Origin of the sequence: Sphingobium yanoikuyae (assembly GCF_034424525.1) — a bacterium.
GTDB classification, from domain to species: domain Bacteria; phylum Pseudomonadota; class Alphaproteobacteria; order Sphingomonadales; family Sphingomonadaceae; genus Sphingobium; species Sphingobium yanoikuyae.
The window spans coordinates 3242314-3299984 of sequence record NZ_CP139979.1; the positions used below are offsets into that span (position 1 = coordinate 3242314).

The following is a 57671-nucleotide window of genomic DNA, read 5'->3' on the forward strand; positions in this document are numbered from 1 at the left end:
TTCGCTATCGCTCCGCAATCGAAGGCGAGTTGGTAAGGGTTTTGGTGCACAGACAACTTCGCGGGGCAAGCCCATCGCCTGCGAGGTGAGACGCTAACGGCTATTAGTGTTCGCTTTGCGCCGGGCAGCTTTTCCCAGACATCAATCCCGCAGCCGCCGGACCAACCGTCGCCACTGATCTTCGCTATTCATCCAATCCGGCCTGTCCGCCTGTCGAGACGTTGGATCAAATCGCACAGGATGTCGCCTACAGGCCGAGCAGCGCAGGTGCGCTCCGACAGCCTCCATGGCGACACGCCAGCAGCGACAGGTGAAATAGCGCGCGAGTTTCTGTGCATCGATTACTCCTCCGTGGCCACAGCGGCATGTGATGAGCAGATTGACCTGTCGACGAACATAGTCATCGAGAGTGCGGAAGCGGTTATCCTCAACCACCTCACAGTGACATCGGCAGGATCAGTTGATTTCGATCCACCACCACCGCTGGCTCGATCTCCCGAACGATGAGCCCGGCAAGTTCTGCGGCCGCAGCTTCGCGCATCTGGTCATCACGCATCGTCAACCCGATAAGCGCCCACGCTGGCGCTCTGAGCAGGGTATCCGTGATCTGGGCAGCATTGATTCGTTCCATATGCAAAAGAGAACATATAAGGAACAAAACTTCAACTGGTCATGCGACGACCCGCAACGATGCTGCCGATGACATGGTAGATGGCGGTATTGTATGGCGGTGCCAGAACAAAACTACATGGCCATCCTGAACGCATATCTGGCGGCGTTCGACCATCAATTTCAACGTGATAGCGAGATCATCGGAATTGATATCGTCGAGGTCCGCTATTGAAATAGGACCGGCCCCAAGCCGCTGGAATATGTGGTGCTCTATCGTCATCGGCGGGGGAATGCCGTGGCGTTGTCGAGCGTTCCATGGCGCAACATGTTAACCCTGCTTCTTGCAATGAGCGGAAATGAAACGGCCCCGCCAGACTGGCGGGGCCGAGGGCAGACGAGTGCGGGGGGCAGATTGCTCGTCCGAGGGCACAACCTAACGAAGTGACGATGGGTTCCAAGCCGGATTGATGGTTGCCCGGCGTTAACGGCAATGATGGCAGCGATTGTCATGAAGTGCACCCCACCGAAGCCGTCGGTGGAGAGCATCCGGCTTGCCATCATATCTAGTTCATTTAGTGGGCGCTGGATGTCGAGTTCATTTAGTGCGGCGCGCACCTATCGCCCCGGAATCGTAGCCAGCAGAAACCAGCGTATCGCCAATGCCCACAGGCGCGCGAAACCTCTGCTGGAGGTGATCAAGGGCATGACAGGTGCGACGGTCCGCGAAATGGCCAACGCTCTCAATGAAGCTGGATATCGAGCCTCTCGTGGCGGTCCGGTCACCTATAATACTGTCACGCGAGCACTTGCGCGCGCCGGTCTGGAAGCGCCGATCATGCCTCGTCCGAAGAAACCCACGAAGCCGAAATCCCGGAAGAGCATCCGCGCCCGCGCCAGACGCTATGAAGTGTTCCGGACGCCTGAATATGCCTACACTTCATTGTTCGATTACTGCCCGGATTGGTTCGTCGGGCACGGTTTCGATCCTGCTGCCGGAGACGGCAGGATGATCCGGGAAATCATCCAGCGTGGAAATCCCGGCCCTCACTTCGTCAATGACATCCGCGATGAGGAATTAGCGACCCTGTCGGACTGGGGGCAGGCCACGATCAGCGATTACCTCACGATGGGCGATCCGCCCGTATGTAACTTCATGGTGACGAACCCGCCGTTTACGAAGGCCGTGGAGTTCGTCCAGAAGGCGCGGGCACACGTGTCTGGGCCGATCTGCATCCTTCAATCGACTCGGTGGCAGTCCACGCAGAAGCGGAGTGAGTGGCTGCGGACCGCCGGGCTGGCGTTGGTGCTCAATTTGCCCCGGCGGCCGCAATGGGAAGTGGATTCCGGCGACGTAGTGAAGAACAACGTCATGGATTTCGCATGGTATATCTTCCTGCCCGGCTACGATGGACGGCCGGAGATGGACTGGCTGGTCGACAATGCGGCAAACCCGGATCGGGCTGGCTGTCATTTCGGCGATGGGTAATGGCGGGTTGTAACCCCATCGCAATCCCATATTAATGCCGATTCGGTAGGGGGATATTGTGAACCATCAAGCGCTTGCATCTTTTATCTGGTCGGTCGCCGACCTTCTTCGCGGCGATTATAAGCAGTCGGAATATGGGCGCGTCATTCTCCCATTCACGGTGCTGCGCCGCCTCGATTGCGTGCTGCAACCAACAAAAGCTGCGGTTCTGGCGGAGCTTGAAGCCAAGACGGCAATGGGCCTGAACCCTGAGCCCTTCCTCCTGCGTGCCGCCAAGCAGGGCTTTTACAACACCGATCCGCTCGATCTCAGCAAGCTGATGGGCGATCAGGACAACATCCGCGCCAACCTCATCCGCTATGTCGAGGGCTTCTCCCCTGCGGTGCGCGACATCTTCGAGCAGTTCGAGTTCCATGCCCAGATCGACCGGCTCGCCAAGACTGGGCTACTCTATCAGGTCACTGAACGCTTCGCTCGCATCGACCTTCACCCGGACAGGGTGGACAATGCCGCGATGGGCCTCGCCTTCGAGGAACTCATCCGCAAGTTCGCTGAAATCTCGAACGAGACGGCGGGTGAGCACTTCACACCGCGTGAGGTGATCCGCCTCATGGTCAACCTGCTGTTCGTTGAGGACGACGACGCGCTGACCAAGCCGGGGATCGTCCGCACCATCTATGATCCGACTGCGGGCACGGGCGGCATGCTGTCGATCGCGGGCGAGTATCTCACTGAGCACAACCCGCAGGGGCATTTGACCATGTTTGGTCAGGAACTGAACCCTGAGTCCTATGCCATCTGCAAAGCCGACATGCTCATCAAGGGACAGGCGATCGAGAACATCGCCCCCGGCAACACCCTGTCAGATGACGGGCATCCCGGTCGCACCTTCGATTATATGCTGTCGAATCCGCCTTTCGGCGTCGAGTGGAAGAAGGTCGAGAAGCAGGTCCGCGCCGAGCACGAGCAAAAGGGCTACGATGGTCGTTTCGGCCCCGGCCTGCCGCGCGTATCGGACGGCTCGCTGCTGTTCCTCATGCACCTGCTGTCGAAGATGCGCCCACTCAATGAGGGGGGCTGTCGGTTCGGGATTGTCCTCAACGGCTCGCCCCTGTTCACGGGCGGCGCGGGTAGCGGCGAAAGCGAAATCCGCCGTTATGTGCTGGAGAACGACCTCGTTGAGGCGATTATCGCGCTGCCGACCGACATGTTTTATAATACGGGCATCTCGACTTATGTCTGGATCATCAGCAACCGGAAGCCGGAGGCACGCCGGGGCAAGGTCCAGTTGATCGATGCCTCCTCCATGTGGCGCAAGATGCGCAAATCCTTGGGCTCGAAGCGCAAGGAAATGTCGGACGCCCAGATCGCCACGGTGACCAAGCTGTTCGGCGGGTTCAATGAGGCGCAGCTTGCCATCAGCTTCGACGCGGACGGCCGGGAGATTGCGCGCGACGTGGTGATCGAAGGCGAGCCGGTGCCCCCAGCACCGGAGGGCGGCAAGGTTAAGCTCGCGCCGCTGTCGCGCATCTTCCCGAACAGCGCCTTCGGCTATCGAACCATCACCGTCGAGCGGCCGCTGCGCGACGATGCGGGCGAGATCGTGCTGGGCCAGCGTGGCAAGGCGAAGGGCAAGCCGCAGGCGGACAGCGCCCTTCGCGACACCGAGAATGTGCCGCTCAGTGAGGATGTCGAGACCTATTTCGCGCGTGAGGTGCTGCCGCACGCGGACGATGCGTGGATCGACCACGACAAGACCAAGGTCGGCTACGAAATCCCGTTCACCCGCCACTTCTACGTCTTTGAGCCGCCGCGTCCGCTCGCCGAGATTGACGCCGATCTTGAGGCCGTCACTGACCGGATCAAGGGCATGCTGGAAGGGCTCGCGGCGTGAGCTTTCCGTCATATTCATCATATCAAGACAGCGGGGTGGAATGGCTTGGTGAGGTGCCGAGCCATTGGACAGTCACCGGACTAAAGCGCGCATTTTCCATCGCGGGTGGTTCCACGCCTAAGTCAGATATCGAGGATTATTGGGGTGGTGATATCCCATGGATCACCCCCGGTGATCTCAGCAAGCTGAGCACTAAGTTCATTTCCGATACGGCGAGGAAGATCACAGCCAGTGGGCTGGCGTCATGCGCGGCATCGCTAAGCCCAGCGGGTAGCATTGTTATTTCGACACGCGCTCCCATAGGATCGCTTGCCGTCACTGAGATCGGCGCAAGCACAAATCAGGGCTGTAAAACGCTCGTCGTTAAGGACGGCGTAAGCGCTACCTTTGGATATTATGCTCTGTCGATCGCAACCGAGCAGTTGAATGTTCGCGGGAAGGGATCGACGTTTCTTGAGATTTCAGCGGATGATCTCGGCGCATTCGCGCTGCCGTTCCCGCCTCAATCTGAACAGATCGCCATCGCCGCCTTCCTCGACCGCGAAACCGCCAAAATCGACGCGCTCATTGAGGAGCAGCGGCGTTTGATCGCGCTGCTGAAGGAGAAGCGACAAGCCGTCATCTCCCACGCCGTCACCAAGGGCCTCGATCCGCACGCCCCTTTGAAGGACAGCGGTATCGAATGGCTCGGCAAGGTGCCCGCGCATTGGACTGTCACCAAGTTCTCACGCGCTATCGCCTTCCAAGAAGGCCCGGGCATTATGGCCGCTGATTTCCGCGAAGAAGGCATTCCACTGATGCGCGTCGCTGGGGCGTCAGGTCGATGGGCATCGCTGGATGGCTGCAACTACCTCGATCCTGAAAAAGTGGCGACCAGATGGAAGCACTTTCGGCTCGAACTTGGCGACCTGATCATCAGCGGCAGCGCAAGTATGGGCACCGTGTGTGAGGTAGGCGCTGAGGCCGTTGGTGCTGTGCCATATACCGGGCTGATCCGCCTCACTCCGGTTGATGGAGCAACTACCCGCGACTTCGTGCGCGCAGTGGTGGGTTCATCAATGTTTTTTACGCAGATCGATCTCCTGAAGGCTGGCGCTACGATCCAGCACTTCGGCCCCACTCATCTCCGTCAGATGATCATCGCGTTGCCGCCTCTCGCCGAACAGGCCGCAATCTCAAGCCACGTTGATAAGCTGAACAGCCGCTGTTCCGATTTGATGCAGGAAGCCGAACAGACGATCGCGCTGCTCAATGAGCGCCGCGCCGCTCTCATTTCCGCAGCCGTCACCGGAAAGATCGATGTTCGCGCCTCCGCCAAGGTGCTGCCGTTCCCGATTGAGCGCGCACGGGCACGCGGGCTTGTAGGCACCGAGATCATTGAGCGATCTGCGGGTCAGCCGACCTTCGGTCGCGTGAAGTTCCAAAAGGTGGTGTTTCTCGCAGAGGGGCATGTCGGCATCAGCGAGCTTGAAGGCTCTTACCTGCGTGAAGCCGCTGGTCCGCTCGATCGCGCTCTCATTGACGACATGGAGAGCGGCGCTCACCGGCTCGCTGGGATCGAGCGCGATCAACCGGGCGGCTCCGGCACCACCAACACCTACCGCCTTGGCCCAGAGCGCCGCGCGCACCGCCAAGAGCTTGCCGACTGGCTTGGCCCCGACCGCACAGCCAAGCTCGACAAGCTGATCACGGACTTCGCTGACTTGAGCACAAGGGGCGCTGAAGCTGTCGCTACTCTCTATGGCGTGTGGAACGACGCGCTCGCTGAGGGTGCCTCGCCGTCCGATGACGAGATCATCAACGGCTTTCTGAACGATTGGCACAATGAGAAGCGCAAGAAGTTTCGTGCCAGTGATTTACCTGAGTGGCTGGGGTGGATGCGCCGCCACGGCATCGTGCCCAACGGCTCCGGTCCCAAGAGCGCGCGACAGATTGGAGCGCTGCTGTGAGCCCAGTGGTCGGCCGCTCGTTGGAGCTTTACTACATCGACGGCCGCCCGGACGGCATGGTCACCGCCGAACTGTTCAACTGGACCGGCCACGTCCTGCTGTTCCCGCGCACCCAGTTGAGCGCGGCGCTTGCCCGCAGTGAGGCCAGCTATGCAGGCGTCTACCTGCTGCTGGGCGACCAGAACGGCGAGCCCTTCGCCTATATCGGTGAGGGCGAGGACATCGGCGCGCGCATCCGCCAGCATGACGTGCGCAAGGAATGGTGGACCAGCGCCGTGCTCGTCACCGCCTCCGCCAACAAGCTCAACAAGGCGCATGTCCGCTACCTCGAAGCGCGGCTGATCGCGCACGCCAAGGCGATTGGGCACACGCCGCTCGACAATCTGACCGCGCCGGTGCTGCCGATCCTCAGCGAAGCCGATATCGCCAAGATGGAGGCGTTTCTCGAAAACCTGTTGATTGTTCTTCCGGCCGTGCGGGTGGACATGTTCATACAGCGCGCTCGTTCCCATCGGCCCACCGCTCCGGCGACGCCGGGTCGGACGATCGCCGATCCGCAGACAATCAGCGCAGGCGGCACGCGCTTCGTGCTGGAAGCGCGGAAACATGGTCTGCGCGCATCGGCGGTTCTCACTGATGGTGAGTTCGTCGTTGAGGCTGGATCAATGGGCAGACGCGAATGGACTGGTCTCGACCACCATACCTACGCCTCGCTCTATGCGGAGCTTCGCCGGTCGGGCGTGCTCACTGAACAGGGTGCGCATTGCGTGTTCACGCAGGATTACGCTTTCCGCAGCCCGAGCGCCGCAGCAGCGGTTGTCAATGGCAGGGCATCGAACGGCCAGATCGACTGGCGCACCGCTGACGGTGGCCTGACCTACAAGGACTGGGAAGCGCGTCAGGTCGCCGCGCCCGAGGGGACAGCCTGATGCCGGTCTACGAGGTCAATGACGGAACGCTCATCGCGGCGAACCCGACCCGCTTCTATGTCGAGGGCCTGCGCGAGCGTCAGGATATCCAGCGGATGCTGCGGGATCAGATCGCGGTGTTGGGTGAAGACCTGCTGGTGCTGTCAGACGAATATGGCGGGTGGATCGACAGCAACAGGCGTATCGACCTGCTCTGCCTCGACCCTGAGGCCAACCTCGTCGTCGTCGAACTCAAGCGCGATGATGCGGGCCACATGGAGCTTCAGGCGATCCGCTACGCAGCGATGATCGCGCGCATGACTTTCGCTGAGGCGGTCGATGCCCACACGCAATATCTGCGGCGCTGCGGCCAGAGCGGCGAGGATGCCGAGGCCAAACTGCTCGCCTACCTCAACTGGCAAGAGGCCGAGCAGGAGGAGTTCGGCAGCAGCGTTCGTATCATCCTTGCCTCAGCGGCATTTAGCAAGGAACTGACGACCACGGTGCTGTGGCTCCGTGAGCAAGGGCTCGACATCAGTTGCATCCGGCTGAGCCCATACAAACTCGGCGACGGGCGATTGCTGCTGGATGTGCAGCCGATCATCCCGCTGCCCGAAGCAACCCAGTTCCAGACGCAGATCGGGCTCAAGCGGCAGGCCGAGCAGAAGGCGAAGGTGGAGCGGCACGAGGTTCGATATGAGTTCTGGCAGGGCCTGCTCGCTCTCGCGGCTGAGAAGACGCCGCTGCATGCGGGGCGCAGCCCGTCGAAGGACAACTGGATTTCAGCCTCAGCGGGGCTGGCAGGTTTCACCTTCGTCTACACGATCCGCCAGCGCGATTCTCAGGTCCACCTGTGGATCGACGACAATCAGGCGTTCTTCCTCAAGCTCGAAGCCGATCGTGCTCTCATTGAAGGCGAGTTTGGCGGCGATCTCATCTGGAAACGCGAAGAAGGCCAGCGCGGCACATTGATCGGCGCGTTGGTTGAGGGCGGATATCGTTCCGACCGGGAGGATTGGCCCAAAGTGCAGCAGGCCCTCGTCGATGCGATGTTGCGACTTGAGCGGTTGCTGAAGCCCCGCCTCAATCAGTTGAAGCAGGGGTGAGGCGTTGAGCATCCATAAGGAAATCCGTTTCGAGGACGAAATCTGCGCTCACCTCGCGGAGCATGGCTGGCTCTACGAACCCGGCAGCGCCGCGTTTTACGACCGCAAGCGGGCACTGTTCGCGCCCGATCTCGTCGCGTGGGTGCAGGAAACGCAGCCGAAGGTCTGGGAGTCACTGAACCGCAGTCATGGCGCAGGCGCTGAGTCCGCGCTGCTCGATCGGGTGCGCAAGCAGATCGACGATCGCGGCACGCTGGATGTCATCCGCCACGGCGTGGAGATGGTCGGCGTGCGGGGCATGATCTCGCTGGCCCAGTTCAAGCCCGCAATGGGCATGAATCCCGACATCATCGCCGCCTATCAGGCGAACCGCCTGCGCGTTGTGCGGCAGCTTCGCTACTCAGTGGCGAATGAGAACTGCTTCGATCTGGCGCTGTTCCTCAATGGCGTTCCCGTCGCGACCGCCGAGTTGAAGACGGACTTTACCCAGTCGATCACGGACGCCATCGATCAGTATCGGTTCGATCGCCTACCCCGACCAAAAGGCGGCAACGCTGAGCCGTTGTTGACCTTCCCCAGCGGGGCGCTTGTCCACTTCGCAGTGAGCAACAGCGAGGTGCATATGACCACCAAGCTGGCAGGGCCGACCACGCGCTTCCTTCCATTCAATAAGGGCGATGCAGGCGGCGCGGGCAATCCGCTCAATGAGCACGGGCACCGCACCGCCTATCTGTGGGAAGAAATCTGGGAGCGGGAAAGCTGGCTCGAAATCATTGGCCGCTATCTGGTCGCTCAGCGCGATGCGAAGCGGGCGATCAGCGGCATCATCTTCCCCCGTTATCACCAGCTTGACGCCACCCGGAAACTGCGGGCTGCCGTACGCACCGAGGGCGCAGGCGGCAAATATCTGATCCAGCACTCAGCGGGTAGCGGTAAGACGAACTCGATTGCATGGGCAGCGCACTTTCTCGCCGATCTCCATACCGATTCCGATGAGAAGCTGTTCTCCACCGTCATCGTCGTGTCGGATCGCAATGTCATTGATGCCCAGCTTCAGGACGCCCTGTTCGGGTTTGAGCGGACCACCGGCGTGGTGGCAACGATCCGCAGTGAAGGCGGTGCCAAGAGCGGCCAGCTTGCCGAGGCACTGGCTCAGGGCAAGAAGATCATCGTCTGCACGATCCAGACCTTCCCCTTCGCACTTGAGGCCGTCCGCGACCTCGCTGCCACGCAGGGCAAGCGGTTCGCGGTCATCGCCGATGAGGCGCATAGCTCCCAGACCGGCGAGGCGGCGAAGAAGCTCAAGCAGCTTCTGTCCCCGGAGGAAATCGCTGAGCTACAGGATGGTGGTGAGGCCAGCGCCGAGGATATCCTGACCGCACAGATGGCGGCGCGCGCGGGTGACAGCGGCGTCACCTATGTGGCGTTCACCGCCACACCCAAGGGCAAGACTCTCGAACTGTTCGGGCGCAAGCCGGAACCCGATCAGCCATCCGGCCCCGGCAATCTGCCGTCCGCCTTCCATGTCTACTCAATGAGACAGGCGATCGAGGAAGGCTTCATCCTCGATGTGCTCAAAAACTACACCCCCTATCGCCTCGCCTTTCGCCTCGCCAATGACGGGCAGGAATGGGATGACAGGGAGGTCGAGCGCAGCACGGCGCTGAAAGGCATCATGCGCTGGGTGCGCCTGCACCCCTATAATATCGCGCAGAAGGTTCAGATCGTCGTCGAGCACTTCCGTGAGAATGTGCAGCCGCTGCTCGATGGCAAAGCCAAGGCGATGGTGGTGCTCGGCAGCCGTGTCGAAGCCGTGCGCTGGAAGATGGCGATCGATGGCTACATCAAGTCGCAGGGCTATGGACTTGGCACATTGGTGGCGTTCTCCGGTGAAGTGAACGACCCCGATTCCAGCCAAGAGCCGCTCACTGAGGGCAGCGCCACGCTTAATCCGGGGCTGAAGGGGCGGGACATCCGTGATGCGTTTGCGGGCTCGGATTTTCACCTCCTGCTTGTCGCCAACAAGTTTCAGACGGGGTTCGATCAGCCGCTGCTGTGCGGCATGTATGTCGATCGAAGGCTCGCAGGCATTCAGGCGGTGCAGACGCTCTCGCGCCTCAACCGCGCGCATCCGGGCAAGGACACCACCTATGTCCTCGATTTCGTAAACTCTTCAGAGGAAATCCTCACCGCCTTCAGGCAGTATTTCACCACCGCCGAGCTTGAGGGCGTCACCGACCCGAGCCTTGTCCTCGACCTGAAGGGCAAACTGGACGCCAGCGGCCATTATGATGAATTCGAGGTCGAGCGCGTCGCTGCGGTCGAGATGAACCCACGCGCCAAACAGGGCGAGCTCATCGCCGCCATTGAGCCGGTCGCTGACCGACTGCTCAAGCGCTACAAGGCCGCGCAGGACCGTTTGCGGAACGCGCGCGAACGTGATGACCATGATGGTGCATCTGACGCTCAGGATGAGATCAATGCGCTGGTCCTGTTCAAAAACGACATGGCCGCATATCAGCGCGCCTATAGCTTCCTGTCCCAGATATTCGATTATGCGAGTAGCGCGGTTGAGAAGCGCTTCCTGTTCTACAAACGCCTGACACCGCTGCTGGAGTTCGGTCGTGAACGCGAGGGCGTAGACCTATCCAAGGTCGTGCTGACGCACCACAATCTCAAGAATGAAGGGCAGCGCCGCCTTGATGTATCTGGGCGCGACGAAAGCAAGCTACAGCCGATGACCGCATCTGGGTCCGGGGCCGTACAGGACAAGGAGAAGGCGCTCCTTGCTGAGATCATTGCGAAAGTGAACGACCTGTTCGGTGCTGACACGACCGATGGCGACCAACTGAGTTATGTCACCACATTACGCGACAAGATGTTGGAATCCGATGCGCTGGTGACGCAGGCGGCGAACAATACTGAGGCGCAGTTCGCCAATTCGCCCACGCTGAAGGACGAGTTGATGAACGCCATCATCGAAGCGTTCGAGGCGCATTCCTCTTTGAGCAAGCAGGCCCTTGATTCGCAGAAGGTTCGTGACGGCCTGAAGGAAGTGCTGCTCGGTCCCGCTCAGCTTTACGATGCACTGCGTGCGCGAGCGCCGGAAATTCGGCCTAGGACATGATGATTTGGTCGAGAGGTTATGTTCGCGCCGCCGCTATTCGCCGCAACTGAACGATCGGATCGTCCCAGCATACTCCCGCGATAAATCGTTCTGCCTCGTCATCGGTCCGGCCACGATCGGCAAAGCGCTGCTTGATGATCGGCTCCATACGCGCGCGGTGCGCGCTCGCCCATGTTTCGAAGTTTTTGGATGAATTTTCGTTCTGCATGAAGTATTTATCCAGTTCGACCTGACCGGAAGGGAAATGCAAAATGACAATATGACCCATATTTGAGGGAGATATTGTCATGGATTCCATCGCGCCGATTTCGGGATGGATGCTGGATCGCATCGTTGCGCTCGACGAAGTGGTGCCGGGGTTCGCGGGATATGTTTTTCGTGCGAGCGTGGAACGGCGGCAGGTCATTGCTGCATTCTTGTCGGTGGCCAAGCTGGACGGAGATGGCGCGGGCGACACGGCCGAGTTTTTGATGCGCGCCGATCATCGGTCCATCCTCCATCGGGCATTTGGCTGGGTGCCTCCCGGTCTCCGGGCGACGTTGGGACGCAGCGGCTCGCAGCCGCACGAGCCAGCCTATTACCGTCAGTTGTTTGATCTGATGTCCCACGGCGATCGCTACCTCATCAAGGCGATCTGGCAGTCTGCGAAGCTCAATCCCGAGCGCCTCACCATTATCACGGGTGTCCCGGCTGATCTTTGTGATTCCCGAATCCTAACCAAGATCAAGGATTGCAAGCACGCAACCGATGTCGCCTTGTCGGTCGATCTGCTGTCCCGGCGCGGTGTCGATCGTGCGGCACTGATCGATGCATTGCATCAGTCCGACGGCATCAATGATGCGATCAAGCACTGGTCGATGAGGATGTCATTTCCGCCGGGGCCGATTCCCGCTGCTGAAGGATATCGACCGATCGGGACCGGCATCGAATTGGCGGCAATCGCGCGGAAATATCGTAATTGCTCGCGCGGCTATTTCTCGTCGGTCATGGTTGGCACGCACGCCTTCGGGGAATTTCGCTGCGAAGGACGAGAGGTCTTGATCAGTTTCGACAAGACCGATGGCATGTGGATCGTCGATGGCGTTTACACTTTCCGAAATTTCGATGTGGATGCTGGCATTTCCCGTGCGGCCTATGCCTTTGCCGCCCGCCAAGGAGTCCCGGATCGGAGGCCCGATCGAAGCGATAAAGCCGTTGAGGCGCTCCGCCGTCTGGGGCGATTCCACGGCGATTGGGGGTTCTGATGGCGCAGGCTCAGCAGCAGCGGCCGTTCACCGAGGCATTCGCTTCATGGTTCGCCGCCGCTGGTCTTCACGACATCATGGCGGTCGAGCCCTGCATCGACCGGGATGCCGTGGAGATCACTTTCCTGATCGGCGGCGGCGCGCTTCGTGGATATGCCCACTCCGTTGGCATCAGTATTGCGGCAATCAAGGACCATGAGTGCTGGGACTTCCTGTTTGACGAGGATTTGGTGGTCGAGCGGGACGCGGGCGGCTGGTTCTGTTCACTATGCCACGTTGATGAACAGTCCCGTTTTCTGATTATTGATGCTTTATGGAAAGCCCACCTGTTCGATCGATTTCAGACATGGGTAGAAGAGAAACTGCGACCGGCAATGGTGTTGGAATTCCATCGGATAGACGGAGCTACGTGGGCGCATCTGGCAAATGAACCTTCGGATACATCCACGGCAACGGTGAGCTTGGACAAATGACGTATGTCATGTCCCAACGCTACTGACCTCGACCTTCCCGCCGCAATATTCTCGTGCGAACGTCATCTCCCACACCCCCGATCCGCAGATTTCCGACATTTTTGTCGATCGATCACGATTTCCGACCCGCAACTTTAACGACAATGCTCGTGCGGGATGATGATCGGCGTCGACGATGATCCTGCCATGATGAGGTCGAACATGTTGATTGCTGGGAGCCTTGGATTTTCGTGCGTTGCGCCTGTGACGATCGATCACCATGCCATGGTTGTCACGGCATCAACGTCCCCAACCATGGGGATCGCAACATCAATATCAGATGCATTTGTGTATCAGATATTTTTCACCGCGCTGTCGTGGCTGTCGATCGTTATCACGGACATCTCGACGCGGTAGCGCCGTCCGGAGTGCCACCGTCTCGCTGATCGCGATACGGGCAAAATAGTGCCCTTTGCTTATAATATATAGAGGCAGGGGCACTAATGGCCCCGGAGAGCGAAGCGTCCGGGCGGGGGGCGCGCGCGGTGGTCATATGACACTCCGGCCATCGCAGTCAGGCCCGTCATCAGCACGACCATACTGGATCATTGCTTCGACCATGGTTCCAGAAGGCCAGAAGATGTCATGGTGATGGTCGATCACTTTCCCGCTTCGATCGACCGTTCCAAAAACCCGGCTGGCTTTGGCCACCTGAAAGCGAGCCATTCCGCCATTTCGATGATGTGCGATATTCCCATTCCGGAATAGGTTGGTTGCCGAACTAAGCACCGGCCGTCCTACTCGAATGAGCGGCGGTCGGGATCGACTTTGGCCAAGAGTCTGGCCGCGTCCTCAAGCTCCTTCACCGCGTCCATCGACTGATCGACGAGAAGCTGACCTTGAAAGGAATAGATCGACCCGCTTCCATAACGGGACGGCACAGTGATTTTCACCCCACGCCGGACGAACACACCACCGAGGTGGCCAATGATCTGGCCCACCACGCGCCCAGTGTATTTCTTCATCTCGTCGGTGAACGCCCGATCCCCCGCGAGCATGGCGAGAAACGGCTCTGCCGCGACGATGGGGGGACGCGATGGTGCCGCCAGCACCGCCCCAATGAGAAGTGCCACTCCCAAGCGCGATGTCAGGAAGTCATGGATGATCTGACCAGCGGGGGAATCGTGAGCCTTGGCGCTGGACATCGGGTAGAAGAAGAAATTGACCATGTTGAGGTCGAGCGCTTGGGATCGTTCGTCCAGCACAAAGCGCTTTTGGGGCACCGACATTCTTCCTCAACACGATCGGTGACCGAACTACGGCACATGCTCTGGTCGGGCAAGGCGTCATATATGCCGTCTATGAAGCCATTGGTCTCGGGAAGACATTCTGTGTAGCTGATACGGCCTCACGCCAGCACGGAGGCAAAAATGGCTCATAACAAGCAGTTCGCCCTGATCGACAAAGAAGGCAAGGAGCGGTTCGCCGCCATCATCAACGGCACCTACCAGATCGGCAAGGACCGGAAGCGAACCCCTTCGAACATCGACGACTTCGCGCGCGCAATCCTGATCGAAGGCGAGGACGGACGCTTTGTCCGCGCTGACGGCACGAAGCCCGGAATCCTCAAATTTCTCGGCAAGCACGACTATGAAGCCATCGCCTACCGCCTCCACCCAGACCTTGCTGACAGGCTAGGCATCCCCTCCGAGGGCACTCGATAACGCAACCGCACTGTCGCCGAGTGTCACCTTTCCACTCGTCGATGGGGATGGGGCCGCCCACCGGTGCGGCCTTCATCTTTTTGCGCATCACCATTTCCAACGGATCATCGCAGGCCGAGGCGGTCCAACTGGTCGACCTCGGCCCGGATCAACCGGCAGCGCCGGTCTTCCAACCATGGTCCGTAGGGATATTGCGTGCCATGGTGGAGGTCCCACCATTCGCGCCAATCCTGCGTCGGGTGGAAATATCGGACCCGAGCCCTGACCGAGAGCACCTCACCGATATGCTGCTTCATTCCGCGCTCGGTATTGGTCTCACGGATTACAAGATCGCCGACGCGGAGATGGTATAAACTCATAGCCCATCATACCATCAGGTCTTGGAAATATCGAAGTAAATGAAGTGCTTGAACCGATTCCACGGAAGTGAGAATCTGTCCCTGATGGGTAAAATCTGATGGGATATCTCAACCCCCGACGATCTCCCTATCAATAGACCCGGTTTGGTTTTTGAGAACGTCCTCAGACCCCAACTCTAGATTCGAACGAGACAGGAGGCCCCATGATCATCGGATATGCCCGCGTGAGTTCCACCTCCCAGAGCCTCGACATCCAGCACGAGGCGCTGGCCGCTGCCGGGGCGGAAAAGGTCTTCTCGGAAAAGGTGTCGGGCCGCTCGACCACCGATCGCGAGCAACTGGCGCTGGCCATGTCGTTCGCCCGTGAAGGCGACACCCTGATCGTCACCCGCCTTGATCGTCTGGCCCGCAGCGTCGGTGACCTTCACCGGATCATTGAAGTGCTGACGCAGAAAGGCGTGGGCTTCAAATGTCTGAACCAGCCCGGCGTCGACACCGACACCAGCACTGGACGCCTGATGCTCGCCATGCTCGCCGCCGTGGCCAGCTTCGAGGCGGACATCCGGCATGAGCGCCAGATGGAGGGCGTGCGCAAAGCGCAGGCCGCCGGGAAATATCGTGGTCGCCCTGCCAGCATCGACCCGTCGAAGATCAAGGAACTCAAGGCCGGTGGCATGGGTGCCGCCGCGATCGCGAAGGCCATGGGGATCGGTCGGGCATCGGTCTATCGGGCGCTTGCCGCCTGACATATCATACCGCTGACTTCATCGCAGGAATCCACCATGGCCGACACCGATCCCACCATCATCGAATCACCGCTGTCCCGCACCGTCAGCCGAGATGGTATTACCGTCCGAGTCCTGATCTACCGGCTCGAACACGATCCAAAATGGGCGCTGGAAGTGGTCAACAATATCGGGACATCAACGGTCTGGGACGATCTGTTCGACACAGATGAAGCCGCCTTCGAAGCCTTCACCCAGACGGTCGCCATCGAAGGCATGACCGCCTTCCTCGACGACGATGATGATGTTCCAGAAGGCGTCACTCGCCACTGATATCGGCGTCCAATCGGGACCCCACCTTCACCGTCGGCGGTCATTACCAGCATGGGGTCGAGATCATCTCACCCGATCGTCGACCCGACATCGTCCGTCCACATCGTCATCGCCGACCATTACCGCCCATGCTCTGGGCGACCGTCAGCGACATCATGGAGATCAGCATATGGCATCACGTTCGAAGCAGCCGGAGGCAACGTCGGCCACCCATGCCCCTGCCCATGATCAGGGGGAGAGCGTGGGCGGTATCATCGAACATATCGACGGCGAAGCTGGGGACGATGGCGGGGAAATGATGGTGCTGGACGCTGGTTCACCAAAGCCCGCAAAAGCCACCCGACAGACCCCCGCTACCCGCTCCAGTCCTCATCAAACCCCTGAAAATCAACGAAAACCTGCTCAAAAGCGGGTCACTTCGCGTGTCTGGGACACAGAGGTGGGTCACAATGACCCGTCTAAAATCGGCCTAATACCATCAAAACAAACGAAATATTCCTCGTCAGGGTGGGTCACAACAGTGGGTCACAAACGATGGCCGCGCGGACTTTCGTTACGAGGATCGACTTTCCAGTTTCGGGTGCGGGTTCCAAACTCAATCGAGGGTGGGGGCAAACGCTCTGAACGCAACAGGGCGTCCATCTTCCAACTTGATGTTCAGGGCCAGCGGTGTAGCTTCAGTCGCGGCCTTCTGGGACGCACTGCTGAGCCCATCGAGAATATTGTCTTGCCCCTGCATCGCCCGGTTCAACAGCATATTCTCTTGACTGAGAAGCTGGCCTCTCAATTCGAGGGACGACACCACCTGAATTTTCTCACGAAAATCTCGATCCAACGCGGCGGTGGCGTCACCAGAAGGTGAGAATGCGTCCAGAACATCCTTGATATCATTCAATCGCGACCGCTTACCTGCTTCACGACCGGGAAATGCGCACAACAGCATATATGCGCAGGCACGGGCCCGGATGCACAGGAACAGTTCATCGTAAGCCTTGTCGAGCGAAACGAGTCGATCTTGGATAGCCTTGGCGTATTTGCCGCTACCCCATCCTTCCTTTTTGATCGCACGAAGAGCAACGATTTGGTCGCGAACCTCTTCACTGAGATGATCCTGCACACGCATCAAATCGATTTCGTGTCGTTCAAGCGAATGCAAAACTTCCTCAGCCAACTCACCTGTCAGCACAGATTCAGCGATCTGCTGAAAATATCGAATCGAGCCAGTCAGAATCGAGCGCCGTTCGCCTTTTTGGAATTTCGATATGTCGCTGAGAGAGGTTTTAATTTCCGCCAGACTCTTTTCGATCTGTTCAAGCTTTTGCTGCTCTATCATGGCACTAGCCAAAACCAGAACGGCGGTCGGCCCAACTAGACTTGCGACAGACACGTGGCCCAAGCTTTTAACAATGCCCTGTTGCCCCGCCTGCACAATTGATGCGGTGGCATTTTTGGCTCCTTCTTTCCACAAGGTGTCATTACGCAACATCTGCACACCTGCCATCACGGGCTGGATGGCTTCCAGCATCGGATACAAGAGACCTGACACCTTTGTGTTTTGGTTCACCTCTAGCCATCCCGCACCATCCGCCGGAAGATTGGCCATCGACAGAAAGGGTTCGCCTTCCCCCATGTGAATGACCAATGCGTCGGAACCATCGCCAGCGGATACCAGATTACAATCCAGTCGATCTGGCTCGTGTCTCGACATCCGCCCTTCATCCACGAGCTTGCGGCGGAGATATCCCAATTGCAGCAGTGCCGATGCGAACGGCTGCCATGCGTCGGAACTGAGTATGCCGCTGGCGGCACGAGATGCTGCGGCTGCTGCTTCTTCAACGATCCGCTGACGGTCAATGATTGGAACAGTCAGAATATGCTGGCTGGCAAAGCAGTTGAGGAGATTCGCCTCATTTTTAGAGTTATCCCCGACGTCAATCGAGAGCCCTATCTGCTTGCTAACCCCCTCCAGCATTGCGGAGTATGTAGGCCGTTGCCCATCGCTGCGAGCAAGTGCCGTCAACGCAAGCCGATACACTTCGTCACCAATTTGATCGGCATATTTCCCGTGGTCCGGAGCATAGCGTTCGAATGCACGCGTCAGCTTGAAGGCGCTCGCTGGCGAGGCAACCAGCATATTTACAATCGGCGCGATTTCGTCGTTGGTGCAGCGTTCGAGTATATCATAGATATCACTACATAATTCAGCGCTACCCGATTCGCTCATCTGCACTTGCCCCCGTAATGAGATTCCTCAACGTGTTAGCTACGTTGTTGATTCCGGGATAGAGGCACAACAGGTCAGTTCGCATCGGCACCCCGTCATTTCTGCATCAGATGGGACAAATCCAGACCGGGATATTCGATTTTCGCAATGGCATCGTAAAGAACTCTCGGATGGTAGCCCGCGCCATAAGCATCTGCTGCCTCGCTCTCCCCTGCACCAGTAGTCCACCCCCCGAGTCTCAGCACGATGTCTCGCTCAATGCGGGCATTTCTCGCCGCGTCGCGGAAACCATGCCGGAACGAATGAAAGCATGTCAGCGGTGCATTCGCTGACGCGCTGACAAGAAATCGCGAAAACCATCGAGAATATGCGACTGAGCGAAATCCTTTTGCACCGAGAGGTAGATCATCAAAAAGTTTCCGCGCGCCGCTTATTCGCTTCTGCTCAACAAAATCCATGAAATTGAGCCGAAGCAAAATTGGATGGATTGGCACGATCCGGGCACTTGCCTTGTTTTTGAGTGATTTGTCTCTCTCACCAGTCAAGCTATCTTCAGTGATCACGAAACACGCGATACCATCAATGATCCTGATATCAGCCACATCCAACTGACAGACCTCATTTAGTCTCGCGCCAGATAGCATTCCGATGAGCGCCACGAAGTATCTGGCACCCGTCGCAATAACAGGCCCCGGCATAGCATACCCGCCCTCCTGATCCTTGCATCCCGTATAGACCGGGGCTGCGAAAATCCGTTGGAGTTGTTGGAGAGAAAATGGCCGTCGCCGATCTTGAGGGTGAACCGTTTCGGCAAGCTGCAAGCCTTTTGACGGATTGCGGCCAATATATTCTTCCGCCACTGCCCAGTTCAGCAGGCTGCTAAAACGCGCCATATAGGCATTTAGATTTGTCGGGTTGATTGTCCTGACCTGCCGGTCAGATTTTCCCAGTGCTGCGGCATCGCGTGCGGATAGATCACTGTATATCTTGCTGAAGTTGACCGGCAACCAACGAAGGGTTTCGAACAAATCGCGACACGTTTCGCGCGTTATATCGGTGACCGGGGTTGAGGCACCGATGACATCCTCGACAACCCTGCGTGTTGTTTGATGGGCCAGCATCGTTCGCGCGCACCTTCGGCGCGTGGGATCATCGAGATATCGCTGGTAGATAGCAGAAAGTGTAGGCCCGGCAGGACGCTCTTCTTCTCTCGGTGATGGCATAGCAGGCTCACTGCTGACGGATGCAATGGATGACTGCCCCGTCCGCGCTACGAAGCCGGTATTATCATTCGAAGCGAGTAGGCCCTCCTCATATTTCAGCCCAGCGTCGCGGCGCTTCCCCTCGAACATAGCATCGATCTCCACCGCCAATCTCTGCCCAAGCCTCACTGCCAGTGACGGACTGTCCGTCCGCAGCGATCGCTTCACATGACTGCATCCCATCGCTTGCCGCAAATCAGCCGGAACCCGCACCCGAAACTGGAAAGTCGATCCTCGTAACGAAAGTCCGCGCGGCCATCGTTTGTGACCCACTGTTGTGACCCACCCTGACGAGGAATATTTCGTTTGTTTTGATAGTATTAGGCCGATTTTAGACGGGTCATTGTGACCCACCTCTGTGTCCCAGACACGCGAAGTGACCCGCTTTTGAGCAGGTTTTCGTTGATTTTCAGGGGTTTGATGAGGACTGGAGCGGGTAGCGGGGATCGAACCCGCATCACAAGCTTGGAAGGCTAGTGCTCTACCATTGAGCTATACCCGCCCGTCAGGTGACGCGCCCTGCCATCATTCACCGGGGCTCGTCAACAGCCCATTGATGGTAAATGCGTGAGAACACCTCTTAACCCGGCCTCCTCTTTGTTCTATCGCTCGGCCATGACCAACCCGTCCCTGCGCCAACTCGACATTTTCGCGCAGATGGTGGCCGCGGGCAGCCTGTCGCGCTGCGCCCAGACGCTGGGCGTTTCATCCGCCGTGATCGAGCGCGACATGGCGTCGCTGGAAATGCGGCTGGGCTATCGCCTGTTCGACGATATTCGCGGCGCGGCGCGGCTGACCCCGGCGGGCCGGCGCACGGCGCAGGCCATGACCCTGCTGGCACAGGACGATGCCGAAGATTGGGCAGAGGAAGCCACGCCCGCCCCTACCCCGCAACCTGATCCATCGCCGCCCCCGCCGCCTGCACTGCCCCCTGCACTGCCGGAATTGCTGCTGGATACGGATGCGCAATTGCCGTCGCTACCGGCCACGCCGCCGCCCGCCAATCGCGCCATCATCCTGGCGACGCCGGCGCCGGTGTTCGGCCATTTCCAGGATGCACTGACCGCGTTCGAGGCGGCCAATGACGATATCGCCATCACCCTGGACCTGAGCGTCCAGTCGGCGGTCGAGGCGGCGCGGGCGATCGAATCGCTGCGCGCCGACATCGCCTATTTCTATGCACTGGAGGAGCCGGCCGGCTTGTCGTCGCGCTATGGCTGGTCGGAACAGGTCAATCTCTATGCCGGGGCCGACCATCCGCTGGCGCGCGCGGGCAGCGTGTCGCGCGGCGACCTGACCATTACCCCGCAACTGGCGGTCGATCCGCGCAACGGGCTGCGCCCGATCATCGACGCGGCGCTGGCGCGCGGCGGCGCCCGGCTGGGCCCGGTGATGCTGGAAACCGACAATATGTTCGACATCATCACCGCCCTGCGCGAAGGCGCGGGCTGTTTTGCGGCGTTCGGCCCGATGGCGCGCGACCTGGGGCGGATGAGCGGCATTCGCCGGCTGGCGCTGGACGTGCCATTGCCCGCGATCGAGGTGCGCCAGACCGTCAACGAACGATCGCTGTCACGCCCCGGCGTGCAGGCGCTGGCGGATTTCCTCTTCCTCTGACCGGCAAATGATGGCGGAATTGCGCGGCTGATCCGTCTTGGCGGCGGGTAATATGCTGCGCGCCATGCCGTGCAAAAATGCAACAGTTGGTGGTGAATGCGGCAGAAACGGCCATCATTTCGCCGATCGTATATTGATATGATGTATCATGACCGATACGCGGAAGCCGACCCACATATTCTGCAAGGATAAAAAGCCTGATGCTTCGTTCCCCGTCGCTGCGCGCCGGCTGTGCCCTCACGGCCCTTTGCCTGGCATGGCCCGCCGCCGCCCAGACCGCAGCCCCCGCCGACACCCAGGCCGATGGCAGCTATCATGACCCGCGCAGCGACATCGTCGTCACCGCCCTGATCCTCCGCAGCCAGGGCGACATATTGTCCGGCACCTCGATCGTCACCGGCGAGGAATTGACCCGCAGCCTGCGCCCGACCATCGGCGAGACGCTGGCGCGCCAGCCCGGCGTGTCGGCAACATCCTTTGGCCCCAACGCATCGCGCCCGATCCTGCGCGGCTTCCAGGGCGAGCGCGTGCGCATCCTGACCGACGGCATTGGCAGCTTCGACGTGTCCAATACCTCGGTCGACCATGCGGTCGCGATCAACCCGCTGACCGCCGACCGGATCGAGGTGCTGCGCGGCCCGTCCGCCCTGCTCTATGGATCGTCAGCGATCGGCGGCGTGGTCAATGTGATCGACAGCCGAATCCCGCGCCGCGTGCCGGACGAGGCGATCCATATCGACGCGATCGGTACCTATGGCAGCGCCGCCAACGAACGCAGCGGTTCGGGCGAGATCGAGGTGCCGCTGACCGAGAATTTCGTCGTCCATGTCGATGGCAGCTACAGCAAGACCGACAATCTGCGCACCGGCGGCTATATCCTGTCCAAGGCGATGCGCGAGATCGCCGCCGCCTCCGACGAGGAGGAAATCCAGGACAATGCGCGGCTGAAGGGCAAGCTGGCCAATACCGCGGCGGAAGTGTGGGAAGTGGCCGGCGGCTTTGCCTATATCGGCGATGGCGGCAATCTGGGCATGTCGATCTCGCACAGCGAGAACACCTATGGCGTGCCGTCGCGCCTGGAAGTGGCCGAGGAGCATGACCATGATCACGATCATGACCACGATCATGAGGAAGAGGGCCACAGCCACGAGAATGTGACGCTGGCGATGAAGCAGACCCGCGCCGACCTGCGCGGCGAGGTCGCGGTCAATGGCGGCTTCCTCGACAGCATCCGCCTGCGCGCGGGCTGGGCCGATTACCAGCATCAGGAAATCGAACCGTCGGGCGAAGTCGGCACCACCTTCAAGAACCAGTCGATGGAAAGCCGGCTGGAATTCGTCCAGGCCGACCGCAATGGCTGGCAGGGCGCATCGGGCGCGCAATTCTTGACCCGCCGTTTCCAGGCCGATGGCGAAGAGAAATTCCTGCCCAAGAACCAGACCGACCAGTTCGGCCTGTTCACGCTGCAGTCGCTGGACCTGGGCGACACGCGGCTGGAAGCGGGCGCGCGCTATGAACATACCAAGCTGCAGTCGGACCCGGATGCCGACCTGTTTGCCGAGGCCAGCCAGCGCAGCTTCAACGCCCTGTCCGGATCGCTGGGCATCAGCCAGACGATCATGCCCGGCTGGCGCGTGGGCCTGAACCTGTCGCGCAGCGAGCGCGCGCCGTCGGCCGAGGAACTGTTCGCGCGCGGCAATCATGCCGGCACCCAGGCGTTCGAGCTGGGCAATCCCGATTTCGGCAAGGAAAAGAGCTGGGGCGTGGAAGGCACGCTGCGCGGATCGGGCAATGGCTACAGCTTCAGCCTGGCCGCCTATCACAACTGGTTCAGCGGCTTCATCTATGAAAGCGTGGTCGACGACAGCGTCTGCCAGGCGGCCAATGGCGGGGCCGAGATGGAATTCCCCTGCTATGCCTATGCCCAGGCCGATGCCCGCTATTATGGCTTCGAAGCCGAAGCGTCGGTGAAGCTGGCGCAGGTCGGCAGCTATGCGATCAACATTGACGGCGTCGCCGACTATGTCCGTGCCACGATCAAGGGCAATGGCCCGGCGCCGCGCATTCCCCCGCTCCGCCTGCTGGGCGGGATCGAGGCGCAGGGCGCACGACTGAGCGCCCGCGCCGAGCTGGAACATGTGTTCGAGCAGGATCGGGTGACCGATTTCGAGACGCCGACCGATGGCTTCACCATGGTCAACGCGTCGATCTCGTTCAAGCCGCTGGCCGGCAATGACCGCACCACGCTGATGCTGTCGGCCAACAATATCTTCGACGTGGAAGCGCGGCGCCATGCCAGCTTCCTGAAGGATTTCGCCCCGCTGGCCGGGCGGGACATCCGCCTGACGGCGCGCATCTCGATCTGATCCGCCTCCCGGCCTCGCCCAGCGGGGCGCCGGTCGCTCCCTTCGCCTGCCCCTCTGGGCGAAGGGAGCGATTGCAAAAAATGACATTTTCGTTACATAGCGCCGATGGAACGCGCTGCGGCAGAGCATGAGGATTCGGGCAGGTCGCCCGTAAGCCGCCGATAATGCGCCAGATTGCCGCTCTCCCCTATACCAGCGACCCGATCGACGGGTCGATGCAGATCCTGCTGATCACATCGCGCGACACCGGGCGCTGGGTGATTCCCAAGGGCAATCGCATCAAGGGGCTGGCCGGCCATCGCGCCGCGGAAGTCGAGGCGTTCGAGGAAGCGGGCATCCATGGCATCGCCTGTCCCGCGCCGATCGGCCGATACAGCTATGACAAGCGCAAGCGCAGCGGCAAGTCGCGCGAGGCGAATGTCGAGGTTTTTCCGCTTGCCGTGACCGGCCATCTGACGCAATGGCCCGAAAAAGGGCAGCGCGAGCTGCGCTGGTTTTCCGTCGCCGAAGCCGCAAAGGCCGTCGACGAACCCGAACTGCAATCGATCATCGCGGCTTTCCGCGAACCGCCCGCCGATCCGGGCTGGTTCCTCCGGTTGCTGTTGTCGATCCGCGAGAAGCAAAGTGAAAGGACTGGAATGCTGCGCTGGTTTCACGCGCTGATGCCCAAGCAGGGGCGTTTCTTCGAGCAATTCGAAGACCATGCCGCGACCCTGGTCGCCGGCGCCGACGCCCTGGCCAAGCTGCTCAAGGGCGGCCCGGACATGGACGCGCATATCAAGGAGATTTCGGACCGCGAGCATGAGGCGGACGACATCATCCGCGAGGTGCTGCAGGACGTCCGTCGCATCTTCGTCACCCCGTTCGACCGCAGTGCCATCACCGGCCTGATCGGCGTGATGGACGACGCGATCGACCAGATGAACCAGACCGCCAAGGCGATCGCGCTCTATGAGGTCAAGGATTTCGCGCCGCAGATGCAGGACATGAGCGCGCTGATCGTCGAATGCGCGCGGATCACGGCGGAGGCAATGCCGCTGCTGCGCTCGCTCAACATCAATTCGGCGCGCCTGCACGAACTGACCGAGCGGCTGGTCAAGCTGGAAGGCCATGCCGACATATTGCATGAGGCGGGCCTCAAGGCCCTCTATCAGCAAGCCCGCGCCGGCAACCCGATGGACTTCATCGTCGGCAACGAAATCTACAGCCATCTGGAAAAGGTGACGGACCGGTTCGAGGACGTCGCCAACGAGATTTCCGGCCTGGTCATCGACCACGCCTGACAGGCCTGACCCGATATGGAAGCCCATCTCGCCTTCCCGCTGCTGATCGCGCTGATCGGCGTTGCGCTGCTGTTCGATTTCCTGAACGGCCTGCACGACGCCGCCAACTCGATCGCGACCATCGTGTCGACGCGGGTCCTGAAACCCCAATATGCGGTCGCCTGGGCCGCCTTCTTCAACTTCATCGCCTTCCTCTTCTTTGGCCTGCATGTCGCCGAGACGGTGGGCAAGGGCATCGTCAGCGCCGACATCATCGATGCGTCGGTGATCTTCGGCGCACTGATGGGGGCGATCGCCTGGAACCTCATCACCTGGGGCCTGGGCATCCCATCCTCGTCCAGCCATGCGCTGGTCGGCGGCCTGCTGGGCGCGGGCACGGCCAAGTCCGGCCTGTCGGCGATCGTGTGGAGCGGCGTGTTCAAGACCAGCGCAGCGATCGTGATCTCGCCCGCCGTCGGCCTGTTCCTGGCGCTGATGCTGGTGCTGGCGATCAGCTGGATCTTCCGCAAGTTCACGCCGCAGGGCGCGGACCGGGTGTTCCGCAAGCTGCAGCTTGTTTCTGCGTCGCTTTATTCGCTCGGCCATGGCGGCAATGATGCGCAGAAGACGATGGGCATCATCGCGGTGCTGCTCTATTCGCAGGGGCTGCTGACCGGCGGTTTCCATGTGCCGATGTGGGTGGTGCTGAGCTGCCAGGCGGCGATGGGCCTGGGCACCTTGCTGGGCGGCTGGAAGATCGTCCACACCATGGGATCGAAGATCACCCGCCTGACCCCGGCGCAGGGCTTCTGCGCGGAAACGGGCGGCGCGATCACCCTGTTCATGGCGACCCATCTGGGCGTGCCGGTATCGACCACCCACACCATCACCGGCGCCATCGTCGGCGTGGGCGCATCGCGCCGGCTGTCGGCGGTGCGATGGAACGTCGCATCGAGCATCATCGTCGCCTGGGTCGTGACCCTGCCGGCGGCGGCGGCGATCGGTGCGCTGTTCTATGGCCTGACGCGTTTGTTCTGATCGGAACAGGCCGAGACAAGAAAAAGGGCGCGGGAGTGATCCCGCGCCCTTTTCCTATTCCACCTTCGTCATTGCGAGCGCAGCGAAGCAATCCATGGATTGCCGCGGGCCTGCGGCCCTCGCAATGACGGGGTTTACGCCACGCGGCCGAGGCGGTGGTAGAGATTGGCGTATTTGACCGATTCCGGCTGGTCCTGCACTTCCTTGAGATAATGGGCGATGGCGGTGCGGATCAGGCCGAAATCCTCCTGGCTGAAGACCGCGCGCGAACGGGCGGGCTGGGGCGCTTCCATCGTATCGGTCGTCATCTTCCTGTCCTTCCTGCCTTGTGGCTGTGCTGGTTGATGACAGCGATATTGACAGGTTGAGGGCAAAGCGGAAGGGCGATGAGTGGCCGCAAGTCACGCCGCGACTTGTTCATATTGTCAAATCGTGACAATATGACCTTATGGCAGATGTGACCGACCGGAAGCTCTATCTCGGCCCCAAGCTGCGCGTGCTGCGCCGCGAACTGGGGCTGAACCAGACGCGCATGGCCGAGGAACTGGGCGTGTCGCCCAGCTATCTCAACCATCTGGAGCGCAACCAGCGGCCGCTAACGGCGCAGATGCTGCTGCGGCTGGCCAATACCTATGACATCGACATTCGCGACTTCACCGCCAGCAGCCAGGATGGCGCAGCGAGCGACCTGGCCGAGATATTGTCCGATGCGCTGGTGCGCGACATCGGCATCGCGCGCGACGAAGTGCTGGAAGTCGCGGAAAATTATCCCGGCGTCAGCGAGGCGATCGGCCGCTTCTATCGCGCGCTGGCCGACCTGCGCCGCCTGCCCGAGCAGATGCAGGCGAGCGGGCGCGGCGCCGCCCCTGCCCCGCTGGTCGCGCCCGTCGACTGGTGGCGCGAGACGGTGGCCAAGGCCGGCAATCATTTCGCCGAAATCGACGCCGCGGCCGAAGGGATCGCCGCGGAGCTGGAGGAAGATCCGGCGCTGTTGCAGGTCGGGCTGCGCGCGCGCCTGAAGGAGCGGCATGGCATGGCGGTGCAGATGGTGCGCGCCGATGTGCTGGCCGGGACAGTGCGCCATTATGACATGCACCGGCGGCGGCTGATGCTGAGCGAGCGGCTGCCGGCATCGGGGCGAATATTCGCCATGGCCTATCAGCTCTGCGCACAGGAGATGGCCGACCTGATCGCGGCACAGGTGACGCGCACGGCGTCGCCGGACGAGGACAGCCGGCGGCTCGCCGTCATTGCGCTGACCAACTATGCCGCCGCGGCGCTCATCATGCCCTATGACCGGTTCCGCCAGGCGGCGGAGGCGAGCCGGCATGACCTCCCCCTGCTGCGCGCGCGCTTCGGCGTGTCGACAGAGCAGCTGGCGCACCGGCTCACCAGCCTCAACCGCACTGGCGCGCGCGGCATCCCCTTCTTCATGGTGCGGATCGACCGGGCGGGGATCGTGTCTAAGCGCTTCGATGGCGAGGCCTATCCCTTTGCCCGCTATGGCGGCACCTGCCCACGCTGGGACGTGCATGCGGCCGACGCGCCCGACATCGTGCTGCCGCAGCTGATCGAGACGCTGGACGAGCGGCGCTTCCTCACGCTGGCGATCGCCCTGCCCCGCGCCGATGGCGCGCGCGGGCGGCAGGTGATTGCACTGGGCTGCGAGGCGAAACATGCCGGGCGGATCATCCATGCCGATGGCATCGATACCGAGCGCGACGATGCGGTGACGGTGGGGCCGACCTGCCATCTTTGCGAGCGGCGCGACTGCCCGGACCGGGCGCTGCCGCCGGTGACGCGCGCGCTGGACCTGCACAGCTATGAGCGGACCGCCAGCCCCTTCCCGTTCCGGCGGGTATGATAGGCGCTCCGCCCCGCCCCCGTCACTGAGAGGGGCTCCGGCCGTCGCCGGGATGAAGGGGGCGGAAACGGAGCGCCTGCCGCCACCCCTCAGGCAGCTACGGGTCTGGGTTGGGGCGATCGGGCGGAGCGGTTCTTCACGCGGCGCATCGGCAGATTGCGGCAATGGCGCTTGAAATAGACGATCTCCAGCAGGGTCGGCCAGATTTCGAGCGAGGAGCGGATCAGTCCGACCTCGTCATCGACCATGCGGCTGACATTCTGCTGGAAGAAATCCGGCTCGAAATCATAGAAGGTGCGTGACAGGCCGGCGGCAAAATGGCCGAGCGCGTCGCGCCGCTCGGTCGTGCGCGCGTCGGCCATGCTCTTGAGCACCCGGTCATGCAAGGCGCGGGCGCTGTCCAATATCTCCTCGCTGTCCTGCAGGCTGACCGCGCCGTCATAGTCGAAGGCGATCGACCATTCGTCGGTGCGCTTGAGGCTGGTGCGGATCTTGCGCTTGAGCAGGCCGCAGATCGCCTCGTTGAACACCTCCGACGCCAGCGGATTGCGCATATAGCTGTTCTTGATGTGGGTCTGGGCGGAATCGACATGGGCCGAGACCATGTTCGACTGCTGAATCCAGAGGCGATAAATATAATCCTCGAACCGCAAGCGCGTCGGGAAGAAGGGCGGCAGGCCGGTGCGATTGTCATAGCCCGCGACGCCGCAATCCATTCGCCAGTTGAGATTGGTGAGGCAGGGGCGGAAATTGACCAGCACATAGGTATCGTTGAGCCGTTCGGCATCGACCTCGTCCGGATCGTCGAGGAACATGTCGACGAAATCGACCGCGTCGATGTCGTTGGTGCCGGTGCGGAAGGTCTGCGCCATCTTCACCACCGCCGAGCGGGGCAAGCGCCCTTCCTGCAAGGTCAGGCTGTTTTCCCGCGCGAAGCCGAACGAATTGTTGGATTCCAGGTCCATGGCACTGTCGATCACCAGTTCACCCTGGTCGTAATTGGCCGGCGCGTCGGCCACCGTCTTGCCCAATATGTCGCGGAAGGACTGGAGAATGTCGTAGGATTTGCGGCAATGGCCATTGGCGCCGCGCGGGATGGTCTTGCCCCGGCTGATTTCCCGTTCGCCCAGCGTTTCCGGGCTGTCCTCGATCAGGGCATAGGGGCGCATGTCGTCGTCGGCGCTGACCATCAGGTCGCCCAGCGTATACATCAGGGTGAAGTTGCGATTGCCGCCATAGCTGGGGCGGAAGAGGTTGCGGACCAGCACGTCGAGCTTGCGGTCGCGCAGCCGCTTGCAGATGTAGGAGACGAACTGCTCCTTTTCGGCGGGGCCGACATACCAGAGGTCGTTGACCGTCTTTGTCGCCTCCAGCGCGCCGAAATATTTGTCATGATTGGCGACCGAGGAATCATCGAAGACGATGATCGGCGCGGTCTGGCCGCTACGGGCGAAATTCTCGTCATAAGCCTCGACGGTCGCGCCGACGTCGCGCAGGCGATAGGTCGGGATCACGAAATGCAGGTCGCGTTCGCTCACAAATTTGTCCTTTGGGAATATGGGAAGGGGTTCAGTCGCGCCGGGCGCGGGCGGCCAGAAAAGCCGCGAGCGGGGCGCGATCTTCGGTCAGGATCAGGGGATCGCGATAGCCATCGCGCTGCGCCTGGCGCCGTTCGAGGTCGCGGCGCCAGCCATCGCGCAGGCGCACGCCCTGGCAGAGCAGCAATATGCCGAGGCTGGCGAAGCTGAAGCTGGCAAGGGCCAGCGCCATTTCGAGCGGCGCCGATGCCGGGCCGTCCAGGGTCAGGGCGCGATGCAGCAGCGAACTGCCCGCCGCCGCGCCGACGAGCAGCAGGCCCAGGCCGCGCCAGGCGAGATCGCGCCGGGTCATGATGCCCGGCTCCGTTGCCATGCCGGAGGAGCCGGGGCGGCGCGCGGCCGGATCGACAGGCGTCCGGTGAGCCGTGGCCGATCGCTGCGTCGCCCGGCATCGGCAGAGGCGGCAGGAGGAGGTCGGTGGGTCATGGGACAAGGGACTTAATGGCCCCCGTCGGTCAAATTCCAGCCGGCCTCCGGCCCGTTTTCATAGTATTTGCATAGGGATGATCAGCGGCCGCCCAGCAGGCCGCTCTTCACCGTCAGTTGCAGCATCACCGCGCGCGGGGCGCCGAGCGAACCCAATATGTCGCCTTCGCGCACGGCGTTGGTGCCGGTGCCGGCCGCGCTCGCGCCCACCACCGATCCGCCGACGATGATCAGCTTGTTGGTGAGGTTGCGGCCGATCAGCGACAATTCCCAGGGCTTGCCCGCGCCGCCATTTATCGACAGGGCGGCGTTGAGCTGGACATAATCATCCTGCAGCGTCCTGGGGTTGCCCTCCGTCTGGGTGACATAGGCGCTGCTGTAATTGAAATCGACCGACAGCGATCCGCCGAGCCGGTCGGCGAAACTATGGTCATAGGTGAAGCCGCCGGTGATCGCGATTTCGGGCGCACGGAACAGGCGTTGGCCGGTCTGGTCCTGATTCTGATAGGGATTGGCGGCCGTGCCCCAGGTCGATTGCGGCAGATTGGGGTTGAGCGGATTGAGATTGCAGCCCTGCGCGATCGACTGGCCCGCATAGCAGCCGCCGATGAAATCGGTGTAGCGGGCGTTATTGTAGGCGATCGCCGTGTTGAACGTCAGGCCCGCGAGCGTGCGCGGCCGGATGGTGAGGCTGAGTTCCGCGCCTTTGATCTCCGCCCCGCCCGCATTCTGGGTCAGCTGGGTGAAGGAGGCATTGTCGTAGCGCGAGAGCTGAAGCCCGCTATATTTATAATAATAGCCGACCAGATCGTAGAGGATCTGGCGATCGGCGACATAGCCCTTCGTGCCGATCTCGCCGCCCTTCGCGGTCATCTGGTCATAGGAGAGGTCGATCGCGGCGCGGCTCTGGTCGGCATCGGTGCGCAGCCGCGTCGGCACGGTGTTGAAGCCGCCCGAGGTGAAGCCCTCGCGATAGGCAGCATAGACGGTGCGATCGCTGTCCGGGCGCCAGGTGAGCGTCACGTCGGGCGAGAAATCGGTATAATTCTGCTTGGGGCCGAGAATCTGGATCGGGCTGCCGAGCGAGGTGCCGGTCAGCGACTTGTCTTCCCAGCTATAGCGGCCGCCGACGGCCAGTTCGAGCGGGTCCGCGATCTTGTAGCGCAGCTGGCCGAAGACCGAGGTCGCCTTGGTATGGACGTCATAATAGGTCGATCCGACCACGAAGGGCGTGCCGAAATTGGTGGTGAAGGCCTGACGCGTGAGGAAATGGGCGTCCTGGAAGAAACCGCCGACGAGGAAGTTCAATGGCCCGTCATAGTCGGACGCGAGGCGCAGTTCCTGGCTGAAGCCCTTGGCGGTGATGTCGTTCGACGCCCCGAAATAGGGATTGTTGGAGAAGGTGAAGCTGTCGACCGAACGTTCGCGCAGGCGGTAATAGCCGGTGACCGAGGACAGGGTATAGGCGTCGCCCAGATCCTGGTCGATGCTGAGCGAGGCGAGGAACTGCTTCGACTTCATGAAGGGCACGCCATCGCCATAGCTGGGATCGCTGGCGGCGGTCGCCGGCGCGAGGATGGCGTCGTAGAAATTGCGGTTGAGCGTGCAGTCGGTCGAGCCATAGCGACTGACGCCGGCGGGGCAGTAGATGATCTGGCTGAGGCCGGTGGGGCCGACGCCGTCCCGTTCGCGCTGGCCATAATTGACCTTCGCCTTGATCCGGGTCGATCCGCCCGCATCATAGGCGAGCGTGCCGCGGACGAAGACATCTTCGGAATTGAGGCTGTCGGCGCCGCGCCCCGGCGTGATCCCGGCGATCGGTTCGGCGACATTGCGGAACCAGCCATCCTCCTTGGAATAATAGCCGACGACGCGGGCGGCGAGGCCATCGGTCAGCGGCACCGAGGCGCTGGCCTCGACAAAGCGCTGGTCGGCCATGAATTCATAGCCGGTGCGCAGCTTCGCCTCGAAATCCTTGCCCGGATCCTGGGAGATGAGCGAGACGATGCCGCCCGGACTATTCTTGCCATAGAAGAGCGCCTGCGGCCCCTTCAGCACCTCGACCCGGCCAAGGTCGATCTGGCCAAGGCGGATGGCATTGCCATAGCTGATCGGCACGCCGTCGAAATTCAGGGTCACGGCGGTTTCGGTCGAGGGGTTGGAGATGCCGGCGCCGATGCCGCGCAGGTTGATCGAGCCACCGACCTGATTCTGCGATTCGGCGATGACCAGTTGCGGCACCTGCTGGCTGATCGCCTGGAAGCTGGTGGTGGCATAGCGTTCGATCTGGTCGGTCGAGAGCGCCGAGACGGCAACCGGCACGTCGATCAGCCGCTCGTCACGCTTGCGGGCGGTGACGATGATCTCCCCTGCCCCGGCGTCAGCCTGGGGTACGGGTGCGGTGGCGGTATCCTGCGCCTGTGCGGTTGCGAGCATCAGGGCCGGGCCGGCAGCAACTGTGGCCAGCAGACGGCCGATCAGGGCCTGCTTCATATCATCCTCCCATTGGTTCAGGCCTTGTCGACAATGCCGCAAGGCTCATTCCATTCGGGACGATTATGGTCCGAGGCTAATGGTCAGGCAAATTCGCCGAATTGATCGATCTAGCAAATGATCATCAGAAAAATATATAGATCAACATGTTGATCAATTGTCCATAAGCGCCGAATTTACGGCATTTTTGATCCGAATATCATCGGATATTTTGGCAGATATTCACGTTTTCTGTGCCACATTCAGGCGCATCGCTTTGACGATATATGGCGACCTGTCGACTGATCGAGATGAACGGCAGAAACGAAAAAGGGGCCGCCGGGCAGGCGACCCCCTTCGATATTCCTGTCACGTCGCCCGTACGGCGAACGGGCGACGGCCGATCAGTCGGCCTTGGACTGGAGATTGACGGCCGCGTACTTGCCGCGACGATCGACTTCCAGTTCGAAGTCCAGACGGTCGCCCTCGTTCAGGGCGCCCATGCCGGCGCGTTCGACAGCGCTGATGTGGACGAAAGCGTCCGGCTGGCCATCATCACGCTGGATGAAGCCGAAGCCCTTCATGGCGTTGAAGAACTTGACCGTACCGCTGGCGCGTTCGCCGGTCAGCTGACGCTGCGGGCCACGCTCTGCACCACCGAAACCACCGGCGCGGGGTTCGCGCGGTTCACGCGGCGGCGCACGATCGGTCACGGGGAGCGGTTCGCCGTCGATGACCAGATCGGTCGCCGACACCTTGCCACCACGATCCACCAGGGTGAAGCCGAGCGGCTGACCTTCGGCCAGACCGGTCAGGCCGGCCTGCTCGACCGCGCTGATGTGAACGAACACGTCTTCGCCGCCATCGTCACGAACGATGAAGCCGAAACCCTTCTGGCCGTTGAAGAACTTGACGACACCCTTGCCTTCGCCAACGACCTGGGCCGGCATGCCGCGACCACCGCCGCCGCCGCCACCAAAGCCGCCACCGCCGCCGCCGAAGCCACCGCGGCCACCGCCGCCGAAACCACCGCCGCCGCCGCCGAAGCCACCGCGATCACCACCGCCGAAGCCACCACGACCACGATCACCACCGCCGAAGCCGCCACCGAAGCCGCCGCGGTCACCAAAGCCGCCGCCGCCGAAGCCGCCGCCGCTGCCCTGGTCGTAGAAATTGTCGTCGCCGAAACCGTCGCGCTTGTCCTTGCCGCGCCCGCCGCGGCGCCCTCTGTCAAAACTCATGCCCTGTTAGTCACTTTCGCTTCGCCCCAAGACACATTGGACAAACATGTCGGGCGAATGACATGCACAATCCACCGCAAAGTCGCGGTTTGGGAATCACTATATCAAGTTTTCCGGGCAGCGCGAATGATTTCGCATATCGGGCAAAAAGAGCGCCCGCAGCGCCGATTTACAGGCCCTATCTGCCAAAGCCTTGATTGCGATATGGCCCGTTTCCCCATAGAGGGAAAAGTCATGACCGTCCATTTCCATGAAGAAGATCTGCCCGAGGGCGTCCTTGCCCCCGGCCCGATCGCCGTCGATACCGAAACCATGGGGCTCATCACCCCGCGCGATCGCCTGTGCGTCGTCCAGATCAGCGACGGCAAGGGCGACGAGCATCTGGTCCGCTTCAACCCCGGCAGCGACTATGCCGCGCCGAACCTGAAGGCAGTGCTGGCCGATCCCGAGCGGATCAAGATCTATCATTTTGGCCGATTCGATATCGCCGCGATCCAGCATTATCTGGGCGTGGTGGCAGCCCCCGTCTATTGCACCAAGATCGCGTCGAAGCTGGTGCGCACCTATACCGACCGCCACGGCCTGAAGGAACTGGTCCGCGAACTGCTGGGCCAGGACATCAGCAAGCAGCAGCAGTCGAGCGACTGGGGCGGCCCGAACCTGTCTGACGCGCAGAAGGATTATGCCGCGTCCGACGTGCGCTTCCTGCACCAGCTGAAGACCGAACTGGACAAGCGCCTGACCCGCGAAGGGCGGATGGAACTGGCCCAGGCCTGTTTCGACTTCCTGCCCCATCGCGCGGCGCTGGACCTGGCGGGCTGGCCCGAGAACGACATCTTCTCGCACATGTAAGCGACAGGGCGGCAGGCAGACATGTCCATCCAGGCCGAGCAACAGCGCAACGTCCGCCGCCATTGGGCCCGGCCGGGTGGCAGCCATGACAAGCTGGTGCGCCTGCTCAAAAATTATCTGCCGGTGGCGGTCGGCGTGCTGACCGCCCTGCTGGCCATGGCCCCCTTCACCGGCGGCGACAAGGTCAGCTTCGTGCTCGACAAGAACAAGGTCGAGGTGGCGAAGGAGCGGATGCGCGTGTCCGAGGCGCTCTATCGCGGACAGGACAGCAAGGGCCAGCCCTTCTCGCTGCGGGCCGGTTCGGCCGTGCAGAAAAGCTCGCGCGAGCCGATCGTCGACCTGAACGACATGGCCGCACGCATCCTGCTGCCCGAAGGGCCGGCGGTGCTGAACGCGCAGAAGGGCCGTTACGACATGGAGACCGAGCGAGTCGCGATCGTCGGCCCGGTCCAGTTCGAGGCGGCCGGCGGATATCGCCTGGTCACCCGCGACGTGGGCATCGATTTGCAGACGCGACGGATGAAGAGCGCGGGCCGGGTCGACGGGCGCATCCCGATCGGCACGTTCAGCGGCGACCATCTGGAAGCGGACATGAATGCACGCACGGTCACGCTCAACGGCCGGGCGACCTTGCGCATCGAACAAAATGGCCTCAAAGGGCAAAAGTGATGAAACGCACCCTCATCCTGCTGTCGACCGTTGCGCTGGGCGCGACCGGCCTCCTCTACGCCGGCGCCGATGCGCAGGTGTTCAAGAATCATGACAGCAATGCGCCGGTGAACTTCACCGCCGACCGGATCGAGGTGCAGGACCGCGCCGACCGGGTGGTGGTATCGGGCAATGTCGAGGTGACGCAGGCCGGCATGACGCTGAACGCCGCCCGCATGACCGTCGCCTACAAGCAGCAGCCCAATGGCGCGGCCAACACCGGCAATGGCGTGGAAATCCAGCGCATCGACGCGTCTGGCAATGTCGTCATCACCAAGGCCGACCAGACCGCGCGCGGCAATGTCGCCATCTATGACCTCAATGCCAAGCTGATCACCATGGTCGGCAATGTCTCGCTGACCCAGGGCGTAAATCGCCTGACCGGCGGACGGCTGGTGATGGACCTCAACAGCGGCCGCACCACGGTCGACGGCCGCTCGACCGGCGGCGCCGGCACATCGACCAGCCCCAGCGGCCGCGTGTCGGGCACCTTCACAGTGCCGCAGCGCAAGAACTGACCGGGGTTCAGGAGGCCGGGCGACGCGTTTCAGGCGGTCTAACGGCTATCGATTTCCGTCATTGATGCCGGGCTTTGGCGGCTCACGACCATTTGTGGACCTTGCCTGCAGAATCCATCTACATCGAAAGCAGACAATGAGCCTAACTGACGTTGGTGGACACCCAGTCCGGAGGCAGTTGGTTCCAAGGCTGATCGGGCCATCTCGCGGCCCTTTCCTCCTTAATCCGCCGCTCTCTACGGATGGGGCCGCCAACATGCCATTCGGCTTCCTCTTCGCCAAAGTCAGCAGTCAATCGTGCCGGAAGGTGCTGCTCAGCGTCCCATACTGCCATCAACTCCATCTCTTGGATCGCCGGATCGTCAACACGAGTTTCCCACGCGGGTCCGTTACCAATCCAAACAGACACGGCGAGCGTGCCCGCTGACCATCGCACGGAAGGGTGCGGCTCTACGAGGCCATTTGCCACAGGGTAGCGCCCCAGCTTCTTCCATCGCCCAGCACGCAACGCGCGCGTGATCGAAGGATAAGAAATTGTGATGATGGACATTACTGGTGCAGCGAGCACACTATCAGCATCAACAGGCTCTCGATCTCTGCGCTGGAAGAACCCCACACTCTTTTCAGACGTGGTTTGTCCATAGTATATCCAGCCGCGCTCTCCAGCGATTGCGTAGAGGGTGCCGGGTTTTAGATCCGCGCGGGCGGTGGGCTTTTCTGGAAACATCGGGCGAGGGTGAAGCTACCGGTCGCCATCGTCAATGTCGGAAATAGCAATCAACGGCACTGAAACCCGACCTTCCGCTTCCCACCCAGAAGTGGACATTCCTCCCCGGAACGGGGAGTTCAATGGAGACACGGGTCTCCATTGAACAGACGCGAAGCGCTGACGGAGGGGCAGGTGCCTCTTGGCGCTGCGCTATCCGGCCTGTGCCCCTCCACCACTCGCTACGCGAGCGGTCCCCCTCCCCGTGCCGGGGAGGAATGTCTACTTCCCACCCTCCTGGCCATTTAGCCGGCATCGCGTCGGTGCCCCCCCATATCCGGGACAGTCGCCCCATGGCCCCGGATGTTGCTTGCTCCGCTCCAGGGACGCCGGCCTTTGGCTGCGTGGCTGCGAAATCCGTTATTTCTTCGGGAACAGCAGGGTGAAGATCATGCGGATGCCCCATTCGGGGCCGCCGTCGGGCGAGACGGCATAATATTTGCCGCCAAGGCCCACCTGCACCGCCTGGTCGCCGACCTTGGTCAGTTGCGTGACGGTGAGATTGACCGGCACCAGCCAGTCCTTGCCCTTCCAGTCATAGGCCGCTTCGGCATTGATGCCATAGGTGGTGGCGTGGGACGTGGTGTGGCTGAAGAAGGGCTGCATGAAGCTGGCGCTGACGTCGGAACGGTCATCCTTGCCGGCGATCGACCAGATATGGTTGCCGAGGAAACCGACCGTGTTCTGCCCCATCTGCTTGAGCAGCACGACGGTCGGGCCGGCGCCCCATTTGTCCCCGCCCAGATAGCGATCGGTTGCCGAGGGATAGAGGATGGCGGGCCCCACGCCCCAGATGATGCCCTTGTTTGCCTTGGGCGAGAAGAAGAAGCTCTGGGTGATATCGCCAAGGCCGAAGGCATCCGTGCCCGGTCCCTGATAGCTATTCTGCGCGACGACCGGCACGATGGTGCGCACGATCATGTTCCAGTCCTTGCCGACGCTGATCGGCACCACCGGCTGGATGTTGAGCGTCGACTTGATGCCATCATCCCCCGCGCCGAAGTCGAGATTTTCCTGGAACGGCACGCTGATCAGGGAGGCGACCGGGTTGGACAATTGCAGCGCCAGATCCTGGTCGCTGCCGCCCGCCGGCGGTGGGCCGGAGGTGATGGCAGGCGCTGCCGGCGAGCCCGCATCCTGCGCGATCGCCGGCAGCGGCGCCATGGCGACTAGGGCCGCGAGGCAGGCGATCTTGCGATGATATCCCGTCTGCATGGCCAAGCGCCTTCCCCTTTCGAACATTGTGCGCGGGGACAGAATGACCCGATCGAGAGCGGCGGCCAATCGCGGGCTTTGCGGAGATCTGCCGGGAATAATCCCTAGGGGCGCTCGTCCCAGCGCAACAGCCGCACCTGGCCCGGCGCATCGACGACCAGTTCGCCAAAGGCCCCGGTGCGCAGCTTGAGCTGGCCATGGGCAAGGCCCAGCGCCAGCAGGGCGAAGCGGGCGGCGCCGTTGCTGGTGACCAGCAATTCCGTCCCCTCCCCTTCTGCGGCGAACCAGGTGCGCCAGGCAGCGATGCGCGCGGGAGCGTCGACGGTCCAGCCATCGGGCACGATGCCGTCCCGGTCCCAGGCGGCGATAGCCGCTTCGCCAAGACGCGCTACGACGGTCGCCTCGGGCTGCCCCTCGTCCGGGCCATGGTCAATCTCGTCCAGCCAGGGCAGGATGGCGTCGACCGGATGGTCGAGCGCGGCCGCGATCGATGCGGCGGTCTGGCGCGCGCGCTGCAACGGGCCGCTGTAGAGACGCACGGTGCCGAGCGACTGGGCCGCGAAATAGCTGGCGAGACGCTGGGCCTGGGCCATGCCGCTGTCGACCAGCGGAATGTCGGTGCCGGCCCCGACCCGACGCGCATCGGCGCTGGAGGCGAAGGTGTTGCCGTGGCGGATGACGAAGATGCGCCGGCTCATGACAGGGCCGGCGTCGGGTCTCCATGGGCGGCGATCAGCGCCTCGACCCGCTGGATGTCGGCCTCGGTATCGATGCCGCTGCTGTCGAAGACGGGCGGATCGACCGGGACGGTCATGATATCGATGCCCAGTTCCAGCAGCCGCAACTGCTCCAGCCCTTCCAGATTTTCGAGCGCCGTGGGCGGGGATGCCTCGAACCGGGCGAGCGCATCATAGGCATAGCCATAAAGGCCGACATGGCGCCAGACGGGGGATATGGGGCCGGCGGCACGCAGCCTGTCCTCATCGCGGATGGCGGGCATGATCGTCTTGGAGAACCAGAGCGCCCGGCCATCCGCACCGCGCGCGCAGGTGGTGCCGCTGAAGGGCGAGCGTTGCTTATGCTCGCGCAGCGCATCGAGCGCGGCCCAGTCGAGCCCGATCACCGGGGTCGCGACCTGCGCGCCGGCATCCAGCGCCTCGATCACCGCGCCCAGCGCTCCCTTGGGCTGGAAGGGGGAATCCCCCTGGAGATTGACGACGAAGTCGGGCTGCGTGACCTGCGCGCGGGCGGCAGCGAGCGCGCGGCCGGAGCCGGTGGCGATCGCGCTGTCGGTCATCACCGCGTCACAGCCGGCGGCCTGCGCATGGGCCGCAATCTCGTCATCATCGGTGGCGACGACCAGAGCGACGCCGGCGCGCACGCCGATCGCCGCGCGCGCCATGGCGATCGTGCGATGCAGCAGGCTGCGCCCCGCAATAAGGCGCAGCGGCTTGCGCGGCAGGCGGGACGACCCCGCCCGCGCCGGAATGACCACCAATATGGTCAGGCGACCCCGGCGTGCAGCAGGTCGTGCATGTGAAGCGCGCCGACCAGATCGCCATCCTCGCACACGAACAGCAGGGTGATGTTGCGATCGTGCATGATGCGCAGCGCTTCCGACGCCAGTTCGTCGGGACCGATCGACTGCGGCGTCACGGTCATGAAACGGCCGACCGCATCGGTCAGATTCTGCTTGCCGGTCACGGCCCGGCGCAGATCGCCATCGGTGAAGGCGCCGATCAACTGGCCACCCTGGTCGACGATGGCCGTGCCGCCAAGGCGCGCACGGGTCATCTCGATCGTGGCGTCGAGCAGCGAGGAATCCTCGCACACCCGCGGCACGTCGCTGCCCGCCGACATCAGTTCGCGCACCTTGACGAGCTGCGCCCCGAGACGGCCATTGGGGTGGAATTTGTAGAAATCATCGGCCGAAAAGCCGCGCATTTCCATCAGCGACATCGCCAGTGCGTCACCAAAGGCCATCTGCAAGGTGGTCGAAGTGGTGGGCGCCAGCATATTGGGGCAGGCTTCACGCACCGCCGGCATCAGCATGCAGACATCGGCAGCCTCGGCCACGGTGCTCTGCGCCTGCGCCGTCATCGCCAGCAGCGGGACGCCGAAGCGCTTGCAATAATGGATGATCGGCCCGAGTTCGGTCGATTCACCCGAGTGAGACAGCATCAGCACGACATCGTCCGGCGTCACCATGCCCAGATCGCCATGGCCGGCATCGGCCGGATGCAGGAACAGCGCGGGCGTGCCGGTGGAGGTGAGCGTCGCCGTCATCTTGCGCGCGACGATGCCGCTCTTGCCGATGCCGGTGACGATCACGCGTCCCCGGACATTGATGATGATACCGACGAGCCGCAGGAAGGCGGCGGAAAATTCCCGGTCGGAAAATTTGGCTTCGAGTGTATTGAGCCCCCTGGCTGCCAGGGCGAGACTGCTGCACGCCGTCTCCACAATATGCGCACCCGAGCCGAAAGGAACGATCTTCGAAACTGTCGACACGCTTCTTGCCCTTTTTTCCGCGTATCGCCGCCGACATGCTCCAGCTGACGCCCGCGGTGTCGATGCGCCTTGCCAGCGCAGCGTCCATCCCTTGTTCCGCGACCCCAGGCCGATTTTGCAATCAGCACCCTGCAACTGTCTACGCCGTTTCAGGCACTTATGGCAATCCATTTCGCAAGTGCGGCAAGGGGCACTGAAGTCGGAAGGCAGGGGGAATGGGGCAGAAATACAAGATGAAATGAGCTAAATCATCGACAAGCCGAGGAACTTTTCGACAACTCGACATATGTCGCAACACTCACAGTCGATGATAGTCGCGATACCAGTTGACGAATCGGGGCACGCCCGACTCGATCCCGGTGGTGGGCGCAAAGCCGATATCCTGGGCAATCGCACTGATGTCGGCGAAGGTCGCCGGCACGTCGCCCGGCTGCATCGGCTGGAAGTCCAGTTGCGCCTTGCGCCCCACAGCCTCCTCCAGCACGGCGATCAGGTGCATCAGTTCCTCGGGCCGGTTATTGCCGATATTGTAAAGCCGGTGCGGCGCCCGGCTGCCGCCCGCCTTGAGCGCGCCGTCATCGCCCGGCGGGGAATCAAGACAGCCGATCACCCCGGCGACGATGTCGTCGATATAGGTGAAGTCGCGCTGCATCCGGCCATGGTTGAAGACCGGGATCGCTTCACCGGCGAGGATCTTCTGGGTGAAGATCCACATCGCCATGTCGGGCCGCCCCCAGGGACCATAGACGGTGAAGAAGCGCAGCCCCGTCATCGGCACGCGGAACAGATGGGCATAGGTCTCGCTCATCAGCTCGTCCGCCCGCTTGGTCGCGGCATAGAGAGAGACCGGATGATCGGTGCGATCCTCGACCCGGAAGGGCAAGCTCTCGTTGCCGCCATAGACGGACGAGGAAGAGGCATAGACCAGGTGGCGCACCCGCCGTTCCCGCGCCAGTTCGAGCATGTTCACATGGCCGGCGAGGTTGGAGCGGACATAGGCATGGGGATTGATCAGCGAATAGCGCACGCCGGCCTGGGCGCCGAGATGGACGATCGCCTCGATCGGATGATCGGCGAGCAGCGCCTGAAGCGCGGGCATGTCGGCAAAGTCCAGTTCGGCGAAGGTGAACAGCTTGCCATGGCGCTGTTCGAGCGCCGCGATCCGGTCGCGCTTGAGCGAGACCTGATAATAGTCGTTGAGATTGTCGATGCCGATCACGGCGCGCCCGTCGGCCAACAGCCGGTCGGCCACCGCCATGCCGATGAAGCCGGCCGCGCCGGTTACCAGGATCGTCAAAGCGTCATCCTCCTTGATCGGGCCGACAGGCGCGTCGCCGCCAGAACCATGGCGGTTCACAGACAATCCGACGCGCGATGTAAAGCCCTTTCCCTCATAAGCCGTTCGATACAGGCTTCCATGCGGCGGAATACTTAGGCATTCCCTAATCTTTCCCGGCTAAGGCGAGGCGATGGACATGGCAGCGCACCCATCTCCCCCCTTTGCATCCGACAGCCTGCCGCTGACGGCCCCGCGCGCGCGCTGGGCGACTCTCGCCGCAGAGGCGGCCGAACCCAATGCCTTCTACGCGCCCGACCTGCTGGCAGCGGCGATCGACCATCTGGCCGGCAGTGGTGACGTGCGCGTGATCGAGGCGCAGGCGGATGGCGAACTGATCGGCCTGCTGCCGGTGACGGTGCAGGCGCGCCACGGCCGCTTGCCGATCGGCTGCGTCGCCAACTGGATGCACGACCATTGTTTCTTCGGCGCGCCGCTGATCCGGCGGGGCCAGGAGATGGCGGCGTGGCGCGGCCTGCTGGCGCAACTGGACGCGGCCGAATGGGCGCCGCATTTCCTGCACCTGCGCGCGCTGGACGCGGCCGGCGCCAATGCCGCCGCGCTGGAAGCACTGTGCGTCGAACAAGGGCGCGGCCGGCGCGAGGTGCATCGCCATGACCGGGCGATGCTGCGATCCGACCTGTCGGCCGACGCCTATTGGGAAACCCATGTCCGCGCCAAGAAGCGCAAGGAAATCCGCCGCCTGCAGAAGCGACTGGCGGAACTGGGAACGGTCGAGCAGCGATTGCTGGACGATGGTGCCGACCTGCCGCGCTGGTGTGGCGACTTCCTGGCGCTGGAGGCGTCCGGATGGAAGGGCCGCGAGGGCAGCGCACTGGCGAGCAGGCCCGATGACATCGCCTTCTTCCGCGCCGCCTGCGCCGCAGCCTTTGCGGCGGGACGGCTGCATTTCCTGCGCATCGACCTGGATGGCCGGGCGATCGCGATGCTGGTCAATTTCCGCCATGGCGACGGCGCCTTTTCCTTCAAGATCGCCTTTGACGAGGAGATGGGCCGCTTTTCGCCCGGCGTGCTGATCGAGATCGCCAATCTGCACGCGGTGCAGGATGATCCGGCGATCGGCTGGATGGACAGCTGCGCCGCCGCCGATCATCCGATGATCGACAGCCTGTGGGCCGAGCGCCGCAGCATCGTCCAATATCGTATCGCCCTGCAGGGCAAGGGCGCGACGCGCCTGCGCCGGGCAGCGGCCTTTGCATTGGCCGGCGGGGTCGAACGGATCGCCAGCCGCATGAAAGGACAGGAATGACCGTGCATAGCCCGATGGCGCCGGCCACCGACGCGCCGCATTTTTCGGACAGCGCCCGCGCCGCCTTCGCCGCCGCCTATCCCGACCAGCCGACCAAGCTGACGCATCAACTGGTCGGGCATGAATTGCTGACACTGGATGCGCTGGCGACGCTCGCCGAGCGGATGCCGGCGAGCGCGGTCGAATATAATCTGGGCAAGCTGCCGTTGGGCGTGCGGCCGGAGGATACGCCATCCAACGGGCTGAGCCTGGGCGAGACGATCCGCACGATCGAGAGCAATGGCAGCTGGGCGGTGCTCAAGAATGTCGAGCGCGACCCGGCCTATGGCGCGTTGCTGGACGCGGCGCTGGCGGAGCTGGAGTCGATCGTCGCGCGCAGCACCGGGCCGATGCTGCACCGCGAGGCGTTCATCTTCCTGACCTCCCCCGGCAGCGTCACCCCATTCCACATGGACCCGGAGCATAATATCCTGCTGCAGATCATGGGGACCAAGGTGATGACCGTGTTCCCGGCGCGCGACGAGGAACTGGTGCCGGCGCAAAAGAGCGAGGAATTTCACAATGGCGGTCATCGCAACCTGATCTGGCAGGACGGGTTCAAGGCGCGCGGCACCCCCTTTCCGCTTGAACCCGGCGAGGCCGTGCATGTGCCGGTCAAGGCGCCGCATTTCGTGGAAAATGGCCCGGCCGTGTCGATCAGCCTGTCGATCACCTGGCGGTCCGACCGCAGCGTGGCGGAGGGCGAATTGCACAGTTTCAACGCCCTGCTGCGCAAGCGTGGCTTGCCGACCGGCGCGGTGAGCGAACGCCCCGAGCAACAGGGCATTCGCCGCTTCGTCTATCGCGTCATGCGGAAGCTGGGCGTTTAAGGATCCTGCGCGCCAGTGCCTCGGCCTCCAGCCGGGGGCTGAAACGCTCGACATGCCACCACTCCAGCGCCTCTTCGCGGGTCGAGAGGCTCTGTTTGTAGCGATCCTTGCCCGCGAGCAGCGAATAGAGGCTGAGGCCCCGCGTGGCATAATGGCCGACGGCAGCGGCGTGACAGAGCAGGCCCGGCTTGTCCTTGGCGGTGCGCGGCTGGGCGAAGGCGGACTGATAGTTCATCGCCTGCCCGTCCTGCACGAAATTGACCAGCAGGCCGACCGGGCCGCCGGCATCGGCAAAGCGCAGCAGTTCGACCGCGCCCGAGGGCAGTCCGCGCGCCGCGATGGTGGCGACGAACTGGCGAAAGCCCTGATCGTCCCAGGCATTGTCGGCATGGCGCCCCATGTTGAGCGCGGCCATCTCGTCCAGCCAGGGGGCGATGTCATCCAGCGTGCCGACCGTGACATCGGGCAGCGGCCCGCCATGATCCTTCATCGCGCGGCGGATCTGGCTGCGCGTATTGCTGCTGAGCAGCGCGAGATAATCGCCGTCGGCGGCGCGCACGGCGTCGAGATCGACCTGGTAGACGGGCGAGGAATCGACCCGCAGTTTGCGCCGGGCCGGCAGGCCAAGCAGCGGCGAATCCGGGGAGATGCCGCTCAGCCGCAACACACGCCAGTCACGGCGCCGGGCGATGGCGTCGATCGCGGCAGCGACGGCCGCCGCCTCCTGCCCGCGCGCGGCGAGCAGACCATTATATTCGACATAGGGCCGATCCACCGCCGGATCGCCCGACTGGTTGAGGCTGAGCGTCGCCACCCGCCCCAGCAGGCGCGGGCGCATCGCATGGCCGACCAGCGCCAGCGCGACATCCTGTCCGCTTTCATCGGTGACGGCGAGCAGTTCGGGACGCACGCCATAGCTGTCGAGCCAGGCCCCCACCCAGGTCCAGCGCAGGAAGAAGGACGCATCGCTGCGTGCCTCCAGCGCCTGCCAGCGGGCGGCCAGCGCCGACCGGTCGGTCGGCAGGGAGAATGTCGCGGTGAGCCCCATCGCGCCCCTCTTGTGACAGAGCGGCGGCGGGAATCAAGCGCTTGCGATGGCTAGAAGCTGTTCCCACGCCCAACCACTCGATCCAGTATCATCCTGCCTGAAATCCTGGGCGGGGGAGCGGGCTGGAACCGGCCTTCTCAAACGGACTCTCAGCCGCGAATGCGACGCTGCGGATCGACCGTGCCGTCGGAGCGGATGCCGGCACGGGCCAGATCGCGGCGCATATGGCCGGTCAGGAAACGCTGGAGCATCACGAAATCGGCGCGCAGCGACCAGAGCGGATAGCGGAAGGTGGCGGGACGATTGCGCTCGATCAGCATATGGCTGACCCAGGCGAAGCCATAGCCGGCGACCGGCAGCGCAGCGGCCAGCCACCATCGACCCGTAATGGCCGCCGTGGCCGCGATGCCGACCACCAGGCTGGTCCCGGCATAATGCATGGCGCGCGTCGCGGGCCGGGCATGTTCCTGCAGATAATAGGGCCAGAAGTCCCGGAACCGGGTGATCTGGGTCATAAGGGGCATCCTCTCTGTTATGCCCCATCTTTTATACGTGGACGTTCAACTTGTTAAGCGCCACGCGCCGCTTGGGCGCAAAGAGGAAATAATCATAGGCCGCACGGGCGGCCTGGGCCATGATCTGGTCGCGCGAGACATGGCCACGGCTGTCCTTCATCACGAAGACGGTGATGGCGAAGCGGCGGCCATCGGGCAGGCCGATGATGCCGACATCATTGCCGACGCCATTGAGCGACCCGGTCTTGTGCGCGACCGGGGTGCCGGGCGGCAACATGCCCGACAGGCGCAGTTTACCGGTCTGGCAATGGCCCATGATGGTGAAGAGCAGTTGCGTGCTTTCCGGCTTCAATGCCTTGCCCGATTCATAGGCGACCAGCAGCTGGTTCATCGCCAGCGGCGTCGCCGTGTCGCGCGGATCGAGCATGAAGTCCATGTTCGGCAGATCGCGCACGTCACGCCGCTGGATCATCGGATCGGCGCGGCGGGCGGCACCAGCATTCTGCTGGAAGGTGCCGGACTGGGGATTGATGCCCATGGCGCGGTAGAGGAGATGCGCGGTATCGCTATCGACGCGCAGGCCATGGATGCCAAGGCCGGCGACGAAATCGCTGACCGCCTTCGGCCCGCCGGCGCGGGCGACCAGCACGTCGGTCGCATTATTGTCGCTGCGCGTCAGCATCAGGTCGAGCAGCTGGCTGACCGGCAGGGTCGCGCCGGGGCGCGAGAACATCCAGGCGATGCCGCCTTCGCTCGCCAGCGCGGGATCGAGCGCGAGCCGGTCGTCGAGCTTCAGGCTGCCGGCATCGACCAGCGAGAGGATGCGGCCCGCGACCGCGACCTTGTAGGCGCTGGCCATGGGGAAGAGCGTATCGCCATTGCGCGACTGGATCTCGCCGGTCTGCAGATCCTGCACCGCGACGCCGACCGTGCCGTCCGACAAAGCGGCGAAGCGGTCAAATTCGGCCAGAAGATGCGCCTCCGCCGTCAGCAGCACCTGTGGCCGGGGCGGCGGACCGAAGGCATCGGCGCTCGGCAAAGGCGCAAAGAACAGGCCAAGGGCGGCGCAGCTGGCGCCAATTTGACGGAGAGACGGCATGGCCCGTCTGTCGCCCATCATGGGTCGGGTGGCAAGATATTTGATCGGCTTTTCCCGCAGTTGACGCAGGCATGCCGGGGGTTCATCACGCCGGCCATGAACGACACCATCAAGCTGCACGAAAGCTGGCGCGCGCCGCTGCGCGACCAGTTCGCCAGCCCCCATATGCAGGGCCTGAAACAGTTCATCGAAGCGGAAAAGGCGGCCGGCAAGCGCATCTTCCCCAAGGGGAATGAATATTTCCGGGCACTGGACCTGACCCCGCTGGACCAGGTGAAGGTGGTGGTGCTGGGGCAAGACCCCTATCATGGCGAGGGCCAGGCGCATGGCCTGTGCTTTTCGGTCCAGCCCGGCGTGCGGACGCCGCCCTCGCTGGTCAATATCTACAAGGAGCTGGAAAGCGACCTCGGCCTGCCGCGCGCGCGCCACGGCTTTCTGGAGCATTGGGCGCGGCAGGGCGTGCTGCTGCTCAACAGCGTGCTGACGGTCGAGATGGGCCGGGCCGCGTCGCACCAGGGCAAGGGATGGGAGACATTCACCGACGCGATCGTCCGGCTGGTGGCGCAGAAGGAGGAGCCGGTCGTGTTCCTGCTGTGGGGGGCCTATGCCCAGCGCAAGGCCGGCTTCGTCGATTCCGGACGCCATCTGGTGCTGAAGGCCGCCCATCCTTCGCCACTGTCGGCGCATAACGGCTTTCTGGGCTGCCGCCATTTCTCGCAGGCCAATGATTTTCTGGAGGCCAAGGGGCGCGGCGCGATCGACTGGCGCCTGCCGGAGGTGGTGGCATGAGCGGGCCCGCGGTCGCCCTGCTCTATCAGGCGCTGCCGCCGCCGGTGATCGACGGGCTGCGCAAGGATGCCAAGCCCGGCGGCTATTCCGATGGCGGGGCGGATATCGGCTTTGCATTGAAGGGCCTGGGCCGCACGGTGGTGACGCCGGTGCCCGCGCCCGATCCGGCGCAGGCGATGCAATGGGTGTTCCCCGACACGGCCGACGGGATAGCAGCCGCGATCGCGGCAGGCGCCGACACGATCTGGGCCAATAGCGTGCTGTTCGAGGGGCATCCGATCGAGGCCGTGATGGGCCAGGTCGCCATCGTCGGCCAGACCCCGGTCGCCACGCAGAAATATGACGACAAGTTCGCCACCAACCGGATGCTGGAACAGGCCGGCTTGCCGGTGGCGCGCGGCTTTTTGCTGGCTGATCGGCCGAGCGAAGGCGTGCATGCGCTGGCCGATGTCGGGCAGCTTCTGGCCGATCTGGCCATCCCCTTCCCGCTGATCGTGAAGCCCGTGCGCGGTCGGGGCAGCCAGGGCGTGACGCTGGTGCGCGATGGTGATGCGCTGAACGCCGCGGCCCGCAGCCTGATCGACGAAGGCAAGTTCGGCACGCTGCTGATGGTCGAGGAATTTCTGGACGGCGAGGAAATGACCATCACCGTCCTGCCGCCGGCCGCGCCGCGCCCGTCAGGTAAGAAGGGCGACCGCCATTTCGCGCTGCGCCCGGTGCTGCGCTTCGACCAGAAGGACGGTGTCGCCCCCTATAATGGCGATGTCGCGGTGACGCAGAACAGCGTCGCGATCGGCCCGGAGCGGATGGAAGAAGCCCCGGTGCTGGCGATGCTGGAAGCCTGTGTGAAGGCAGCGGGGCTGGTGGAATCGCGCGCGGTGATCCGCATCGACTGCCGCGCCGATGCCAGCGGCCAGTTCAAGCTGTTCGACCTCAACATGAAGCCGAACATGACCGGTGCGGGCCGGCCGGGCCGCGCGGACCAGGATTGCCTGTCGGCGATTGCCGCGCGGGCCGATGGCTGGTCCTATGCCGACATGCTCGACGCGATGCTGGCGACGGCCTGGAAATAACGCCCCGGAATCCGGTGCCCAGAATCATTGAGGCCCGGTCCCGCTTGCGCGGGCCGGACCCCTTCCCTCTCCAAACCGGAAAGTGGAAAATCAGCCGTCGTAATCGCCGCCGATATTCTGGTTGCGCGGCGGCGCCGCAGCGGTCAGGCGCAGGGCCTCCGCAGACTGGGCGATCGAACCGATTTCATCGGGCGTATCGTCGTCGTCAATCTGGACCTTCTGCAGCGACGCAACGACCGAATCATGCAGGTCGGCGGGCAGAATGGTTTCCTCGGCGATTTCGCGCAGGGCGACGACCGGATTCTTGTCGCGGTCACGCTCAAGCGTCAGCTCGGCGCCACCGGAAATTTCACGCGCGCGCTGGGCGGCGAGCAGGACGAGATCGAAACGGTTGGTAACCTTGTCGACGCAATCTTCGACGGTGACGCGGGCCAATCGGGCCTCCTGAAAAATCAATAGGGAATCTTGAACTTGGCGCCTAGCAGTGGCGGCCTGTCGAGTCAATGAAAAGCCCATAAAGCCATGGCGCGCCGCGGCAAAGCGGCGCATGAAGGGGCCATGGCGTCGCGACAACAGGAAGCCCCGACCAGCCCGATCAGCGTCACGCTGAACGGCAACCGACTGACCGTCATCGAAGAAGGCGCGGCGCTGCGCGATGCGCTGGTCAGACTGATCGACGGCGCGCGCACGAGCCTGAAACTCTATTATTATATCTTCGCCGACGATGGCAGCGGCCGGTTGATCTGCGAGCGGCTGGTGGCGGCGCGGGCACGCGGCGTGGCGGTGACGCTGATGATCGACGGCTTCGGATCGGCCAATACGCCCGACAGCCTGTTCGCCCCGCTGATCGCGGCGGGTGGCCATTTCGCCCGGTTCGGGACGCGCCGGTCGACCCGCTACCTGATCCGCAACCATCAGAAGATCGCCCTGGCCGACGACAAAAGGCTGATGATCGGCGGCTTCAATGTCGAGGATGGCTATTTCGGCATCCCCGCCGACGATTGCTGGCGCGACCTGGGGCTGCTGCTGGAAGGGCCGCAGGCCGAGGCGATGGCGCGCTGGTATGGCCAGCTATGGCGCTGGGTCACGAGCAAGGGACAAAGGTTCCGCACGCTGCGCGCGATGGTGCGGCACTGGCACCCATCGCTGCATCATGATCCGGCCGATCCTTTCCGCTGGCTGATCGGCGGGCCGACCCGGCGGCTGAGCCCCTGGGCGCAGGTGGTGAAGCATGACATGGACCGGGCGCAGCGGCTGGACATGGTCGAAGCCTATTTCTCGCCCGGCCGGGGCATGATGAAGCGGATCGCCCGCGCCGCCCGGCGCAAGGGCGCGCGCCTGATCCTGCCGGCCCTGTCGGACAATGGCGCGACGATCGCGGCGGCACGGCTGCTCTATGGCCCGCTGCTGCGACGCGGGGTCGAGATATATGAATATCAGCCCTGCAAGCTGCACATGAAGCTGATCGTGATCGACGATGCGGTCTATATCGGATCGGCCAATTTCGACATGCGCAGCCTGTTCCTCAACCTGGAGCTGATGCTGCGGGTGGAGGATGCCGGCTTTGCCGAGGCGATGCGTGGCTTCATCACCCGGCAGACCGGCGAGAGCCGGCAGATTTCGCTGGAGACCTATCGCGCCAGCCGCACCGGCCTGTCGCTGATCAAGCAGTGGATCAGCTATCTGCTGGTCGGCGTGCTGGACTATACCGTCACGCGGCGGCTGAATTTTCGCGATCCCGACGCGGACTGAGCGGAATATCGGGCGCGATGTTGCGGCGCAGGCTGGTGAGCGCCAGCAGCGCCAGCCGCCGATCATCGACCGCGCCGTTCCGGCCGATGGTGGCGAGCGCCGTGTCGATGGCCCGCACCAGCGCAGGATCGGGATCGCCCTGCCCCCTGGCGCCAAGCCGATCGAAATGCTGGCGCACGCGCCCCAGCACGACGTCGAGCAGCCGGTCGTCGCGGGCATGGGCGCGCACCCGGAAGCGGTGGAGATCGTCGAGCGACATGCCCACGCGCGTGTCGCGCAGGATATCGAGCAAGGGCGCGGTGGTGTCGCTGCCCAGCTCGGCAAGGCGCGGGGTCAACAGGCCGATACGGTCGAGCATGGTGTTGATCCATTTGACCGTGTCGGGCTGCTGGCGCGGATCGGTGCGCAGGGCAAGATCGCGCCAACCCGCCCGGAGCAGGCGCAGCGCGGACTGTTCGGCGCCCACGGTGCGGACCATCTTGAGCGCCCAGACCGCGAGCAACGCGCCCAGCATCTGGGCAATGGCGGCATTGGCGAAACTGTCGAACTGCCCGGTATAATAGCCATCGAGGCCCATCAGGCCGGGCAGCGAGAGGATCATGCCGATCGCCATCGCCGCCAGCCGCCGCCGCACCATCATCGCGCCGACCAGCAGGAAGGCCGGCGCCAGCACCGCGACCAGCACCGGGAAGTCGGACACGCGCGGCAGGATGGCAAAGGCATAGGGCGCGGCCACCAGCACCGCGCAGCAGGTACCCTGCCACACTTTCCAGGCGGCGGGCGCGGGATCATCCATATTGCTGAACAGGGCGCAGATGATGCTGGCGATGACGACCGCCCCTGCCCCGGCCGGCCAGGCCGACAATATCCAGAGCAGGCAGCCGATCAGCACGGTGAGGCTGGTCGCCAGCGCGCCGCGCAGCGCCAGGCCATAATCGCGGTGCAGGACGCGGCGGCGGGCGTTGCGGATCGCTTCCCGCGCGGGCGGTGACAGGGGGATGCGATCGGCGCCCATCGCCGCCTGCAACTCGCGGCAGACGGCATGGACGGCGACCAGTTCGGCCAGCCGGTCGAGCATGCTGAGCTGCAATGCCGCGTGCCAGGCGAAGGGCAAGCGGCAATCAGGTTCACAGGCGCGGGCGCGGGCGCGCAGTGCTTCGGCCGCCCCGCCCTCCCCGTCCGGCGCGCCCAGCCAGGCGACGACATCGTCCAGCAGGGCATGGACTGCCGGCGGCAAGGCATCGGCCCGCTGCAACTGGCGACAGCGATCCTCGACCGCGCTGGCCAGCGGCAGCAGCAGGCAAAGCTGCGTCTCCAGCGCGCGCAGCACCCCGGCCTTCAGCCGCAGCGCGCTGCTTTCGAACGGCAAATGGGTGGCAAGCTGGTGCAGTTCGTGGATGTCGGTCGCCAATTGCCGGCGGTCGCGCGTCACGACCGCATCGCCATGATCGACCCGCAGGGAATCGCGCGACCAGCGTTCGGCGTCGATCATGATCGCATCGATCCGCGCCTGGAGGCGAGCCGACACGGTGCGCGGGAAGACGAGGCTGTGGACCAGCGTGGCCGAGGCGATGCCGATGCCGATTTCCTGGGCCCGCAGGCTGGCGGCGGTGAAGATCGTCGCCTGCGCCTCGACCGCCGGGAAGGCGACGATCCCGGCGGTATAGCCCGCCAGCAGGAAGGTGTAGGCGCGCGGCGTCCGGTCGAGCAGCGCGACGAAGGTGCAGAGGCCAAGCCACAGCGCCAGTGCGAGCGAGAGAAGTTCGGGGGCATTGCCGAGCAATGGCACCAGCAGGATCGCCACACCCGCGCCGATGACGGTGCCGAGCAGGCGGAACATCGCCTTGGACGACACTGCGCCGGCGAGCGGCTGGGCGACGATATAGGCGGTGATGATCGCCCAATAGGGCCGGTCCAGCCCGATCCGCAGCGCGATATAATAAGCCAGCATCGCCGCGAGAAAGGCCTTGAGCGTGAACAGCGCGTCATGGCCGCCGTAGCGATCGGCCATCCAGCGCGCTTGAGGCAAGGCAGGCGTCACGCGGCACATCCAGCATCATCGGGCGGGGCCAGGCAGGGCGGCGACGCCGGTCGGGAGAATGAAAGCCGGACGCGTCGGCCCGCCACGCCGGATCGGGCGCGCATTGCTGGAGCTTCAGGCAAGCCCTCTATGCGCCTGTCCATGTGGCGAAACAATATGAGCCCAAGGCACAGTCATTGTGCATGATATGCACAACCCAGCCGGGCCAGCGGGCATCAATCATCCCCTTGCCGCCGCCCCCGGCTTTCTGCACAGTCGCGCCGCCCAGCCGGGCCAGGGAGACGCATTTCCAAGCGTCGCACAATCAGAACAAGGACATCGCCCCATGCCATCCCGTCGCTTAGTTGCCGCCTTGCCCGCCGCCGCGCTGCTGGCCGCCAGCCTCAGCCCCCTGCACGCCGCCACCGCGGCCGATACGCAGGCCCGCGCCGGCGAAGCCGCCTTCCGCACCCTCTACAAGGAACTGGTGGAGACCGATTCGAGCTGGCCCAATGGCAGCTGCACGCTCGCCGCCGAACAGATTGCGGCGCGACTGAAGGCGGCGGGCTATGCCGATGGCGACATCGCTGTCGTGGTCGATCCGGCCCATCCCAAGGAAGGCAATCTGACCGCCGTGCTGCGCGGTTCGAACGCCAAGCTGCCCGCGCTGCTGCTGCTCGCCCATATCGACGTGGTCGCGGCCAAGCGCGCCGACTGGACCCGCGATCCCTTCACCCTGATCGAGGAAGGCGGCTATTTCTATGGCCGGGGCACGTCGGACGACAAGGCGATGGCGGCGAGCTTCGCCGACGCCATGATCCGCTTCAAGCAGGAAGGCTACAAGCCCAAGCGCACGATCAAGATGGCGCTGACCTGTGGCGAGGAGACGGAGAAGGCGCTGAACGGCGTCGAATATCTGCTGAAGCACAAGCCCGATGCGATGGCGGCCGGATGGGCGCTCAACGAAGGCGGCGGCGGGTCACTGGACGAGAATGGCAAGCCGGTCAGCCATGGCGTGCAGGCGGGCGAGAAGGTCTATCAGGACTTCACCTTCACCGCGACCGCGCCGGGCGGCCATAGTTCGCGCCAGGAACCGCATTTCAATGCGATCGGCTGGATGGCGCAGGCGCTGGCCAATGTGAATGCCTATGACTTCCCGGTGAACCTGACCCCGGCGGCCAAGGCCTATTTCGGCGCGTCGGCGCCGCTCTATCCCAAGCTGTCGCAGCCGATGGCGGCGGTCGGCGCGGGCAAGGCGACCGAGGCGGACTATGCCGCGATCTCGGCCGCCAATCCGAGCTGGAACGCGACCCTGCGCACCACCTGCATTCCGACGCTGATCAATGGCGGCCATGCCCCCAATGCCCAGCCCCAGTCGGTGACGGCCAACGTCAATTGCCGCATCATTCCGGGCGAGGATGTCGAGGCGGTGCGTGCCAAGCTGGCGCAGGTGGGCGGCGACGAGAAGGTCAAGGTGACGCTAGCCGATCCGCCGCAGCCCAAATCGTCGGCGCCGCAGCTGACGCCGCAGATCATGGCGCCGATCGAGGCGCTGACCAAGGCGATGTGGCCGGGCGTGCCGGTGATCCCGCGGCTCGCCACCGGGGCGACCGACGGGCGCTTCACCAATGCGGCGGGCATCCCCACCTATGGCGTGTCGGGCATGTTCGCCGATCCCGATGGCCAGGGGGTCCATGGCCTCAATGAGCGCATCCGGGTCAAGTCGCTGCTCGACGGCCGCGCCTTCCTCTACCGCCTGACCAAGGCCTATACGCAGTAACGCGAAAGGGCTGGCCCGGATGACCGGACCAGCCCTTTTTATTTGGGTCAGCGCGCGCGGATCAGCGGCCGCTGCTGCCCAGCACCCGGACTTCGCCGACCGGATAGCCCTTCTCGGCCATTTCCTTGGCATAATCGCCGCGCGCATCGGCCAGTTCGGTGCGATATTCCTCCCAGGCGTCGCGATTATCCTCCGCATCGCTGGAATGGCGCAGATCCTTGGTCAGTTCCTTGCGCGCCTCGGCCAGGTCGGTCTGGTAATTGAACCAGTAGTTGTTCTCCACGCCGGCGATCGGCGCTTCATAGACAAGCTGGTCCTCGACCGACGCCAGTTGTTCCTCATAGCTCACCGGGCCTTCCCCCGGAGCCGGGCCACGCGCCTGGGGCTGGGCCATGGCGGCGATCGGGGTCATGCCGACCATGGCGATGGCGGTCAGAAGCATCGAACGGTTCATGACGTTTCTCCTCTTTCCTCATCGAACCTGCGGCAATAACGCACCGGGACCGGCATTTTGCGCCTGAACGGATGTGCAGAATGGACGAAGCGAGGCCCGGCGGCGGTGGGCCGCAGCGCCCAAAAGGGCCGAATGTCGGGCTTTTCCGCCCTGTTTTCAGATGATTGGGATCAGATCAGCGGATCACCAGATAGAAGGTCGCCGGCGCGCTGCCGCCATTCTCTATCTCGATCGCATAGCGTTCGGTGAACAGCGGCAGCCAGGCGCAATCGGCCTGCGGCGCGGCCACCGGCTTGGCGCACAGCGTGCCGCCATCGGCATTGCGCACCCGGACCGACAGGGATGCGGCGATGCCGGTGGCGCGTGCCACCGAAATCTGCGCGCGCTGGCCGGCAAGGAACAACTGGCGCAGCGTCACCCGCCCGCCCGCCGCCAGAGACCCACGGCGATAGGCGGGGCCGAGCGCGCGGCCGCGATAGACCGGCCCGGCATGGACGGCACCGCCGGCCTGCGCCTGCTGCGACCAGAGGGAGGACAGGTCATCCTGCCCCTCCGCCGGGCGCGCGCCGAGCAGCTTGAGAGTGTCGGCCGCCGCCGCGAGTGCGGCTTGATCACCCCTCGCCTGCGCCAGATCCCCCTCCGCCAGGGTGCGCATCAGCGCATCGGTCGGCATCGGCTCCTCGACCACCGCGACCGGGCCGACGCCCAGCATCAGCAGGGGCAGGAAGAGCCTAATCATCCGCCATCTCCGGCTGCACGACGAAGCGGGCGCCGGGCGCGGCATCCTCGACATGGATGGTCAGGCCATGGCGTTCGGCAATCGCACGGGCCAGCGCCAGCCCCAGACCATGGCCGCTGCCGGGCGACGGATCGAGCCGGACATAGCGGTCGAAGACCAGTTCGCGCGCATCGGCCGGTATGCCCCGGCCATTATCCTGCACGATGATCAGCGGCCCCGGCGCCAGGCTGAGCAGCACGCTGCCGCCGCGCGGCACATATTTGAACGCATTGTCGAGCAGGTTGGACAAGAGCCGGGTGATCTGCATCGGATCGGCGCGGAAGGATATGCCCGGCGCCACCATCGCGTTGAAGGCGATGCCCAGATCCTCTGCACTGGCGCCATAAAGGTCCGCCAGATTGTCGGCGATCTCGCTGAGGTCGACATCGGCAAGGCCCCGGCGATCGCCGCGCAATGCCTGGGTGCCGGCAATGTCGAGCAGGGAATCGAGCAGCCGCACGACACTGCGAATCTCGTCGCGCGACCGGCCCAGGGTCCGCAACAGCCCCTCATCCCCGGTCCGTTCCATCGCTTTCAGGATACGCGTGTCGAGATGCATCAGCGGGGTGCGGATCTCGTGCGCGGTCTGATCCGACACGGAGCGCTGGGCCTCCATCAGCCGCTGCACCTGATCCAGCATCGCATTGGTGTTCGCCGCCAGTTCGGCCAGTTCGTCGCTCGCCCCGGTGGCGCGTGCGCGCGCACCGATATCGCCGGCGCGCACCGCGTCGAAGACATGGTTGATCCGTTCGACCCGACGCCGCAGGCGGCGCGCCGCGAAATGGCCGGCGGCAAGGCTGAGCAGGGCGACGATGGCGCCGGCAATGGCAAAGGCGATGGCGAGCCGGGTCTGCAGCGCCCGCGCCCGAATGTTGCTGCGCCCGACGATCAGCCGGGTGTCGGGACCAAGCAGCGTCGCCCGCGCGAACATGCGGTCGCCGCCGGGCAGGCGGATCAGCCGGGCTTCGGATACTTCGGACGCCAGGGCGGGCCAGTGATCGATATTGCCCGCCACCCGGCGCCCGGCCGCATCGGCGAGCAGATAATAGGCCTTTTCGCTATCGCCGCGCTCCATCGCCAGTCGATCGGCGATGCGCGCCCTCAGTTCCGCCTCGCCACTGCTGACATAGATGTCGGCCAGGCCCGCCAGATCGGTATCGACCTCTCGCCCCAGCATCACGCGCCCGTCGGTCTCGACGATCCGTTCGACCACCAGGAACAGCACCAGCGTGGATGCCAGGCTGACCAGCAGGGCCGACAGCGTGACCCGGCCGAAGACCGAGCGCAGCAGGCCGAACCTAGCCATGGGCGGCGATCAGCCGATAGCCGGTGCCCCAGACCGTCTCCAGGACGGCGCTGTCGAACCCTTCCTCCAGCTTGCGGCGCAGGCGGCCGACATTGACGTCGACGACATTGGTCTGGGGATCGAAGCTGAGTTTCCACACATGGCGCAGCAGCATCTCGCGCGTGACCACTTCGCCGGCATGTTCCATGAGGTAGCGGAACAGCGCAAATTCCTTGGGCGACAGCGGCACATGGCGGCCGCCGCGATGGGCGGTGCGCGCCTTCACATGGCATTCCAGATCGCCGAACAGCAGCACCGAATCCTGCTGCAACCGCCCGGCCCGGCGCCACAAAGCGCGCACGCGGGCGATCAGTTCGTCCGGTTCGAAGGGCTTGGCCATATAGTCATCGACGCCGCTTTCCAGCCCCTCGACCCGATGCTCGCTGCGGCCGAGCGCGGACAGCATCAGCACCGGCGCCTCGATCCCGGCGACGCGCATGCGCGTCACCACGTCGATGCCCGAAAGATGCGGCAGGGTGCGATCGAGGATGATGACATGATAGCGGCCCGATGCGGCGCGCTTGAGCCCTTCCGCGCCATCCTCGGCCAGGTCGACGACCATGCCGGCGCGGACGAGGATTTCGGCGATATTGGCGCGGGCCGCCGGGTCATCTTCCACCAGCAGCACGGAAATCGGGTCGGTTTGCGCCATCTTCACCGCCTGTCAGATAGCGCGAACGGCTGCCAGTGACAAAGCCTGTTAAGGCGGTCACTGGCGGCCGTTAAGAGCCTGTTTGAAAAATCGCGAAAGAGCGATTTTTGGTTACGGCACCAGCCCGCTCCCCCGCCCAACCGCCCGATCCAGTGTCATCCTGTCGGGCGGTTGGGCGGGGGAGCGGGCTGGTACCGGCTTTCTCAAACAGCCGGATTATCAGATCATTATCAGATCTTGAGCCCCGCGCGCAGCATCAGCGCACCGATGATCAGCAGATAGACGCCGAAAATCTTCTTCAGCGGCCCGGCGGGCAGGCTGTGGGCGGCGGCCACGCCCAGCGGCGCGGTCAGCATCGACATCGATGCGATCGCTATCGTCGCGGGGATGTTGATATAGCCCAGCGAACCCCAGGGCAGGCCGCCTTCGCGAAAGCCGATGATGGCAAAGCCGATGGTGGTCGGGATGGCGATCAGCGTGCCGATGCCCGATGCGGTGGCGATGGCGCGGTGAATGGTGCGGCCGCACAGCGTCATCGTCATGATGGCAATGGTGCCGCCGCCGATGCCCAGCAGCGAGGAAAAGGTGCCTAGCCCGCCTGCAATGCCGATGCGCGCCAGCCCCGACGGCATCTGGTCGCTGATCACCTTGCCGTTCAGCACCGGGATCAGGAAGTTGAGCGACATCAGGATGACGCCTGCGCCGAAGATCATCTTGAGCGTGCGGCCATCGACATGGCCCGCCAGCACGACACCCGCGCCGCAGCCCAATATGATCCAGGGCGCCCATGTCTTGAGGACGTCGAACTCCACCGCGCCGCGCTTGGAATGCGCCAGCAGCGATCGGATGGAGGTCAGGATGATCGTCGCCGCCGACGTGCCGATCGCGACATGGGCGATGCCGTCCTTCGTCCCGCCCAGCAGCGGCAGCACCACCAGCAGCGCCGGCACGACGACGAAGCCGCCGCCGATGCCGAAGATGCCGGCGGCAAAGCCGGCGAGCAGGCCGGCGGCCAGCATGGCAACCAGCGGC

Annotated in this window: 53 protein-coding genes and 1 tRNA gene (2 of these 54 only partly in view); 28 read left to right on the forward strand and 26 right to left on the reverse strand. The window is 63.4% G+C overall.

Annotated elements, in window-relative coordinates; all coding sequences use genetic code 11:
- On the forward strand, positions 1–89 hold the final stretch of the coding sequence (locus U0025_RS15030; RefSeq protein ID WP_004208236.1) for a hypothetical protein. It extends 424 nt beyond the left edge of the window; 89 of the gene's 513 nt are visible here — the last part of the coding sequence; its start codon lies off the left edge, out of view; the stop codon is at positions 87–89.
- A 347-nt stretch (positions 90–436) separates the two neighbouring features.
- On the opposite strand, the gene U0025_RS15035 is transcribed toward U0025_RS15030, so the two are convergent.
- Entirely contained in the window at positions 437–631 is a 195-nt protein-coding gene (locus U0025_RS15035) for a DUF6771 family protein (RefSeq protein ID WP_051156880.1), read from the reverse strand.
- 471 nt (positions 632–1102) lie between these two features.
- Between U0025_RS15035 and U0025_RS15040 the strand changes: the two genes are divergently transcribed.
- From U0025_RS15040 to U0025_RS15065, 6 genes are read left to right on the forward strand one after another with little or no spacing between them, the layout of a single operon-like run.
- Complete coding sequence (locus U0025_RS15040) at positions 1103–2098, forward strand: hypothetical protein (RefSeq protein ID WP_037490459.1); 996 nt, start codon at positions 1103–1105, stop codon at positions 2096–2098.
- 58 nt (positions 2099–2156) lie between these two features.
- Positions 2157–3992, forward strand: a complete 1836-nt coding sequence (locus U0025_RS15045; RefSeq protein ID WP_004208239.1) for a type I restriction-modification system subunit M — start codon at positions 2157–2159, stop codon at positions 3990–3992.
- Positions 3993–4027: 35 nt separating this feature from the next.
- On the forward strand, positions 4028–5941 hold the full coding sequence (locus tag U0025_RS15050; protein ID WP_323156735.1) for a restriction endonuclease subunit S: 1914 nt from the start codon (positions 4028–4030) through the stop codon (positions 5939–5941).
- Positions 5938–6870 carry a GIY-YIG nuclease family protein gene (locus tag U0025_RS15055; protein WP_004208241.1) on the forward strand — a complete coding sequence of 311 codons (933 nt, stop codon included), beginning with the start codon at positions 5938–5940 and terminating at the stop codon, positions 6868–6870. The genes U0025_RS15050 and U0025_RS15055 overlap by 4 nt, the downstream gene beginning before the upstream one ends.
- Positions 6870–7955, forward strand: coding sequence for a DUF4268 domain-containing protein (locus tag U0025_RS15060; protein ID WP_004208242.1), 1086 nt, complete (start codon positions 6870–6872; stop codon positions 7953–7955). Before U0025_RS15055 ends, U0025_RS15060 begins: the two co-directional genes overlap by 1 nt.
- Before the next feature lie 4 nt (positions 7956–7959).
- On the forward strand, positions 7960–11082 hold the full coding sequence (locus U0025_RS15065; RefSeq protein WP_004208243.1) for a type I restriction endonuclease subunit R: 3123 nt from the start codon (positions 7960–7962) through the stop codon (positions 11080–11082).
- Between the two features lie 16 nt (positions 11083–11098).
- Here U0025_RS15065 and U0025_RS15070 read toward each other — a convergent pair whose 3' ends face one another.
- Positions 11099–11371 (reverse strand): hypothetical protein, encoded by a 273-nt coding sequence (locus U0025_RS15070; protein WP_157225193.1) that lies wholly within the window; start codon positions 11369–11371, stop codon positions 11099–11101.
- On the opposite strand from U0025_RS15070, the gene U0025_RS15075 reads away from it, so the two are divergent.
- From U0025_RS15075 to U0025_RS15085, 3 genes are all read left to right on the forward strand, one after another.
- Positions 11370–12326 carry a hypothetical protein gene (locus U0025_RS15075; RefSeq protein ID WP_004208244.1) on the forward strand — a complete coding sequence of 319 codons (957 nt, stop codon included), beginning with the start codon at positions 11370–11372 and terminating at the stop codon, positions 12324–12326. The two genes, U0025_RS15070 and U0025_RS15075, sit on opposite strands and share 2 nt — an antisense overlap.
- A complete protein-coding gene (locus U0025_RS15080; protein ID WP_037490463.1) occupies positions 12326–12799 on the forward strand; it encodes a hypothetical protein in 474 nt (157 codons plus the stop codon). Before U0025_RS15075 ends, U0025_RS15080 begins: the two co-directional genes overlap by 1 nt.
- 624 nt (positions 12800–13423) lie before the next feature.
- Positions 13424–13546 carry a hypothetical protein gene (locus U0025_RS15085; RefSeq protein WP_257010942.1) on the forward strand — a complete coding sequence of 41 codons (123 nt, stop codon included), beginning with the start codon at positions 13424–13426 and terminating at the stop codon, positions 13544–13546.
- Positions 13547–13575: 29 nt separating this feature from the next.
- Here U0025_RS15085 and U0025_RS15090 read toward each other — a convergent pair whose 3' ends face one another.
- The gene (locus U0025_RS15090) at positions 13576–14067 is read right to left on the reverse strand and encodes a hypothetical protein (RefSeq protein ID WP_004208246.1); all 492 of its coding nucleotides are present in this window, start codon (positions 14065–14067) and stop codon (positions 13576–13578) included.
- A gap of 141 nt (positions 14068–14208) precedes the next feature.
- On the opposite strand from U0025_RS15090, the gene U0025_RS15095 reads away from it, so the two are divergent.
- The 4 genes from U0025_RS15095 to U0025_RS15110 all read left to right on the forward strand — a co-directional run bounded on the left by U0025_RS15095 (position 14209) and on the right by U0025_RS15110 (position 15919).
- Positions 14209–14502: a hypothetical protein gene (locus tag U0025_RS15095; RefSeq protein WP_004208247.1), complete on the forward strand. Its 294-nt coding sequence runs from the start codon at positions 14209–14211 to the stop codon at positions 14500–14502.
- A gap of 47 nt (positions 14503–14549) precedes the next feature.
- On the forward strand, positions 14550–14855 hold the full coding sequence (locus U0025_RS15100; RefSeq protein ID WP_157225194.1) for a hypothetical protein: 306 nt from the start codon (positions 14550–14552) through the stop codon (positions 14853–14855).
- A 209-nt stretch (positions 14856–15064) separates the two neighbouring features.
- Positions 15065–15607 (forward strand): recombinase family protein, encoded by a 543-nt coding sequence (locus tag U0025_RS15105; RefSeq protein WP_004208249.1) that lies wholly within the window; start codon positions 15065–15067, stop codon positions 15605–15607.
- A gap of 36 nt (positions 15608–15643) precedes the next feature.
- On the forward strand, positions 15644–15919 hold the full coding sequence (locus U0025_RS15110) for a hypothetical protein (RefSeq protein WP_004208250.1): 276 nt from the start codon (positions 15644–15646) through the stop codon (positions 15917–15919).
- Positions 15920–16514: 595 nt separating this feature from the next.
- Here the strand turns inward: U0025_RS15110 and U0025_RS15115 are convergent.
- From U0025_RS15115 to U0025_RS15125, 3 genes are all read right to left on the reverse strand, one after another.
- Entirely contained in the window at positions 16515–18143 is a 1629-nt protein-coding gene (locus U0025_RS15115) for a hypothetical protein (RefSeq protein WP_004208251.1), read from the reverse strand.
- A 95-nt stretch (positions 18144–18238) separates the two neighbouring features.
- On the reverse strand, positions 18239–19759 hold the full coding sequence (locus U0025_RS15120) for a site-specific integrase (RefSeq protein WP_306452539.1): 1521 nt from the start codon (positions 19757–19759) through the stop codon (positions 18239–18241).
- Positions 19760–19833: 74 nt separating this feature from the next.
- Positions 19834–19907, reverse strand: a tRNA-Gly gene (locus U0025_RS15125).
- Between the two features lie 113 nt (positions 19908–20020).
- Here U0025_RS15125 and U0025_RS15130 point away from each other — a divergent pair.
- The 4 genes from U0025_RS15130 (at position 20021) to U0025_RS15145 (ending at position 25688) form a co-directional block, all read left to right on the forward strand.
- Entirely contained in the window at positions 20021–21022 is a 1002-nt protein-coding gene (locus U0025_RS15130; RefSeq protein WP_004208253.1) for a LysR family transcriptional regulator, read from the forward strand.
- 200 nt (positions 21023–21222) lie between these two features.
- The gene (locus tag U0025_RS15135) at positions 21223–23388 is read left to right on the forward strand and encodes a TonB-dependent receptor (protein WP_004208254.1); all 2166 of its coding nucleotides are present in this window, start codon (positions 21223–21225) and stop codon (positions 23386–23388) included.
- 164 nt (positions 23389–23552) lie between these two features.
- On the forward strand, positions 23553–24671 hold the full coding sequence (locus tag U0025_RS15140; RefSeq protein WP_004208255.1) for a DUF47 family protein: 1119 nt from the start codon (positions 23553–23555) through the stop codon (positions 24669–24671).
- A gap of 15 nt (positions 24672–24686) precedes the next feature.
- The gene (locus U0025_RS15145; protein WP_004208257.1) at positions 24687–25688 is read left to right on the forward strand and encodes an inorganic phosphate transporter; all 1002 of its coding nucleotides are present in this window, start codon (positions 24687–24689) and stop codon (positions 25686–25688) included.
- Positions 25689–25822: 134 nt separating this feature from the next.
- On the opposite strand, the gene U0025_RS15150 is transcribed toward U0025_RS15145, so the two are convergent.
- Positions 25823–25996 carry a hypothetical protein gene (locus U0025_RS15150; RefSeq protein WP_004208258.1) on the reverse strand — a complete coding sequence of 58 codons (174 nt, stop codon included), beginning with the start codon at positions 25994–25996 and terminating at the stop codon, positions 25823–25825.
- 140 nt (positions 25997–26136) lie between these two features.
- On the opposite strand from U0025_RS15150, the gene U0025_RS15155 reads away from it, so the two are divergent.
- Entirely contained in the window at positions 26137–27552 is a 1416-nt protein-coding gene (locus U0025_RS15155) for a helix-turn-helix domain-containing protein (protein ID WP_004208259.1), read from the forward strand.
- 89 nt (positions 27553–27641) lie between these two features.
- Here the strand turns inward: U0025_RS15155 and U0025_RS15160 are convergent, their stop codons facing one another.
- The 4 genes from U0025_RS15160 to U0025_RS15175 all read right to left on the reverse strand — a co-directional run bounded on the left by U0025_RS15160 (position 27642) and on the right by U0025_RS15175 (position 33289).
- Positions 27642–29090, reverse strand: coding sequence for a hypothetical protein (locus U0025_RS15160; RefSeq protein WP_004208260.1), 1449 nt, complete (start codon positions 29088–29090; stop codon positions 27642–27644).
- A gap of 31 nt (positions 29091–29121) precedes the next feature.
- Positions 29122–29442 carry a hypothetical protein gene (locus U0025_RS15165; protein WP_004208261.1) on the reverse strand — a complete coding sequence of 107 codons (321 nt, stop codon included), beginning with the start codon at positions 29440–29442 and terminating at the stop codon, positions 29122–29124.
- Between the two features lie 215 nt (positions 29443–29657).
- A complete protein-coding gene (locus U0025_RS15170) occupies positions 29658–32069 on the reverse strand; it encodes a TonB-dependent receptor (protein ID WP_004208262.1) in 2412 nt (803 codons plus the stop codon).
- Between the two features lie 383 nt (positions 32070–32452).
- A complete protein-coding gene (locus U0025_RS15175) occupies positions 32453–33289 on the reverse strand; it encodes a cold-shock protein (RefSeq protein ID WP_037490471.1) in 837 nt (278 codons plus the stop codon).
- A gap of 234 nt (positions 33290–33523) precedes the next feature.
- Here U0025_RS15175 and U0025_RS15180 point away from each other — a divergent pair, with 234 nt between their 5' ends.
- Genes U0025_RS15180 through U0025_RS15190 form a run of 3 tightly spaced genes read left to right on the forward strand, consistent with a single transcriptional unit; the run spans position 33524 to position 35367 of the window.
- Positions 33524–34141, forward strand: a complete 618-nt coding sequence (locus U0025_RS15180) for a ribonuclease D (RefSeq protein WP_010338324.1) — start codon at positions 33524–33526, stop codon at positions 34139–34141.
- A 21-nt stretch (positions 34142–34162) separates the two neighbouring features.
- A complete protein-coding gene (locus U0025_RS15185) occupies positions 34163–34810 on the forward strand; it encodes a hypothetical protein (protein WP_004208264.1) in 648 nt (215 codons plus the stop codon).
- Entirely contained in the window at positions 34810–35367 is a 558-nt protein-coding gene (locus U0025_RS15190; RefSeq protein WP_004208265.1) for an LptA/OstA family protein, read from the forward strand. The genes U0025_RS15185 and U0025_RS15190 overlap by 1 nt, the downstream gene beginning before the upstream one ends.
- Positions 35368–36493: 1126 nt before the next feature.
- On the opposite strand, the gene U0025_RS15195 is transcribed toward U0025_RS15190, so the two are convergent.
- The 5 genes from U0025_RS15195 to U0025_RS15215 all read right to left on the reverse strand — a co-directional run bounded on the left by U0025_RS15195 (position 36494) and on the right by U0025_RS15215 (position 41156).
- On the reverse strand, positions 36494–37348 hold the full coding sequence (locus U0025_RS15195; RefSeq protein ID WP_004208267.1) for a hypothetical protein: 855 nt from the start codon (positions 37346–37348) through the stop codon (positions 36494–36496).
- A 104-nt stretch (positions 37349–37452) separates the two neighbouring features.
- On the reverse strand, positions 37453–38046 hold the full coding sequence (locus U0025_RS15200) for a histidine phosphatase family protein (protein ID WP_004208268.1): 594 nt from the start codon (positions 38044–38046) through the stop codon (positions 37453–37455).
- The gene (locus tag U0025_RS15205) at positions 38043–38843 is read right to left on the reverse strand and encodes a 3-deoxy-manno-octulosonate cytidylyltransferase (RefSeq protein WP_004208269.1); all 801 of its coding nucleotides are present in this window, start codon (positions 38841–38843) and stop codon (positions 38043–38045) included. Before U0025_RS15205 ends, U0025_RS15200 begins: the two co-directional genes overlap by 4 nt.
- An 8-nt stretch (positions 38844–38851) precedes the next feature.
- Positions 38852–39859, reverse strand: a complete 1008-nt coding sequence (locus U0025_RS15210) for a KpsF/GutQ family sugar-phosphate isomerase (RefSeq protein ID WP_004208270.1) — start codon at positions 39857–39859, stop codon at positions 38852–38854.
- A gap of 298 nt (positions 39860–40157) precedes the next feature.
- Positions 40158–41156 carry an NAD-dependent epimerase/dehydratase family protein gene (locus U0025_RS15215; RefSeq protein ID WP_004208271.1) on the reverse strand — a complete coding sequence of 333 codons (999 nt, stop codon included), beginning with the start codon at positions 41154–41156 and terminating at the stop codon, positions 40158–40160.
- A gap of 172 nt (positions 41157–41328) precedes the next feature.
- On the opposite strand from U0025_RS15215, the gene U0025_RS15220 reads away from it, so the two are divergent.
- Together U0025_RS15220 and U0025_RS15225 are read left to right on the forward strand one after the other, a co-directional pair.
- Positions 41329–42465 carry a GNAT family N-acetyltransferase gene (locus U0025_RS15220; RefSeq protein WP_037490474.1) on the forward strand — a complete coding sequence of 379 codons (1137 nt, stop codon included), beginning with the start codon at positions 41329–41331 and terminating at the stop codon, positions 42463–42465.
- The gene (locus U0025_RS15225) at positions 42462–43334 is read left to right on the forward strand and encodes a cupin domain-containing protein (protein WP_004208273.1); all 873 of its coding nucleotides are present in this window, start codon (positions 42462–42464) and stop codon (positions 43332–43334) included. Before U0025_RS15220 ends, U0025_RS15225 begins: the two co-directional genes overlap by 4 nt.
- Here U0025_RS15225 and U0025_RS15230 read toward each other — a convergent pair.
- The 3 genes from U0025_RS15230 to bla form a co-directional block, all read right to left on the reverse strand.
- Positions 43312–44382 carry a GNAT family N-acetyltransferase gene (locus tag U0025_RS15230; RefSeq protein ID WP_004208274.1) on the reverse strand — a complete coding sequence of 357 codons (1071 nt, stop codon included), beginning with the start codon at positions 44380–44382 and terminating at the stop codon, positions 43312–43314. The two genes, U0025_RS15225 and U0025_RS15230, sit on opposite strands and share 23 nt — an antisense overlap.
- Before the next feature lie 149 nt (positions 44383–44531).
- Positions 44532–44897 (reverse strand): DUF962 domain-containing protein, encoded by a 366-nt coding sequence (locus U0025_RS15235; RefSeq protein WP_004208275.1) that lies wholly within the window; start codon positions 44895–44897, stop codon positions 44532–44534.
- 31 nt (positions 44898–44928) lie between these two features.
- Positions 44929–45996 carry a class A beta-lactamase gene (bla, locus tag U0025_RS15240; protein WP_010338315.1) on the reverse strand — a complete coding sequence of 356 codons (1068 nt, stop codon included), beginning with the start codon at positions 45994–45996 and terminating at the stop codon, positions 44929–44931.
- A 96-nt stretch (positions 45997–46092) separates the two neighbouring features.
- Here bla and ung point away from each other — a divergent pair, with 96 nt between their 5' ends.
- Entirely contained in the window at positions 46093–46785 is a 693-nt protein-coding gene (gene ung / locus U0025_RS15245) for a uracil-DNA glycosylase (protein WP_004208277.1), read from the forward strand.
- Positions 46782–47858, forward strand: a complete 1077-nt coding sequence (locus U0025_RS15250) for a D-alanine--D-alanine ligase family protein (protein WP_004208278.1) — start codon at positions 46782–46784, stop codon at positions 47856–47858. Before ung ends, U0025_RS15250 begins: the two co-directional genes overlap by 4 nt.
- A 90-nt stretch (positions 47859–47948) precedes the next feature.
- On the opposite strand, the gene rpoZ is transcribed toward U0025_RS15250, so the two are convergent.
- Positions 47949–48293 carry a DNA-directed RNA polymerase subunit omega gene (gene rpoZ, locus U0025_RS15255; RefSeq protein WP_004208279.1) on the reverse strand — a complete coding sequence of 115 codons (345 nt, stop codon included), beginning with the start codon at positions 48291–48293 and terminating at the stop codon, positions 47949–47951.
- 87 nt (positions 48294–48380) lie between these two features.
- Between rpoZ and U0025_RS15260 the strand changes: the two genes are divergently transcribed.
- A complete protein-coding gene (locus U0025_RS15260; RefSeq protein WP_004208280.1) occupies positions 48381–49610 on the forward strand; it encodes a phospholipase D-like domain-containing protein in 1230 nt (409 codons plus the stop codon).
- On the opposite strand, the gene U0025_RS15265 is transcribed toward U0025_RS15260, so the two are convergent.
- Complete coding sequence (locus U0025_RS15265; protein WP_004208281.1) at positions 49570–51621, reverse strand: FUSC family protein; 2052 nt, start codon at positions 51619–51621, stop codon at positions 49570–49572. The genes U0025_RS15260 and U0025_RS15265 overlap by 41 nt on opposite strands.
- A gap of 355 nt (positions 51622–51976) precedes the next feature.
- On the opposite strand from U0025_RS15265, the gene U0025_RS15270 reads away from it, so the two are divergent.
- A complete protein-coding gene (locus U0025_RS15270; protein ID WP_004208282.1) occupies positions 51977–53410 on the forward strand; it encodes a M20/M25/M40 family metallo-hydrolase in 1434 nt (477 codons plus the stop codon).
- Between the two features lie 61 nt (positions 53411–53471).
- On the opposite strand, the gene U0025_RS15275 is transcribed toward U0025_RS15270, so the two are convergent.
- From U0025_RS15275 to U0025_RS15295, 5 genes are all read right to left on the reverse strand, one after another.
- Positions 53472–53864: a hypothetical protein gene (locus U0025_RS15275; RefSeq protein WP_004208283.1), complete on the reverse strand. Its 393-nt coding sequence runs from the start codon at positions 53862–53864 to the stop codon at positions 53472–53474.
- Between the two features lie 175 nt (positions 53865–54039).
- Entirely contained in the window at positions 54040–54603 is a 564-nt protein-coding gene (locus U0025_RS15280; RefSeq protein WP_004208284.1) for a hypothetical protein, read from the reverse strand.
- Positions 54596–55948: a sensor histidine kinase gene (locus tag U0025_RS15285; RefSeq protein ID WP_004208286.1), complete on the reverse strand. Its 1353-nt coding sequence runs from the start codon at positions 55946–55948 to the stop codon at positions 54596–54598. Before U0025_RS15285 ends, U0025_RS15280 begins: the two co-directional genes overlap by 8 nt.
- Positions 55941–56639: a response regulator transcription factor gene (locus U0025_RS15290; protein WP_004208287.1), complete on the reverse strand. Its 699-nt coding sequence runs from the start codon at positions 56637–56639 to the stop codon at positions 55941–55943. Before U0025_RS15290 ends, U0025_RS15285 begins: the two co-directional genes overlap by 8 nt.
- Positions 56640–56869: 230 nt before the next feature.
- A protein-coding gene (locus tag U0025_RS15295) for a sulfite exporter TauE/SafE family protein (protein ID WP_004208288.1) crosses the window boundary here: on the reverse strand, positions 56870–57671 show its 3' portion. It continues 29 nt past the right edge of the window; 802 of the gene's 831 nt are visible here — the last part of the coding sequence; the start codon falls outside the window, past its right edge; its stop codon occupies positions 56870–56872.

Coding starts and splice junctions, on each gene's coding strand:
- U0025_RS15035 (WP_051156880.1), bottom strand. CDS start 631: ATGGAACGAATCAATGCTGCCCAGATCACGGATACCCTGCTCAGAGCG.
- U0025_RS15040 (WP_037490459.1), top strand. CDS start 1,103: ATGATGGCAGCGATTGTCATGAAGTGCACCCCACCGAAGCCGTCGGTG.
- U0025_RS15060 (WP_004208242.1), top strand. CDS start 6,870: ATGCCGGTCTACGAGGTCAATGACGGAACGCTCATCGCGGCGAACCCG.
- U0025_RS15075 (WP_004208244.1), top strand. CDS start 11,370: ATGGATTCCATCGCGCCGATTTCGGGATGGATGCTGGATCGCATCGTT.
- U0025_RS15070 (WP_157225193.1), bottom strand. CDS start 11,371: ATGACAATATCTCCCTCAAATATGGGTCATATTGTCATTTTGCATTTC.
- U0025_RS15080 (WP_037490463.1), top strand. CDS start 12,326: ATGGCGCAGGCTCAGCAGCAGCGGCCGTTCACCGAGGCATTCGCTTCA.
- U0025_RS15085 (WP_257010942.1), top strand. CDS start 13,424: ATGGTGATGGTCGATCACTTTCCCGCTTCGATCGACCGTTCCAAAAAC.
- U0025_RS15090 (WP_004208246.1), bottom strand. CDS start 14,067: ATGTCGGTGCCCCAAAAGCGCTTTGTGCTGGACGAACGATCCCAAGCG.
- U0025_RS15095 (WP_004208247.1), top strand. CDS start 14,209: ATGGCTCATAACAAGCAGTTCGCCCTGATCGACAAAGAAGGCAAGGAG.
- U0025_RS15100 (WP_157225194.1), top strand. CDS start 14,550: ATGGGGCCGCCCACCGGTGCGGCCTTCATCTTTTTGCGCATCACCATT.
- U0025_RS15105 (WP_004208249.1), top strand. CDS start 15,065: ATGATCATCGGATATGCCCGCGTGAGTTCCACCTCCCAGAGCCTCGAC.
- U0025_RS15110 (WP_004208250.1), top strand. CDS start 15,644: ATGGCCGACACCGATCCCACCATCATCGAATCACCGCTGTCCCGCACC.
- U0025_RS15115 (WP_004208251.1), bottom strand. CDS start 18,143: ATGAGCGAATCGGGTAGCGCTGAATTATGTAGTGATATCTATGATATA.
- U0025_RS15130 (WP_004208253.1), top strand. CDS start 20,021: ATGACCAACCCGTCCCTGCGCCAACTCGACATTTTCGCGCAGATGGTG.
- U0025_RS15135 (WP_004208254.1), top strand. CDS start 21,223: ATGCTTCGTTCCCCGTCGCTGCGCGCCGGCTGTGCCCTCACGGCCCTT.
- U0025_RS15140 (WP_004208255.1), top strand. CDS start 23,553: ATGCGCCAGATTGCCGCTCTCCCCTATACCAGCGACCCGATCGACGGG.
- U0025_RS15145 (WP_004208257.1), top strand. CDS start 24,687: ATGGAAGCCCATCTCGCCTTCCCGCTGCTGATCGCGCTGATCGGCGTT.
- U0025_RS15150 (WP_004208258.1), bottom strand. CDS start 25,996: ATGACGACCGATACGATGGAAGCGCCCCAGCCCGCCCGTTCGCGCGCG.
- U0025_RS15155 (WP_004208259.1), top strand. CDS start 26,137: ATGGCAGATGTGACCGACCGGAAGCTCTATCTCGGCCCCAAGCTGCGC.
- U0025_RS15165 (WP_004208261.1), bottom strand. CDS start 29,442: ATGACCCGGCGCGATCTCGCCTGGCGCGGCCTGGGCCTGCTGCTCGTC.
- U0025_RS15170 (WP_004208262.1), bottom strand. CDS start 32,069: ATGAAGCAGGCCCTGATCGGCCGTCTGCTGGCCACAGTTGCTGCCGGC.
- U0025_RS15175 (WP_037490471.1), bottom strand. CDS start 33,289: ATGAGTTTTGACAGAGGGCGCCGCGGCGGGCGCGGCAAGGACAAGCGC.
- U0025_RS15180 (WP_010338324.1), top strand. CDS start 33,524: ATGACCGTCCATTTCCATGAAGAAGATCTGCCCGAGGGCGTCCTTGCC.
- U0025_RS15185 (WP_004208264.1), top strand. CDS start 34,163: ATGTCCATCCAGGCCGAGCAACAGCGCAACGTCCGCCGCCATTGGGCC.
- U0025_RS15190 (WP_004208265.1), top strand. CDS start 34,810: ATGAAACGCACCCTCATCCTGCTGTCGACCGTTGCGCTGGGCGCGACC.
- U0025_RS15195 (WP_004208267.1), bottom strand. CDS start 37,348: ATGCAGACGGGATATCATCGCAAGATCGCCTGCCTCGCGGCCCTAGTC.
- U0025_RS15200 (WP_004208268.1), bottom strand. CDS start 38,046: ATGAGCCGGCGCATCTTCGTCATCCGCCACGGCAACACCTTCGCCTCC.
- U0025_RS15220 (WP_037490474.1), top strand. CDS start 41,329: ATGGACATGGCAGCGCACCCATCTCCCCCCTTTGCATCCGACAGCCTG.
- U0025_RS15225 (WP_004208273.1), top strand. CDS start 42,462: ATGACCGTGCATAGCCCGATGGCGCCGGCCACCGACGCGCCGCATTTT.
- U0025_RS15230 (WP_004208274.1), bottom strand. CDS start 44,382: ATGGGGCTCACCGCGACATTCTCCCTGCCGACCGACCGGTCGGCGCTG.
- U0025_RS15235 (WP_004208275.1), bottom strand. CDS start 44,897: ATGACCCAGATCACCCGGTTCCGGGACTTCTGGCCCTATTATCTGCAG.
- bla (WP_010338315.1), bottom strand. CDS start 45,996: ATGCCGTCTCTCCGTCAAATTGGCGCCAGCTGCGCCGCCCTTGGCCTG.
- ung (WP_004208277.1), top strand. CDS start 46,093: ATGAACGACACCATCAAGCTGCACGAAAGCTGGCGCGCGCCGCTGCGC.
- U0025_RS15250 (WP_004208278.1), top strand. CDS start 46,782: ATGAGCGGGCCCGCGGTCGCCCTGCTCTATCAGGCGCTGCCGCCGCCG.
- U0025_RS15260 (WP_004208280.1), top strand. CDS start 48,381: ATGGCGCGCCGCGGCAAAGCGGCGCATGAAGGGGCCATGGCGTCGCGA.
- U0025_RS15265 (WP_004208281.1), bottom strand. CDS start 51,621: ATGGCCGATCGCTACGGCGGCCATGACGCGCTGTTCACGCTCAAGGCC.
- U0025_RS15270 (WP_004208282.1), top strand. CDS start 51,977: ATGCCATCCCGTCGCTTAGTTGCCGCCTTGCCCGCCGCCGCGCTGCTG.
- U0025_RS15275 (WP_004208283.1), bottom strand. CDS start 53,864: ATGAACCGTTCGATGCTTCTGACCGCCATCGCCATGGTCGGCATGACC.
- U0025_RS15280 (WP_004208284.1), bottom strand. CDS start 54,603: ATGATTAGGCTCTTCCTGCCCCTGCTGATGCTGGGCGTCGGCCCGGTC.
- U0025_RS15285 (WP_004208286.1), bottom strand. CDS start 55,948: ATGGCTAGGTTCGGCCTGCTGCGCTCGGTCTTCGGCCGGGTCACGCTG.
- U0025_RS15290 (WP_004208287.1), bottom strand. CDS start 56,639: ATGGCGCAAACCGACCCGATTTCCGTGCTGCTGGTGGAAGATGACCCG.